Genomic DNA, 53,943 nt, shown 5'->3' with positions numbered 1-53,943 from the left:
GCAGGAAGCTGCTTTGCGCCTGGTTGATGGTGAGCAGTAGCCGTAGCTGGCGTTGGCCCAGTTGCACTGCCATACGCTTGCGGATCAGGTCGCTGAGGGTGTCGGCCAGCTGTTGCAGCAGGGTCTGGTCTTGCAGGTTGAACTGGCGGGGCTGGCGGTCGATCAGGCACAGCGTGCCGATGGCCAGCTGGTCGCTGATCAACAGCGGGGCGCCGGCGTAAAAGCGGATGCTGGGATCGCCCAGTACCAGCGGGTTGTCGGCAAAGCGGTCGTCTTGCAGCGCGTTGTCTACCACCAGCATGCGGCCACTGGCCACCACATGGCCGCAGAACGACACCTCGCGCCCGGTTTCGCAGACGTCCACGCCTACCTTGGCCTTGAACCATTGCCGCTGGGCGTCGATCAGCGATACCAGGGCGATGGGTACCCGGAAGATGCTGGCAGCCAGCTGCACGATGCGGTCGAACTCGATCTCGGCGGGCGTATCGAGTAGCGCGCTGCGGTTCAGTAACGCCAGCCTGGCGTGTTCGTGGCTGGCGGTGGGTGGTATCTGCATGCCGGGCTCCGGAGAAACGGCGCCGCCGCTGCGGACAGCGGGGCGCCGTTTTCCAGTGTAGGCAAGCGATCGCCATTCGTCATGGCACGTTGCGTGCCGTTCAGACGTGCAGCAGCACCATTTTCAGCGGCGGGTTGCCGTCGAAGGTGGGGAAGTCTTCTTCCGGCGTGATCCATTCTGCGTCGCGCACGCTGCGGCCGGCTTTTTCGGCGCTGCGCTTGAGCTGGGCCAGCCAGGCGTCGCGGTCTACCTGGGCTACGTTATTGCAGCAGATCAGCATGCCGCCTTCGGCGGTAGCCAGCAGCGCCGGTTTGAACAGCGCCGGGTAGTCGTTGATCAGGTCCACCACGCCGAACGGGCTCTTGGCGTAGCGCGGCGGGTCGAGGAACACCAGGTCGAACTGGCGCGCTTCCAGCGTCGGGAACGGGGGCATTTTCTTGCCGCGTACCATCTTGGGCTGGCCGATGCCCGCCAGCTGGCGCAGCGCGGCAAAGCAGTCGCTTTCCACGCAGCGCGGGCGGGTAGCCAGGCTGTTGATCTTGGCGTTGGCGCGCGCCACTTGCAGGCTGGATTCGGCAAAGTCCACGTTCATCACGAAGCTGGCGCCGGCTTTGGCGGCGGCCACGCCGACACCGCCGGTGTAGGCAAACAGGTTCAGCACGCTCTTGCCTTCGGCCAGCTGCATCACGCGGCGGCGGCCGGCGCGCAGGTCGAGGAACAGCCACGGGTCCTGGCCCTGGTGACGGGCCTGGAAGTGGTACTTCACGCCCAGCTCGCGGATGATGCGCGGCGTCTGCGCGGCTTCCAGCTGGTCTTCCGGCAGGCGGTTGCCGATGCGCGAGTTGGCGCCGCTGCGGTCGTTGTAGCAGGCGGCCAGGCCCAGCGGTGCGTAGTGCGCCAGGATGGTGGCGTGCTCGTCGTCGCTCAGCGGGGTGTGGAAGGTTTGCAGCAGCAGCGCATCGCCGTAGCGGTCGATGGTGAGGCCGGGGCGGCCTTCGGCGCTGCCGTGGAACAGGCGGTAGGTATCGGTTTCCTCGGTGGCCAGGCGGGCGACGAGGTCGGCGCGGCGCGCGTCGGCGGCGGCCAGCAGTTCGGACAGGGTGGACATGGTGTTCTCGCTGACAAATGAAGGCGGCCGGCAGCAAGTTGCTCCGGCCGTTGACTTCATTGTACGCGCTTGCCTGTGGCGGGCAGTAGCAAAATGCACCGCCCGCTAGGTCTTTACAGCGGCAGCTGGCGGCGCAGTTCGTCGGCCCAGTTGCGGCTGGCGAAATCCGCACCCATGACCAGCGAGCGGTAGAAGTCGCCGCCGAAGCGGGAGTCCACTTCAATCAGTACATGGGTTTCCTGGCCCCAGGGCAAGAAGGTGAGCTCGATTTCCTGGAAGCGGAAGTTGCCACCGCGAGGGCGCAGTTCCATTTCCTGATAGCAGCCCAGTGTGCTGTATACCTGGCCTACACGGGCGGTACCCACTTCCACGTCGGTACTGTAAAGGCCCCAGCCCAGTTGCTCAAAAGCTGCCAGCAGTGCAGCAACATGCGGGGTAGGGTGAATTTCCAGCAGGTCACGGTCGCTGGCGTCCACTGCCGAGGCAATCGCCAGGTCGGTGTGGATCCACACTGCCAGCGGGCGGCCATAGTGTGCCAGCGCGTTGATCGGCGTTTCGGCCGGCAGCTGCAGCTGGAATGGGAACTGGCGGGTTTCGCCTGCGCGTACGGTAAAGCGCGGGCTGACCAGCAGGCTGCCCAGCGGCAGTGCACCGCGTACTTCGTGGTCGCCGCTTTCCTGTTCGGCTTCTACCATCAGCACTAGCTCGATTTTCTCGATGTCCTGATCGGCATTGCCACCTTGTACCACCACGCGGCCGGTAAGCATATTACCGGGGTAGAGTCGCGGATTGTCCAGCTGGGTATCGACCTTGGCGCCACCGACGCCGATTGAGGCTAGCAGTTTCTTGAACATGTTGTATCCGTATTGAGTGCTGTGTGATGACGTGCCTGAGCGCACGGGTGCACAGACCGGACACAAGGCAGCAGGTTCCTCGCAGCGTGCATGTCTTTACGCGCGGGCATGAAAATGCCCCCAGCGCAGAGGCAACTGGGGGCGGTAGGTGACATACCGTTTTATTTGGCCGGCGTGCCTTCGCCAGCCACGATAGCATTCAATTGCGACGACAGCTCGGTGACAGCCTGGCCGGCGGCCGCCTTCATCTTGCTGGCTTTAGCCGACTTGCTGGCAGCGGGTGCCTGCTTGGACGCAGTTTTGTCCTGGGCAGCAGCTTTGGCTACTTTGGCCGGGCGCCCCATCAGTGCCGGGCGCACGTAAACCACATACCGCTCGATCTCGGCCAGCAGTTTGCCCGGTACGTTCATGCGGCGCGACAAGTCCTGTGCACGGGCCAGCTGGGCACGGTTCATGTCCTGTTCCAGTTGTGCCAGGTTGTTGGCCGCCAGCGTGTCACCCTGGGCACGTGCCAGGTTGTGTAGCGCGTAGGAGACGATAGCGTCTTTAGGTACACCCTGACCGTAGTAGTACATCACGCCCAGATTGTTGAGCCCGCCCACATTGTACTGAGCGGCGGCCCTGCGGTACCAGGCTACGGCTTCGTCATAGCTTTGCTTCACACCCTGACCGTTTTCGTACAGGCCACCCAAGCTGAACTGGGCGTCGGCGTTACCGCTACGTGCCGCTTTGCGGTACCAGTTAGCGGCCTGTTCGAAGTTTTGTTCGGTACCCTGGCCGTTATAGTATTGGCCTGCCAGTGCTACTTGTGCTGCCACGTTGTCTTGGGCCGCGGCTTGCTGATTGAGCTGGAAGGCTTTCTTCAGGTCGAATGGTACGCCGCTACCTTTGGCGTACAAGGCAGCCAGGCTGGCTTGGGCCTGCGCATCACCCTGGGCCGCGGCTTTGCTGTACCAGCTGGCGGCCTGAGTGTAGTCCTGCGGTAGCTCGTTGCCCTTCTCATACAATTGCGCCAGACTGGTTTGTGCACCGGCGTGGCCCTGGTTAGCGGCTTTGTTGTACCACATGGCGGCGTCGGTCAGGTCCTGGGCGGTGCCCTGACCTTTTTCCAGCATTTGGCCCAGGCTGTATTGCGCGTTGGCATCGCCCTGTTCGGCGGCTTTCACGAACCAGCTGGCGGCCAGCTGCTCGGTGGCGCGACGGTGCCAGACAGCGGCTTGTGCCGGGTCTTTCGGTACGCCCAGACCGCTTTGGTAAAGGTTACCCAGAATGGCTTGAGCATTTGGGTGGCCTTGCACCGCAGCCTTGCGGTACCAGTTGGCCGCACTGACGTAATCCTGCTCGACGCCACGGCCTTGCTGGTACATCTGGGCCAGACTGAACTGGGCGTCGGCGTCGCCTTGATCGGCTGCTTTGGCGAACCAGTCGGCAGCGGCGGCGTAATCCTGCGGTACACCGACACCGTTATGGAACATGGTGGCAAGGGCAGATTGTGCGTCGGCATAGCCCTGCTCGCCGGCACGACGGAACCACTTGGCAGCTTCTACCGGGCTCTTTTCTACACCACGGCCTTGCTGATACAGCACGCCTAGGTTGTATTGCGCTTGCGCTACGCCCTGCTCTGCCGCTTTGCGGAATAAGGTAGCCGCTTGTGCCGGGCTAGCCGGCGCACCGCTACCATTCTGTACCATCTCGGCCAGGCTGGTTTGCGCCTGGGCGTTACCGCTCTTGGCCGCCTTGCGGTACCAGTAAGCGGCACCAGTGACGTCCATTTGCTGCACGCGGCCACTCTGGTACAGGGTGGCAAGATGGGTCTGCGCTACGGTGTTGCCCTGCTCGGCAGCTTTACGGTACCAGCTGGCGGCGGTATTCAGGTCTTGCGCTACGCCATTGCCTTTTTCGTATAGCTGGCCCAGGTTCAGTTGCGCGTCAGCGTAGCCCTGTTCTGCGGCCTTGCGGTACCAGTTGGCCGCCTGCTCCAGGTTGACCGGGGTGCCCAGCCCTTTGCGGTACAGCTCGCCCAGCTGGTACTGCAGGCTGGCGTTGCCCTGCTCGGCTGCTGGCGTCCACTCGCGCAAGGCGGTGGCGAAATCCCCCTTGTTGAAGGCGGTGCGGCCTTCCTTGATGCCGGCAAATGCCGGTGCGGCCAGCATCAGGCTGGTCACGAGGACAGTCGTGGCGAAGCGTTTTTTCATATGCGTTTCTTCGTGAGTTGGGCGCCATGCCGGGCAGGCGGCGGCGGTTACGGCCTGTCGCGGTATGGTTTGGCGGCGGCCGGGCACGTTGCAGAAGTCTTTAAACGTTAATCATATCGTGTTGAAGCCGCAAAGACATGACCGTTTGGCGAAATAATGTCGGGCGCTGCTTGCGCTTGCGCGATTTTTGCAACCCTCATTGCCGCTGCAAGGGTTTCTGGCTGGCTTGTTGCAGCAGCGTTCTGGCTTGCTCCAGCATGGCGCGGCCTTCTGTTTCCCGCTCGCTGCTGATGTACAGCCAGCCCAGTGCTTGCAGCGTAGTGGCGTACGCCCGGTGCTGGCTGCCCAGGTTCAGTGCCAGCAGGGTCAGCGCTTGCTGATAATGGCCTTCTGCCTCGCTGAAACGCCGCTGGTAGTGATGGCAGTATGCCAGCTCGCGCTGAATGATGGCCGCGTGCAGGCCGTCGGCGTTGCCGCGGCGGGTTTCGCCTTCCAGCGCGTCCTGTAGCAGGGCGATGGCACGGTCGTAGTGTTGCAGCTGCTGCAAGCTGGCCCCCAACCTTGCCTGACTGTACAAAATGTCGGCATGGTCGGCAGGCAGGCGTTTCTGCCGGATGACCAGCGCTCTACCTAGCTGCTCGGCGGCCTTGTCATGCTGTTTTAGCTGTTGATAAAGCACACCCAAGGCCTGCTGCGATTCGGCTACTGCCAGGCTTTCGCTACCAGCCAGTACATCGCGGCTGGCCAGTGCTTGTAGCAGTAGTTTTTCGGCAAGTGCCGGCTGGCCGTTCAGCGCCAGTAAGCGGGCATAGGCTTGTTGTGACTCGGCTACTTTTAGATGCTGATCGCCGTAAACCTGTTGCCGCAAGGCTAGGGCTTTGGCGGCGGCTTCGCTGGCTGCGGCGTATTGCTGACGGCCAAGCAGCACAAACTGCAGCCGGTGCAGGATGTCTGCTTGCAGGGCGGGCTGGCTGTCCGGCGCGCGTGCCAGTAACGTGCGCAATTGCTTTTCGGCCTCGTCCAGCCGGCCCTGCATGGCCGGGCGGGCGGTACTTTCCAGTAGCGCCGGCCAGTCTTCCTGCACGACGGGCACGGCGGCAACCTCGCCCTGGGCCAGGGCGGACAGCAGCAGGGTGAGAGATAAAACGGCGCGAGGCTGGATCATGGTGTGAGACGGGATGCGGTGCCCTAATTTGAACGCGCTACCTGCGGTGATGCAAGTGCCATGTGCAGGCCGTTGGGCATGATGAATGCCTTTGATATGGAGCATTGCCTGCCGGAAAGCCGCCATGTCGCGCTCGACGCTTCTTGAACGCACGACCCCGCCCGCCGCCGCGCGGTGTGCGGCCAACCTTGCCGTTGGGGCCGTGCAGCGCTTGCGCGATTTTTGCAACCACTCTGCTAGGGTAAGCTTGTGCAGCGATGGGGCTGTTGAGTCGCTGTTACTTGAAACTGTCGAACAGCAACGCGGCATCGGCCAGCATCCGCTTCCCTTCTTCCGGCTTGCCGTTCATTTTGTAGAGCCACCCTAGGCTATCGAGCGTTACGGCATAGGGATAAGAGGTTTTGCCGACGGTGGCGGCAAATTGCATCAGTGCCTGCTGATAGTAGCGCTCTGCTTCTTCTACATGCCGCAGACTGTGGTGCGCATCGCCCAGCTCGCGTAGCACGATGGCTAGGTGAACCGGGTTGCGCTTGGGTACGGCCTGCTCTGCGGCCAGTACTTCTTCCAGCAAGGTGATGGCCGCCGAGTACTGCTTGTCGCTGCTGAGGGCGCTGCCCAGCCTGGCCTTGCTAACCAGCATGGACGGGTGGTTTGCCGGCAAAATCTGCTTTTTGATGTCGATAGCCTGTTGCAGGTAGTCGCGGGCTTTGGGCCAGTTTTTCTGGCGGCTGTACAGCGTACCTAGATTGTGCAAGCTTTCTGCCGTCTCGCGGCTGAGCTGACCAGCCAGTGCCCGCCGCATGTTCAGAGCCTGTTCGTGCAGACGGATAGCTTCGCGGTAGTTGCTGCGGTACTGGTGTAGCAGGGCCAGATTGTTGAGGGATTCGGCCACCAGCAAGTGCTGTTCGCCCAGCAGCTTCTTGTGCATAGCCAGTGCCGCATTGCCTGCAGTCTCGGCCTCTTGATAGCGGGTGTTGTCGCGCAGGAACTCGAACCAGGCATCCATCACGTCAGCGTAGAGCAGCGTGTCGGCAGGGATGGCGTCTGGTCCGTATAGCAGGGATTGCAGCAAGGGGCCGGCCTCTTGGTAGCGGTCTTGTCGTAACCAGCTGCGCGCTAGGTCGCGGCGTGCTTGCCAGCGGCTTGCTTGGTCGCTGGCGGCGGCAAGCGATGCTTCGGCTTCCTGAGCCGCTTGCTGGTACTCACCTTGCAGTAGTAGCTCGTCTATGCGGTTACCGGCATGACTGCAGGCAATAAACAGCAGTGGGAGACAGAGACGGGCAAGCAGACGCATGGTACTACCTTGGTGTGGATCGAAGGGTGAAACCATAGTATGCCATTGGATTGATGATTGTAAAAAAGTTGGCCGCATTACTTGCGGCCAACCTTTTTGTTTCACGTGAAGCAATCGCCGCATCAGGCCTTGTCGTAGAGCTTGGCGCCGCCTTTGACGAACTCGATGGCTTTCACTTCCATGCCCTTCTGCAGCGCGTCCTGCTCGCTGATGCCTTGCTTGGCGGCGAACTCGCGCACGTCCTGGGTGATCTTCATGCTGCAGAAGTGCGGGCCGCACATGCTGCAGAAGTGGGCCACCTTGGCGCTGTCTTTGGGCAGGGTTTCGTCGTGGAATTCACGCGCCTTGTCCGGGTCCAGGCCCAGGTTGAACTGGTCTTCCCAGCGGAACTCGAAGCGCGCCTTGGACAGCGCGTTGTCGCGGATCTGCGCGCCGGGGTGGCCTTTGGCCAGGTCGGCGGCGTGGGCGGCCAGCTTGTAGGTGATGATGCCTTCCTTGACGTCGTGCTTGTTGGGCAGTCCCAGGTGTTCTTTCTGGGTGACGTAGCACAGCATGGCGGTGCCGTACCAGCCGATCTGCGCGGCACCGATGGCCGACGTGATGTGGTCGTAGCCGGGGGCGATGTCGGTGGTGAGCGGGCCCAGCGTGTAGAACGGCGCTTCGTGGCACCATTCCAGCTCTTTATCCATGTTTTCTTTGATCAGCTGCATCGGCACGTGGCCGGGGCCTTCGATCATCACTTGCACGTCGTGCTGCCAGGCAATCTGGGTGAGCTCGCCCAGGGTTTTGAGTTCGCCTAGCTGCGCGGCGTCGTTGGCGTCCCAGGCGCTGCCGGGGCGCAGGCCGTCGCCCAGGCTGAAGGCCACGTCGTAGGCCTTCATGATGTCGCAGATTTCGGCAAAGTGGGTGTACAGGAAATTTTCCTGGTGATGCGCCAGACACCATTTGGCCATGATGGAGCCGCCGCGCGACACGATGCCGGTCATGCGGCCGGCGGTGAGCGGGACGTAGCGCAGCAGCACGCCGGCGTGGATGGTGAAGTAGTCCACGCCCTGCTCTGCCTGCTCGATCAGCGTGTCCTTGAAGATTTCCCAAGTCAGGTCTTCGGCCTTGCCATTGACCTTTTCCAGCGCCTGGTAGATGGGTACGGTGCCGATGGGGACCGGGCTGTTGCGCAGGATCCACTCGCGGGTTTCGTGGATGTTCTTGCCGGTGGACAAGTCCATGATGGTGTCGGCGCCCCAGCGGATGCCCCAGGTCATTTTGTCCACTTCTTCGCTGATCGACGACGTTACCGCGCTATTGCCGATATTGCCGTTGATTTTTACCAGGAAGTTGCGGCCGATGATCATTGGCTCGCTTTCGGGGTGGTTGATGTTGTTGGGGATGATGGCGCGGCCGGCGGCGATTTCCTGGCGCACGAACTCGGAGGTGATGGTGTCCGGCAGCTGGGCGCCAAAGCTGTGGCCGGCGTGCTGGCGGGTCATCAGTTCCAGCAGGCGGGTGTTGCCGGTGGCGTGCAGGCTGTCGATGTAGGCCTGGCGGTTGAGGTTTTCGCGGATGGCGACGTATTCCATTTCCGGCGTGATGATGCCGCGGCGGGCGTAGTGCATCTGCGTGACGTTGCAGCCGGGCTTGGCGCGGCGCGGCTGGCGCGTCAGGTTAAAGCGCAGGTCGGCCAGTTTGGGGTCGGCTTCGCGGGCGCGGCCGTAGTCGCTGGACAGGCCGGCCAGCAGCTCGGTGTCGTCGCGTTCGGCGATCCAGGCGGCGCGCAGTGCCGGCAGGCCGGAGCGGATGTCGATCTGCGCGTGCGGGTCGGTGTAGGGGCCGCTGGTGTCGTAAACGTAAATCGGCGGGTTGGCTTCACCGCCGAACTGGGTCGGGGTGTCGGCCTGGCTGATCTCGCGCATCGGCACGCGAATATCGGGGCGGCTGCCGGTGACGTAGATCTTGCGGGAATTGGGCAGCGGCTGGATGGCGGCGGAATCCACCACCATTTGCTGGTTCAGTTTGGCAGGCGCGTTCATCGGTACGGGTTCTCCAAGGCGATGAAACGGCGCAAGGAGCGGCCCGGGCTGGCCCGGCTGCCAGGGTTGGCCGCAAGCCGGGCGGGGAACGCTGCGCGGCGGGCGGTGTCTGGCAGATTACGCTTCCCTACGCCGGTATTATCCGGGTCAGGTTCGAAGGGTAACTCTCACCCGCGGCGCCTTCATGCCATACGCAAATTGGTGCGAATGGTACACAAGCGTCGCAGGACCCCTAGCGATGCTGTGAAGGTAAGGTAATTGTGGGATAATCGCAAGTTGCCATCTGCCGGACGATTGTGGAAGCAGGGTTGCCACAGCCCCGCTTTCAGAATCGCCCTATATGTTATTTGTCTTGGATCCCCCGGAGTTTCCGAATGAATTTCGAACAAGCCCGTTTCAACATGGTTGAGCAGCAAATCCGTCCGTGGGATGTGCTCGACACCTCCATCCTCGACCTGCTGTTCCACGTGAAGCGCGAAGACTTCGTGCCGGTAGAAAAGCGCCTGCTGGCCTTCGTGGACACCCAGCTACCGCTGGAAAACGGCAGCACCATGCTGGAGCCGAAAGTCGAAGCCCGCCTGCTGCAAGACCTGCAAGTGAAAGCCAGCGACAAGGTACTGGAAGTGGGTACCGGTAGCGGCTACCTCACCGCCCTGCTGGCCGCGGTAAGCCAGCACGTGTACAGCGTGGACCTGGACGCCGAGCAAAGCGAACGCGCTGCGGCCAACCTGAAAACCGCCGGCATCCGCAACGTGACCCTCAGCGTAGGCAACGGCATTGCCGGCCTGCCGGAGCAAGCCCCGTTCGACGTGATCTGCGTTGGCGGCTCCACCCCGGTGGTGCCGGAAACCCTGAAGGCCCAGCTGGCCGTGGGTGGCCGCATGGCCGTGATCGTGGGCGACGCCCCGGTGATGATTGCCAAGATCATCACCCGCGTCAGCGAAAACGCATTCCAGGAAAGCGTGAGCTTCGATACCAACCTGCCGCGTCTGCAGCAGATCGACGCCATCGAACCGGCCCGCTTCAGCTTCTAAGCCATGATGCGAGAAATCAGCGCCACCGAGCTGGCCGCCTGGCTGGCCGATAGCAGCCGCCCGCAGCCCTACCTGCTGGACGTGCGTGAAGACTGGGAACTGGCCCTGTGTCGCATTCCCGGCTCGCAGCAGATCGCCATGCACCTGATTCCGCTGCGCCACAACGAGCTGCCGGACGACGTGCCCATCGTCACCATCTGCCACCACGGCGTGCGCAGCTTCCAGGTGGGCCTGTTCCTGCAGAACGCCGGTTTCGAGCAGGTGCTGAGCCTGCGCGGCGGCGTGGAAGCCTGGGCCAACGACGTTGACCCGAGCATGGCGCACTACTGAGCGCCCGCTGCCGCACCCTCAAGCCGCCCCTGCCGGGCGGCTTTGTTTTTGCCTTATTTACCGGAAGCCTGCCATGTACCACCTCGCCCCTGCCCTCGCCCGCCTGCCTGCCGCCTGGCAAACCGTGCTGCAACAGCCTGCGATGGCGGCCAACTTGCAGCATATTGAAGCCAAACTGGCCGAACGTGCCGCTGGCGGCGCCGTCATCTACCCGCCCGCCGGGCAGGTCTTCCACGCGCTGCAATACGCCGACCCGGCTGCGGTGAAGGTGGTGATCCTGGGGCAAGACCCGTACCACGGCGCCGGCGAGGCGATGGGGCTGAGCTTTTCGGTGCCGGCCGGGGTGAAGATTCCGCCCAGCCTGCGCAATATGTACAAGGAACTGGCCAGCGACCTCGGCATCGCCCCTGCCAGCCACGGCGACCTCACCCACTGGGCACAGCAGGGCGTGCTGCTGCTGAACACCTCGCTGACGGTGGAGGCCGACTGCGCCGGCAGCCACGGCAAGTTCGGCTGGCAGGCGGTGACCGACGCGCTGATCGACGCCGTTAACGCCCACAACCCCGGCTGCGTGTTTTTGCTGTGGGGTAACTGGGCGCAGGGCAAGGCCGAGCGTATCGACGCCAGCCGCCACGGCGTGTTCAAGGCAGTGCATCCGTCGCCGCTGTCCGCCAGCCGCGGCTTCTTCGGCTCGCGCCCGTTCTCGCAGGCCAACGCCTGGCTACAGGCGCATGGCCGCGAGGGCATCGACTGGGCGCTGCCGGCGCCGCAGGGTGGTTTGTTTTAAGGCTGAAGTGCTGTTTTAGCCACGAAAGCACACGAAAAGCACGGAAATTGCAGCAAGCAGCAGCGTTTTGCCCACGCGCATCGGGCAGCCCTAGCGCTTTTCTCTTCCGTGTTTTCAGTGTGTTTCCGTGGCGAAAAGACTTTTTTAGCCACGAAAGCACGCGAAAAGCACGGAAAATGCGACAAGCGGCACTTTTGCTCACGCCCATCGGGCTGCTATGGCGTTTTTTCCTTCCGTGTTTTCAGTGTGTTTCCGTGGCAAAAGTACTTTTTTAGCCACGAAAGTACACGAACTGCACGGAAAAGCAGCAAGCGGTACCGTTTTGGTCACGTCCATCTGGCAGCAACGGTCATTTCTCTTTTCGTGCTTTTTGTGGATTTCGTGGCAAAAATGATTTTCAGGCAGGCGCAGGCAGTTGGCCGCGTGCCACGCAGCGCTGTTTGATGCGGCCAACCGCAGCACGCCGGTGACGCCCACACCGGCACCGAAGTGGTGGAGGTTGCCGGCCAGCAACCACATCCCGCTCGCGTGGGTGATGGCTTTATTGCTTCACGTGAAACGTTTATTGCAACAATTTGGCTTCTACGGCTGCCGTATAACTCACTTTTCGTGCCTGTGTCATGGCCAGGTCGTGCGGTGTGGTGCTGACAGCGCCATCTGTTTTGCCGCTGCCGGTTTGTCCGCTTTCTCGCTATTTGAAGAGGCCGCAGGGTGACGTGGCGGTACTGCGGGTGCCGGCACCAAAGGACAGTTTGTGCCACGCCAGTGGCGCCGGGGCTTTGTGATACAGTGAAATCCCGGCTGACCCGGCCATCTTCCCCGACAGAAAGGCTGCCATGAGCACCAATCCGCTGCTAGCCAACTGGGATACGCCCTACCAGTTTCCCCCGTTCGACCAGATTGCTGCCGAGCACTTCGTGCCGGCGTTCGACGCGCTGTTCGCCGCGCATCAGGCCGAACTGGACGCCATTGCGGCCAACCCGGCCGCTCCCGATTTTGCCAATACCGTCGAAGCGCTGGCCGAGAGCGGCCTGCTGCTGGAACGCGCCAGCCTGCTGCTGGATAACCTGTCTGCCTCGGTTGGCAGCGACGCGCTGCAGGCTGTCGATCGCGACATGGCGCCGCGCCTGGCGGCGCACCACAGCAGCGTGTATCTGAACGCCGCGCTGTTTGCCCGCCTGGACGCGGTCTACCGCGAACGCGCCGCGCTGGGGCTGGACGAAGAGCAGCAACGGCTGCTGACCCGCCTGCACCGCAACTTTGTGCGTGCCGGTGCCCGGCTGGATGGCGCGGCGCGTAGCCGCTTTGCCACCATCGTGTCGCGGCTGGCCGAGCTGCAAACCGCATTCAGCCAGAACGTGCTGGCCGACGAGGGCGAGTACGTGCTGCCGCTGGGTGAACAGGATATCGACGGCCTGCCCGGCTACGTGCTGGACGCCGCGCGCAACGCCGCCACCGAGCGCGGGCTGGATGGCTACGCACTGACGCTGTCGCGTTCGGCGGTCATCGGCTTTCTGACCTACGCCACCCGCCGCGACCTGCGCGAACAGCTGTGGCGTGCCTGGACCAGCCGCGGCGAACACCCGGCGCGCGCCAACGCGCCGCTGGCCCGCGAGATCCTGGCGCTGCGTACCGAAAAAGCCGCGCTGCTGGGCTACGCCAGTTACGCCGACTACGCGCTGGAAGACCGCATGGCCGGCAAGCCGCAGGCAGTGTACGACCTGCTGGCGCAAGTATGGGAGCCGGCCAAGCAACGCTTTGCCGCCGAGAAAGTGCTGTTGCAGCAGGAAGCCGCCCGTCTGGGCCTGCCGCAGGATATCCAGCCGTGGGACTGGTGGTTGCTGGCCGAAAAAGTGCGTGTGGCGCGCTACGCGCTGGACGACGCCCAGATCAAGCCCTACTTCAGCCTGCCACGCATGCAGGCCGCCATGTTCGACGTGGCCGGCCGCCTGTTCGGCCTGCAGTTCGCGCCGCGCGACGACCTGCCGCGTTACCACCCCGACGTGCAGGTATGGGAAGTGCGCCGCGACGACACCGTGATCGGCCTGTTCATCGGCGACAACTACGCGCGCCAGGGCAAGCAGGGCGGCGCCTGGATGCACCTGTACCGCCAGCAAAGCGGCAAGGGTGCGGCCCGCGTGTTGCCCATCGTCATCAATAACAACAACTTCGCCAAGGCCGGCAGCGGCCCTACCCTGCTGAGCTTTGACGACGTGCGCACCTTGTTCCACGAGTTCGGCCACGCGCTGCACGGCCTGCTGTCCGACGTGCAGTACCGCCTGCTGTCCGGCCCCAATACGCCGCAGGACTACGTGGAGCTGCCGTCGCAGCTGCTGGAAAACTGGGCGCTGGTGCCGGAAGTGCTGGCCGAGCACGCGCGCCATGTGGATAGCGGCGAGCCGATTCCGCCGGCACTGGTGGCGGCCATCAAGGCGGCCAGCACCTTCAACCAGGGCTTCGAGACCGTGCGCTACAGCGCGTCCACGCTGATCGACCTGGCGCTGCACCAGCGCAACGACGCCGATGGTGTGGACATCCTCGCCTTTGAGGCGGCCGAGCGTGCCCGGCTGGGCGTGCCGCCGGAAGCGGGCATGAACCACCGCCTGCCGCACTTTGGCCACGTGTTTTCCGACGACTACTACGCCGCCGGTTACTACGTGTACATGTGGGCCGAGGTGCTGGAGGCGGAAGCGTTTGCCGCGTTTGAAGAAGCCGGCAACCCGTTTGACGCGGCGCTGGCCGCCAAGCTGCAGCGCTACATCTACAGCGCTGGCGACGCACGCGAACAGCGGGCGGCGTTCCGCGCCTTCCGTGGTCACGACCCGCAGGCGGCGCCGATGCTGGAGAAGCGCGGCCTGCTGACGGTGTAAGGTTGGCCGCAGGCTAAACGCACAAGGCCGCCCTTCGCGGTAATGCCTGTCAGCTAGGGGAATGTGCTTGGTTCTCAAGTAGCAGGACGTGAGTGAAGCGCCCCATCCCGTTGGCGCGAGCCGGTCAAAATGGTTCGCCCCAGGGTTGTGCTGAGCGAATCGAAGATTCGCACGCGCAAGACGCCGATTTGTGTGAGCCCCGAGCCGTTAGCGAGGGGTGAGTTTGGCGGCGCCTGGGGCGTGCCATTTTGACCGGGGTTTCGAGCAGCCCCGGGTTGCGGGGTCTGCGTGCGAATCTTTGATTCGCTCAGCGATAGAAAAGGGGGCGGCAATCCGCCCCCTTTCCCGTCTTATTCCCTCGCGACGCTGCGCTTGCCTCGCTCGGTCACGGGCGGAACCGGCATCTAATCATCGTCCGCATAGCGGACACACTAGCCTACTTCAACGCAACAAACCCCTAACCAAAAACGCCAGTCAGCGTTAACTGACTGGCATTCGCCCTGCGGGGCGGCCTTGTGCTGTCTGCTTGCCCTTACTCAGGCCGGGCTGACGTGGGCGTCCAGCATATAGCCTTCGCCGCGCACGGTGCGGATCAGTGCCGGGTTGCGCGGGTCGTCGCGCAGCTTGCCGCGCAGGCGCGAGATCAGGATGTCGATGCTGCGGTCGAACACGTCCACCGCCCCGCCACGGGTGAGGTCCAGCAGCAGCTCGCGGTCCAGTACCGCGTGCGGGCGCTGGACCAGCACCGACAGCAGGCGGAACTCGGCGCTGGACAGTGGAATGATCGTGCCGTCGCTGTCGTGCAGCTGGCGCAGCGTGCTGTTGAGCAGCCAGTTGCCGAAGCGCACGCGCTGGTGGCCGCTTTGGCTGCGCTGTGCTTTGGCCTGGCTGCGGTTACGGCGCAGTACCGAGTGCAGGCGCGCCACCAGCTCGCGGATGTCGAACGGCTTGGCCAGAAAGTCGTCGGCGCCGATTTCCAGGCTGATGATGCGCTCGGTGAGGTCGTTGCGGGCGCTGATCATCACGATGGGAATCTCGGACTGCATGCGCAGGCGCTTGCACAGGCTGAGCCCGTTTTCACCCGGCAGCATCAGGTCCAGCACGATGGCGTCGAAATGCTGGCTGCCCAGCTGGGCTTCCATTTCACGGCCATCGGCCACGCCGGTGGCCTGCATGGCAAAGCCGCCCAGGTAGTTGCAGATCAGCTCGCGAATGGCGTCATCGTCGTCGACGACCAGGATGTTCAAGCCTTGGCCCGGCGCCGCCGTCGTAGTGCTGGCAGTGTTAATCACAGCTTGCATGAGGTTTCCGTAATGTTGCGGCAGGGCCGACTAGGTAATGGCTTGTAGCTTAATGCTGCTGTGCAGCCTGGCTTTGTGCTGTTTGTATAAGTTTTCATACAAACTGACCAAACCACAGCAATAAGCTCGCTTGTAGACTGCGACAAACTCACAGCCGCCGCGTATGCGGCCAACCATCATGTCCTTCCGTTTTCTGTCGCTTTTGCTGCCGCTGGCCCCTCTGGCCCTGCTGGCTGGCTGCATTACGGTGCAGAACTTGCCTAGCCCGGCACGTGATGTGTTTACGTTCTCGTTTTCCACCGCTAGCGAAATGCAGGCCATGGCTGAAAAGGCCGAGCAGGCGGCAGCGCGGCGCCCTGCGCCTTATAAGCGGATTTGTATCGAATGGAACGAGGCGGTAACGGTGCCGGACATGCTGTCGGTGATCGAGTCCGGCTTGCGCCGGCGTCAGGTGGAAACCCAGGTCTATGCGCCAGGTACCGCGCCTACGGGCTGCGTTACGTTGGTGTACGCGGCAACTCGTGCCTGGGAACAGGATTTTGCCTATTTGAACTATGCCAGTATGGCATTGCAGCAGGGCGGCAAGACTTTGTCCAAGGTAACGTACGAGCCGCGCATGCTGGGTTTTGACCGCTGGGCCAGTACCGAGGCCAAGCTGATTTTTCTGCTGGACGAGCTGGTATCGCAGCCGCCCAGACCGCCGGCTTTCGCGGCGCCGTAGCGCTTGCGCCGCGTTTGTTTCCCCCGCCAGCTCGCTGTGGCATAGGCAAACGACCTGGCTTGCGTCGCCTGGTAAATCGCATTGACCAGCATTAGTACAGGGTAACGGCGGCGCCGAACAGGAACTGCACCCATGCCAGCACGCTGGCGTCCAGCGGCATGTTCTGGTTGATCTGGTCCAGGCGGGCATTAATGACGTAGCGCGACGAGATGCTGTTATCCGCTTGCAACTGGGCGCTGTTGATGATGCCGGAGAAGCGCAGCGTGGTTTGTTTACCGTTCAGCAGCACGATCTTGTCGCCGCCCACCACCAGGTAGCCATTGGGCAGCACGTCCAGTACCGACACCATCATGTTGCCGCTGACCTTGGTGCGGTTATTGAGCTTGCTATCGTCTTTGTCGGCCAGCGAATAGCTGGAATTGACGTCCACATCGAACACTTCTTTTACCAAGCCAGGCAGGGTATGCAAGGCACCCGGCCCCTTGACGGTATTGGCGCCGGTGGCTTTGTCGTCCAGCGCCCGGCTGGTGCTGCCGCTCATGTCCTCGGCGATGGTGACCGTCACCGCGTCGCCGACGCGGCGGGCAATCTGCGACTCGAAAAACAGCCGTGCTGTGGCCGGGTTGTAAATGCCGCCATCGCCGGCGCCGGTTAGCACTGGCTTGAGTTGCGGGTAGCTGCTGGTGGGCAATTGCACCACCGATTGCGTGGTGCAGGCAGCAAGCAGGAGCACGGGGCAGATCAGGGCAAGGCGGCGCATGGCAGGCTTCCGGTTTGTGTCATGACGTACATTCAAGCAGCCGTACGTATCGGCCCTATCCTGATTTGGTCGCCACTTTGTGCCGTTGTGCAGTGCGGTAAATACAAAACGGAAATGTGCGCGCGCTGCCTGCCGATTGCGCATACCATACCGGCTGTCATTGTGTTTACTGTGAGGCTGTCATGCGTATCGGTACCCCTCTTTCCGCGTCGGCGCGACGCGTCATGCTGCTGGGCAGCGGCGAACTGGGCAAGGAAGTGGTGATCGCCCTGCAACGGCTGGGGGTGGAAACCATTGCCGTCGATCGTTACCCGGACGCGCCGGCGATGCAGGTGGCGCACCGCAGCCACGTCATCAACATGGCCGACCCGGCGGCACTGCGTGCGCTGGTAGAGGCCGAGCGCCCGCACCTGGTGGTGCCGGAAATCGAAGCCATTGCCACAGAAGAGCTGCTGCGCATCGAGGCCGACGGCCTGGCCGAGGTGATCCCTACTGCGCGTGCGGCCAACCTCACCATGAACCGCGAAGGCATTCGCCGCCTGGCAGCAGAAGAACTGGGCCTGCCCACCTCGCCGTACGCGTTTGCCAGCAGCCTGGCCGAACTGCAGGCCGCCATCGACGCCGGTATCGGCTACCCCTGCCTGGTGAAGCCGGTGATGTCGTCCAGCGGCAAGGGCCAGTCGCTGCTGAAGGGGCCGGCCGATGTCGCCGCCGCCTGGGATTACGCGGTCAGCGCCGGTCGCGTGGACAAGGGCCGTGTCATCGTGGAAGGTTTCATCGATTTCGAGTACGAGATCACCCTGCTGACCGTACGCGCCAATGACGGCCAAGGCGGTGTTGCCACCCATTTCTGCGCTCCGGTCGGCCATTTGCAGCAGCGCGGCGACTACGTGGAAAGCTGGCAGCCGCAGGCGATGAGCGCGCTGGCGCAGCAGCGGGCGCAGGAGATGGCGGCCAAGGTCACCGCGGCGCTGGGCGGCCGTGGCCTGTTTGGTGTGGAGCTGTTTGTGAAGGGCGATACGGTGTGGTTCTCCGAAGTGAGCCCGCGCCCGCACGACACCGGGCTGGTGACGCTGGCCAGCCAGCGTTTCAGCGAGTTCGAGCTGCACGCGCGCGCCATTCTGGGCTTGCCGGTGGACGTTAGCCTGCGCACGCCGGCGGCGTCGGCGGTGATCTACGGCCGTCTGGAAGCGGCCGGCATTGCCTTTGACGGTGTGGCCGAGGCGCTGGCGGTACCCGGCGCGGATATCCGCCTGTTCGGCAAGCCGGAAAGTTTCGCGCGCCGTCGCATGGGCGTGGCGGTAGCCTACGCCGACAACGTGGACAGCGCCCGCGAGCGCGCCCGCGCCGCCGCCGGCAAGGTGCTGCCGGTGCGCGGCGATTAAGCCTGGCGGCCAACGTTGGCCGCAGCCGGTAGAAACCCACAAGGGCAAGCCGTATGGCTTGCCCTTGTTGTTGTGGCGTACGCTGCTCAGTCGGCGCCGTCGCCGTCTTTGAACCACAGCGCGTCCGGCAGCCGGCCGAATACGTCACGCAGCCCTTCGCCCCAACCCTGGCGCAGCTGCAGGAAGTACGGGTCGTCTTCGGTCACGCGGTGGCGTGGGGCAAAGTCGAAGTTATCGCGCTGCTGCCACAGCAGGTCGATGGGCAGGCCCACCGACAGGTTGGAACGGATGGTGGAGTCGAACGAGATCAGCGTGCACTTGATGGCCTGCGCCAGCGGGGTGCGGTGGCTGATGACGCGGTCGAGAATGGGCTTGCCGTATTTGGATTCGCCGATTTGCAGGTACGGCGTGTCCGGCGTGGCTTCGATGAAGTTGCCCTGCGGGTAGATCTGGAACAGCCGTGGTGCCTCGCCCCGGATCTGGCCGCCCACCAGAAAGCTGCAGCTGAAATCCACGCCCTGCCCTTGCGTACTGCCGTTGCCGTCGCGGGCCAGTACTTCGCGGATGGTCTTGCCCACCAGCTCTGCCGCCTCGTACAAGCTGGCGACATTGTGCAGGTTGGGCGCGTTGTGGCCGAGCCGGCTCTTGAGCAGGCTGACCACGCTCTGCGTGGTAGCCAGGTTGCCGGCATTCAGCAGCACGATCTGGCGCTCGCCCGGTACCGCAATCACATTCATCTTGCGGAAGGTGGCGACGTGGTCCACCCCCGCATTGGTACGCGAGTCCGATGCGAAGATCAGCCCCTCGTCCAGTACCATGCCTACGCAATACGTCATTACTGATCTGCCTCCGAGACCTTGGCGTGCGCCTGCATCGCCTCGCTGCCGCCACCGCGCCGCACGCCGCGTACAGGGCTGGCGTCGCTGTAATCCAAGCCGACGGCCAGCTTCAGGTGATGGCGGTCGGGGCGCTGGCGGTTGCTGATGTCAAAACCCAGCCATTGTTCGCCGTCGTAGGCTTCTGCCCAGGCGTGGCTGGCCACGTGCGTATCGCGGTCGCTCAGCAGGTAGCCGCTGACATAGCGTGCCGGCAAACCCAGGCAACGGCAGGCCGCGATAAATACATGGCTGTGATCCTGACACACGCCGGCACCCAAGGCCAGCGCCTGCGCCGCGGTAGTACCGGCGTGGGTGATGTCCTGGGTGTAGGGCATGGCGTCGGCGATAGCCTGCATCAGCGCGGTGAGGCCAGCCTCGGGGTTGGCCGCAACGGCGTCGGCGTGGGCGGCGGCCAGCGCCCGGATAGCGTCGTCCGGCTCGGTCAGCGCCGTTTCGCGCAGGAACACCGGCGCCGGCAGCACTTCGGGTTGGTCCAGCCAGTCGTCGCAGGTTTCCACCACGCCACGGGCCTTCAGGCGGATCTCGCTATGTGGCGTGTCCAGCGTCAGCACGTGCAGGATGTTGCCGTAGGCATCGGTGCTTTCGCTGGCGGCTACCGGCAGCTCCAGCTGCCAGCTCACCACGCGCTGGTGGCCGCTGTTGGCCGGGGTGAGTCGCAGGTACTGGGTGCTGTGGCTGACGGTGTCGTCGTAACGGTAGACGGTTTCGTGATCGATGGTCAGTTGCATGATGCCTCCGCAAGTTCTCGGGTCAGGGGGAGCTGCCAGTAGGCCACGTCCAGCCAGCGGCCGAACTTGCGGCCAACCTGCTCGAACAGTGCAACCTGCTTGAAGCCCAGGGTACGGTGCAGGCCATCGCTGGCCGGGTTGGGCTGTGCCACGCCGCCAATGACGGTACGCATGCCCAGTACGGCCAGGCGGCGGATCAGTTCGCGGTACAGCAGCTTGCCCACGCCCTGGCCGACAGTGGCCTGGCGCATGTAGATGCTGCTTTCCACCGCGTGGCGGTAGGCCGGGCGCAGGCGCCAGCGGGTGGCGTAGGCGTAGCCCAGCATGTCGCCACTGGCTTCGGCTACCAGCCACGGCAGGCCCTGGGCCTGGGTGCTGGCAATACGCTCGGCCATCTCGGCCACGGTGACCGGCTTTTCTTCGAACGAGATGGTGGTGTACTCGATGTAGGGGTTGTAAATGGCGCAGATGGCGGCCGCATCGTCCGGCGTCGCCTCGCGGATCAGTAACTCACTCATGCTGCCTCCAGATAAGCCCCGTGGATGGCATCGCCCAGGCCGTGTATCTGGCTGAGAAACTGCGTCAGGTAGGTGTGCAGGCCGTCGTCCAGGATGCTGTCGATCTGGCCGTAGCACATCTCGGCATGCAGCGTGGCGGCCAGCCGCTTGGCGCGGTTGCCGGTGTCGCCCTTGATGCGTGGCAGCAGTTCGGCAATCTCGTCCACGCAGGCACGCAGCGAGCGCGGTACATCCGGGCGCAGGATCAGCAGTTCGGCCACGCGGCGCGAGCTGAGCGTGTCGCGGTACAGCTCGTGGTAGGCCTCGAAGGCGCCCAGCGAGCGCAGCAGCGCGCCCCACAGGTAGAAGTCGGCGGCGCTGTCTTCGGCGGCATTGCCCACCAGGTGCGATTTCACGTTGATCAGGCGCGCGGTGTTGTCGGCCCGTTCCATGAAGGTGCCCAGGCGGATGAAAGAAAAGGCGTCGTTGCGCTGGATGGTACCGTAGGTAGTGCCACGGAACAGGTGCGAGCGCTCTTTCACCCAGTCGAAGAAGCCTGCCAGCGGGCGGCCTTCCAGCCCCATCTGCCGGGCTTCCAGCCAGGTGGCGTTGATGCTTTCCCACATCTCGCCGGTAATCTTGCCGCGCACGGCGTGGGCGTTTTCGCGGGCGTATTTCAGGCAGTTGACGATGCTGGCCGGGTTGGCCGCGTCAAAGGTCATGAAATGCAGTACGTCGCTGGCGGCCAGTTGCGGGTGGCGCGCGCGGCAGGCTTCCAGTGCGCCGGTGGTGGCCAGTGCGGCGCTGATGTCGCTGCCACCGCGCGATTGCGGCAACAGTGACAGGCTGTGGGTCACGTCCAGCAGGCGCGCCAGGTTTTCGGCGCGTTCCATGTAACGGCTCATCCAGTACAGCTGGGATGCGGTGCGCGAGAGCATCATGATTGGTCCTCCAGAATCCAGGTGTCCTTGGTGCCGCCGCCTTGCGACGAATTCACCACCAGCGAGCCTTCTTTCAGTGCCACGCGGGTCAGGCCGCCGGCCACCATGCTGATGTCGCGGCCGGACAGCACGAAGGGGCGCAGGTCGATGTGGCGCGGGGCAATGCCCGACTCCACAAAGGTGGGGCAGGACGACAGGCACAGCGTGGGCTGGGCGATGTAGTTGCTGGGGTCGGCGATGATGCGTTGGCGGAAGTCTTCGATTTCGGCGCTGCTGGCTGCCGGGCCGATCAGCATGCCGTAGCCGCCGGCGCCGTGCACTTCCTTCACCACCAGCTCGTGCAGGTTGTTCAGCACGTGGTCCAGCTCGGCCGGACGGCGGCACATCCAGGTGGGCACGTTCTGCAGCAGCGGCTCTTCCGACAGGTAGAAGCGGATCATGTCCGGCACGTAGGGGTAGATGGATTTGTCGTCCGCCACGCCGGTGCCGATGGCGTTGGCCAGGATCACGCCGCCGGCGCGGTATACCGACAGCAGGCCCGGCACACCCAGCATGCTGTCGGCGCGGAACGCCAGCGGGTCGAGGAAGGCGTCGTCGATGCGGCGGTAGATCACGTCCACCTGTTTGTGGCCGGCGGTGGTGCGCATGTACACGCGGTTGTTTTTAACAAACAGATCTTGCCCTTCCACCAGCTCCACGCCCATCTGCTGCGCGAGGAAAGCGTGCTCGAAGTAGGCGCTGTTGTGGTGGCCCGGCGTCAGTACCACCACGGTGGGGTTGTCCACCGCGCTGGCGTGGCGCAGCGTGTTCAGCAGCAACGTCGGGTAATGCTGTACCGGCGCCACCGCGTGGCTGGCAAACAGCTCGGGGAACAGCCGCATCATCATCTTGCGGTTTTCCAGCATGTAGGACACGCCGGACGGCACGCGCAGGTTGTCTTCCAGCACGTAGAAGTTGCCGTCGCTGTGGCGGATGACGTCCACGCCGGTGATGTGGGCATAGATGCGGTGCGGCAGGTCCAGCCCCTGCATCGCCGGCTGGTACTGGCTGTTGGAAAACACCTGCTCGGCGGGAATGATGCCGGCCTTCACGATGTGCTGTTCGTGGTAGATGTCGTGAAGGAAGGCGTTCAGCGCGGTGACGCGCTGGCGCATGCCTTTTTCCAGCGTTTGCCAGTCGCTGGCCGGGATGATGCGTGGCACGGTATCGAACGGAATCAGGCGTTCGGCGCCGGAATCGTCGCCGTATACGGCAAAGGTAATGCCGACGCGGTGGAACATCAGGTCGGCTTCGGCGCGTTTGCGGGCCAGGGTTTCGGGCGGCTGCGAATGCAGCCAGCGGGCAAAGTCACGGTAATGGGGCCGGATGCCGCCACTGTCGAGCAGCATTTCGTCGTAATGACCGTTTTCGGGGAGGGTCAGAGCATGCATGGCATTCTCCAGAGGTGATGTTCTTATTGTTTTCAATCGATAAACCTGACGCGTCGGGCGCATACAGGGCCTGACTCGCAACCGGCAAGCCGGTATCAGGCTGGTTAGCAATCCATGTGCCTGCCCCGGATAGGCTAAAGCCCGCAGCACGGCTGCCAAGCGTCAAGCGTGACGCGGTGATAAACAATGTGCGCTTCGCATGCGGTTGGCGGCAAGGCATTGCTGCGCTGCAAGATAGGCGCCGTCGCGTGTCTGGCTGGTACCGGCGATTTTCCGTTTTATTTCGATAGTTTTTGCCATGCAGTAAGCCGCGGTAGTACCACCGTGCAGGCGGGGAGTACGGCGATGGCCTCGGTGGTGCGACTGTTACGCCAGTCTTGCCTGGCTTGAGAAAACGGCCTTGTTACGGGGCTGCCAGGCCTGGCGCAGGACGCTGCCAGCAGGGGCTGTGGCGCTCAGGCGACAAGCGGGCGCTTGGTCTGGCACGCACCATGGTTGTGGTCTGGCACGGCGGTGCACCGCAGGCAGGCATCCGCGACTGCATCATGACGCCGTGCTGCAAACTGGTGCTGGCCGCCCTGTTTTGAGGCTGATATAGCGTGCGCTGACAACCAGCTTTGGTGCGTCAATGCTCACTATCGATACGCTGTGCTTTTGTATATGATTTGTATTGGACAAATCGCGAGGTGCAGCATGGACACGATCTGGATTACCGGCGCCAGCGGCGCCATCGGTAGCGCGCTGGCGCGGCGCCTGTCGCCCGGCCACCGCCTGGTGTTGAGTGCCCGCAGCGAAGACGGGTTGGCCGCACTGGCCGCCCGCCTGCCCGGCGAGGTACTCGTGCGCCCGCTGGACACGCTGGACGCCGCCGCCGTGCGCGACACGGTGGCCGGCCTGGCTGCCGACGGCGTGGCGCTCACCGGCTTGGCGCACTGTGTGGGCAGCACGCTGATCCGCCCGCTGCACCTCACCGCCGAAGACGACGCCTGGCAGCTGATGCAGCACAACTGGCTCAGCGCCGTGCACGTGCTCAAAGCCTTTGTTGCCGCCGCGCTCAAGCACAAGCAGCCGGCCAGCGCGGTGCTGGTGGGCTCGCTGGTGGCGCAGGCCGGCTTCCCCAATCACGAAGCCATTGCCAGCGCCAAGGCGGCGGTGGCCGCGCTGGCGCAAAGCACCGCCGCCAGCTACGCCGAGCGCGGCATTCGCGTGAACTGCGTGCACCCGGGGCTGACGGTGTCGGCGCTGTCGGCGCGCCTCACCGGCACGCCGGAAGCCATCGCCCGCAACGCGCAGGCCAACCCGATGCAGCGCGTGGGCCAGGGCGACGATAGCGCCGCGCTGATCGCCTTCCTGCTGTCGCCCGAAGCCGGCTGGATTACCGGCCAGAACATCGGCGTCGACGGCGGCCACGGCGTCATCCACCCCTTGCCCAAGGCATGAGCTACAGCGTTGTCTGGTTCAAGCGCGACTTGCGCCTGGCCGACCACGCTCCGCTGTGCGCCGCCGCCGCGCGCGGCCCGCTGCTGTGCCTGTACGTGGTAGAGCCGGGGCTGTGGCAGCAGCCGGACGCCTCGGCGCGGCAATACCATTTTCTGCGCGAAAGCCTGCACGACCTGGCTGGCCAGCTGCGCGAGCGCGGCCTGCGGCTGTACGTGGCGGTGGGCGAGATCGGAGAGGTGCTGACGCAGCTGTACGCGCAAGCGCCGTTCGACGCGCTATTCGCCCACGAGGAAACCGGCAACGACTGGACCTACCGCCGCGACATCGCCGTGGCGCGCTGGTGTGCGGCCAACCGTGTGCAGTGGCGCGAGTGGCCGCAGTTTGGTGTGGTACGTGGCGGCCTGAACCGCGACCACTGGCAGCCGCAGTGGGAGGCGTTGATGGCGGCACCGTTATTGCCGGTGCCGGCGCTGCAACAAGTGGCACTCAGTTGGCCGCCGGTGCACCTGCCGGGTGCAGCGGCACTGGGTTTGGGCGATGGCGACGCGCCGGGGCGGCAGCCCGGTGGCCGCACGGCAGCGCTGGCGGTGCTGGACGATTTCCTGCTGGATCGCGCCGCGCAGTACCGTGGCGGCATCTCGTCGCCGCTGTCGGCGCCCAGCGCCTGCTCGCGTTTGTCGCCGTATCTGGCGCTGGGGTGCATCTCGATGCGCGAGGTGGTGCAGGCCAGCCGCGCCATGCTGGCGCAGCTGCACGGCGATGGTGCCGCCAGCCGGCGCACGGCGGGCATCCGCGCCTTCATCAGCCGCCTGTACTGGCACTGCCATTTCATCCAGAAGCTGGAAAGCGAGCCGGCGCTGGAATGGCGCAACCTGCATCGTGGCTACGACGGCCTGCGCGAAAACGACTGGGACGAGGCGCGTTTTGCCGCCTGGCGCGACGGCCGCACCGGCTGGCCGCTGGTGGATGCCTGCATCGCCATGCTGCGCCACACCGGCTGGCTGAACTTCCGCATGCGCGCCATGCTGGTGTCGGTGGCGGCTTACCCGCTGTGGCTGCACTGGCGGCCGGTGGGGCTGTGGCTGGCGCAGCAGTTTGTCGATTACGAGCCAGGCATTCACTGGAGCCAGCTGCAAATGCAGTCCGGCACCACCGGCATCAATGTGCCGCGCATCTACAACCCGCTAAAGCAGGCGCGCGAACACGACCCGTACGGCCGCTTCGTGCGGCAGTGGCTGCCGCCGCTGCGCCGCGTGCCCGATGTGTGGCTGTTCGAGCCATGGCGCATGCCGCCCGATATCCAGGCGCGCTGTGGCGTGCAGGTTGGCCGCGACATTCCGCAGCCGCTGGTGGATGTAGAAGTGGCCACCCGCGAGGCCAAGGCGCGGCTGTTTGCGCTGCGCGGCCGCCCCGAGGTGCGCGCCGGCAAGGCCGCCATCGTGGCGCGGCATGGCTCGCGCAAGCGCGGCGAGGCGCGTGGCAATCGTCGCCCGCCAGCTACCCCCGGCCAGCTGAGCCTGGACTGGTAGCGTGCACACCGCCCCGTTATCCGCTCGCACAAAACAACACGGCCGCGCCCTGTTGCCAGGGGCGGCCGTGTTAGTCGGTACGGAAAGCTTAAGCAGCGGCGATGGCGGCTTCGGCAGCGGCCAGGGCGGCAGCCTTGGCGTCCGGGCCCATGGCCACGCCTTCAGCGCGCACGAAGGACACGTCGGTGATGCCCAGGAAGCCCAGCACGGTCTTCAGGTAGTCTTCCTGGAAGTCCATTTGCTGGCCTTGTTCGTTGCTGTACACGCCGCCACGGGCCGACACCACGTACACCTTCTTGCCACCGGCCAGGCCAACCGGGCCGGTTTCGGTGTACTTGAAGGTGCGGCCGGCCACGGCCACGCGGTCGATCCACGCTTTCAGTTGCGACGGTACGCCAAAGTTGTACATCGGGGCGCCGATCACCAGCACGTCGGCGGCCAGGAATTCGGCGATCAGCGCGTCGCTGCGGGCGGCTTCGGCTTGCTGCAGCGGGCTCCAGTCGGCCTTGTCGGTAAAGGCGGCGCCCAGGATTTCGCCGGACAGGTGCGGAATTTCGTTGGCGGCCAGGTCATGGTAGGTCACCTGCGCGCCGGCGTGGCGGGCGCTCAGGGTGCTAACCAGGGCCTGGGTCAGGCCGCGGGATACCGAGTTGGTGGCGAGGATGCTGGAATCGAGGTGCAGGATGTTCATGGTGCGGCTCCGTTTGGGGTGTGTGCCGCACGCTGCGGCGATGGGTGTACTGTAAATCTGCGACCAATCACGCACTAGACGGCTAGAATCGGATTCATTGTTCCACTGGCGAGACAATGTGATGCAAGACCTCAACGATCTGCTGTTTTTTGCCAAGGTGGTCGAGCACGGCGGTTTCAACGCCGCCAGCCGCCAGCTGGGCGTGCCCAAGTCGCGGCTGTCGCGCCGCGTGGCCGAGCTGGAAGCGCGCATCGGCGTGCGCCTGCTCCAGCGCACCACGCGCCGGCTGGCGCTGACCGACGTCGGCGCGCAGTACTACCGCCACTGCCAGGCCATGCTGGCCGAGGCCGAGGCGGCCGAAGAAACCATCGCCCGCCACACCGCCGAGCCGCGCGGTCTGGTGCGCGTCAGCTGCCCGGAGCTGCTGGCCAAGACGCTGCTGGCGCCGCTGCTGCCGGCCTTCATGGCGCGCTACCCGCAGGTGCGCATCGTGCTGGAAGTGACCGGCCGCCGCGTCGACCTGATTAACGACGGCATCGACGTGGCGCTGCGCGTGCGGCAGCGGCTGGACGACAGCGCCAGCATCGTGGCGCGGCCGCTGGCGCAAAGCGAAAGCGCGCTGGTGGCCAGCCCGGCGCTGATTGCGGCCCAGGGTTGGCCGCAACACCCGGCCGCCCTTACCGCTTGGCCGGCGCTGGTGATGAGCCGCCCCGACGGCCGTGGCGAGTGGCCGCTGTTGGACGAAGTGGGCCAGCTCACCCGGCTGGACATCGCCGAACCGCGGCTGATGACCGACGACCTGCTGGTGCTGCGCGAAGCCGCCATCGCCGGCTGTGGCGTGGGCCTGCTGCCGTTGATGGTGTGCCACGACGCGCTGGCCGATGGCCGCCTGCAACGCGTGCTGCCCGGCTACCGCACGCCGGACGGCATCCTGCACGCCGCGTTTACCGGGCGCCGCCACCTGATACCGGCGGTGCGTTGTTTTATCGATTTTCTGGTGGAGGCGCTGCCGCCGCAGCTGGCGCGCTGCGAAGGGCACGGCCTGCCCCTGCCCGGCTGAACAAGCACCGCAGGCGCCGCCACCGTTGCAAGGAGAGCAAGCATGAAAATGCGCAAGAAAGCCGACCTGCCCAGCAAGGTGTGCGCCGCCTGTGGCCGCCCGTTCAGCTGGCGCAAGAAATGGCAGGCGGTGTGGGACGAGGTGAAGTATTGCTCCGACCGCTGCCGCCATATGCGCCGGAGCGCATCATGAGCGCCGTAGCGTACTGGTTCCGCCACGACCTGCGCCTGGGCGACAACCCGGCCTTGTGCCAGGCGCTGGCGCAAGCCGACACCCTGCTGCCGATGGTGTGCCTCGACGATAGCTGGCAGCCGCATTCGCCGTGGCCGTTTGCCCGCCTGTCACCGGCGCGGCAACGGGTGCGCGCCGACGCCATCGCCGCGCTGGACGCCGCCTTGCGAGCGCGCGGCAGCCGCCTGCTGGTGCTGCACGGCGCGCCGCAGCAGGTGTTGCCGCCGCTGTTGGCGCGCCATGGCGTGCAGCACATCGTGGCCGAAGACATCGCCGCCCCCGAGGAGCAGGCGCAGGTAGCCGCCTTGCGCCAGGCCGGCTTGACGGTCAGCACCGTGTGGCAGAGCACGCTGCTGGACCCGGCCAGCCTGCCGTTTGCCCCTGCCGCGCTGCCGGCCAGCTTTACCGCCTTCCGCCAGCGTGTGGAGGCGGCCGGCGTACGCCCGCCGGCGCCGTTGGCCGCACCGGCCCAGCTGCCGCCGCCACCCGCCGGCGTGGACTGGCAGTCCTTGGCCGTTATCGACGCCCAACCCGACCCGCGCAGCAGCCTGCCGTGGCACCTGCCGGCGGCTCACGCTGGCGAAGCGGCCGGCCTGGCGCATCTGCAGCAGTACCTGGCGCGGGACCTGCCGCGCACGTACAAGGCCACCCGCAATGGGCTTGTCGGGCAGGACTACTCCAGCAAGTGGTCGTTGTGGCTGGCTCTGGGCAGCGTGTCGGCGCGTACGCTGTACGCCGCGCTGCAAGACTACGAGGCGCAGCACGGCGCCAGCGACGGCAGCTACTGGCTGTGGTTCGAGCTGCTGTGGCGCGATTACTTCCGCCTGCTGCACCGGCAGTACGGCGCCCGGCTGTACCGGGGGCGCGGCCTGCACGGCCAGCCCCCGGCACCGATGGCCGACGAGGCGTTTGCACGCTGGTGCCAAGGCCGCATCGGCCACGCTTTTATCGATGCCGGCATGCGCGAGCTGGCCGCAACCGGCTATCTGTCCAACCGCCTGCGCCAGAACGTAGCCAGCTACCTGTTGCACGATCTGGGCGGCGACTGGCGCGCCGGCGCGGCGTGGTTCGAAGCGCAGCTGGTGGATTACGACGTGTACAGCAACCAGGGCAACTGGCTGTACCTGGCCGGGCGCGGCACCGATCCGCGCGGCAGCCGCCGCTTCAACCCCGACAAGCAGGCTGCCGATTACGACGCCGACGGTGCCTATCGCCGGCTGTGGGGCACGCGCTAGCCGCTGCGGCCAACCCTGGGCGCTACCTTCAGCGCACTGGAGTACACCTGCTACCTGCGTGACCTGAACCCCGATGCCATTCTGCCGCGCGTGGCGGTATCGGAAGGCCGGCGCCGGCTGACGCTGGCCGAGCTGGTGGCCGACCTGGCCGACCACGACGCAAGGCACCGGCTGGAAATCGACGAACTGCTGCAGGCGCTGGACAGCGTGGGGGTGTGAGGCGGCGCGGCCAGGGTTGGCCGCAAAAGATCAGGCGTACAGCGCGGCCAGGGCGGCGGCGCGTTCGGCGATGCCGTCGCCGTCGAACAGGCCGCCGATGACGGCGATGGCGTCGGCGCCGGCCGTCACCACCTGGCCGGCGTTGTCGGCGGTGATGCCGCCGATGGCCACGCGCGGCACGCCAAGGTTGGCCGCGTCGGCAAACAGCGACAGCGGCGCGTGCACGGCGCCGGGTTTGGTGCCGGAGGCAAATACCGCGCCGAACGCCACGTAGCTGGCGCCGGCGGCTACCGCGCTGCGCGCCAGGTCCAGGCTGTTGTAGCAGCTGGCGCCGATGATGGCAGCTTCGCCCAGCCGCGCACGGGCGGCGGCGATGGCGTCGTCGTCTCGCCCCAGGTGTACGCCGTCGGCGCGGATGGCTTCGGCCAGCGCCACGTCGTCGTTGACGATGAAAATGGCGCCACGGCTCTGTGCCAGGCTTTTCAGGATGTTGGCCTGCCACAGGCGTCGCACGGCGTCGCTGCCCTTGTTGCGGTATTGCAGGATACGGGCGCCACCGTCAAGGGCGGCGCTGACTTGTTCGATCAGCTGTTCGCTGTTGTCGGTGTCGGGGGTGATGGCGTACAGGCCGCGGATCATGGCGTGTCGGTGTCCTTGTTGTCGTCTTCGCTGGCGTCGTCGTTGGCCCAGAACAGGCGGTCGGGGATGTACTGCCCCATGCCGGGGCGGAAGCCGTAACGCAACGCCTGCCAGGTGAAGTCCTGCGCTTCTTTTACCGCTTCGGGTACCGCCAGGCCGCGTGCCACCAGGCCGGCAATGGCCGACGCCAGCGTGCAGCCGGAGCCGTGGAAGCTGCCGTTCAGGCGGGGCCAGGTGTCGGCGCGAATCTCGCCGGCCAGGTCGTACAGGCGGTTTTCCACGTCGCGGGTGGCTTCGTGGGTGCCGGTGATGAACACGTAGTCGCAGCCCAGCCGCGTCAGGCGCTTGGCGCAGTCGGCCACGCTGAGGCTTTCTTCGTCTTCGTCATCGTTGGCCGCCAGCCGGCGCGCCTCGATGCTGTTGGGGGTGAGCACCGTTACTTGCGGCAGCAGCACGTCGCGCAGCACGTGGATCAGCTCCTCGCGCGACAGCTCGTCGCCACGGCCGCTGGCCAGTACCGGGTCGTAGATCAGCGGGATGTCGGGGTAGTCGCTGGCCAGCTCGGCGATGGCCACGGCGTTGTCGATGCTGCCGATCATCCCCACCTTGAACGCGGCCACCGGCATGTCTTCCAGCACTGCGCGCGCCTGGTCGCTCACCCATTCGTCGTCGATCACCATGAAATCCTGCACGCCGCGCGTATCCTGCACGGTGATGGCGGTGATGACGGACAGCGGGTGGCAGCCCATGCTGGCCAGGGTAAGGATGTCGGCCTGGATGCCGGCGCCGCCGGTAGGGTCGGAGCCGGCCAGGGTCAGCACGATGGGTGGGAGCGGATTGTCGGTGCTCAAGGCAGGACCTCTTTTGTTTACAATAGGGGGCAAGGTGGCGTGCCGCGCCGCGATTGTAACGCGGCCCCATGACTTCATATTACTCTTTCAAAGGCAAATGCTATGCAAACCTGGATGTGTCTGATCTGCGGCTTTATCTACGACGAAGCGGCCGGTCGCCCCGAAGACGGCATCCCCCCGGGCACCAAGTGGGAAGACGTGCCGATGAACTGGACCTGCCCCGATTGTGACGCCCGCAAGGACGACTTTGAAATGATGGCGTTCTAGCCATCGGCAAGCAGAAAGGCTTACGCGACATGAACAAGCTGGCTATCCGTATCTCCGCCGCGCTGGTGCTGGGTGCCGCGCTGGCAGGCTGTGTCAACACCACCTCCAGCGGCGAGGTGGGCGTCAAGCGCAAGCAGTTCGTGCTGCTGTCCTCGCAAGAGGTGGATCAGCAGTCTGCCCTGGCCTACAGCCAGGAATTGAGCAAGGCCAAACAGGCCGGCGTACTCAATGCTAATCCTGCCACCACCCGCCGCGTGCGCGCTATCTCCGACCGGTTGATCCGCCAGGTAGGCGTGTTCCGCATGGATGCCATGAAGTGGCAGTGGGAGGTGAACGTGGCCAGCGTGGACGAGCTGAACGCCTACTGCATGGCCGGCGGCAAGATCATGGTGTACACCGGCCTCATCGACCGGCTGAAACTCAGCGATGACGAGCTGGCCACGGTGATCGGCCACGAAATCGCCCACGCCCTGCGCGAGCACAGCCGCGAAGGCATGAGCGAGGAGTACGCCAAGCAGGCCGGTCTCAATATTGTCGGCCAGCTGGCCGGGTTGTCGCAGACCTCCATGCAGTTGGCCGCACTGGCCACCGACGTGGCGCTGTCCAAGCCGCGCAGCCGGGTAATGGAGACCGAAGCCGATACCATCGGCCTGGAACTGATGGCGCGTGCCGGTTACAACCCGCAAGCGTCGGTAACGCTGTGGCAGAAGATGCTGAAAGCCGGTGCTGGTAGCGGGCCGGGCTTTCTGTCGACGCACCCGTCTGGTGAAGCGCGCATTGGCGAGCTGCAACGGTTGATCCCCAAGGTGATGCCGCTGTACCAGGCCGCCAAGCGCTAAGGCCGCGTTTCACGTGAAACTTACCCGCGCCCAGCTGGACCAACTGTACGCTGCCGCGCTGGCGCTACCCGGCGCCGGCAGCGAGCTGCTGTGGGACGGCGTGACGGTGCTGAAGGTGGAAGGCAAGATGTTCGCCACCTTTGTTGCCGACGCGCTGGCCTACAAGGTGGCAGACGCTGACTTTCTGGCGCTGTCCGGCCTGCCCGGCGTGCGGCCGGCGCCGTACCTGGCGCGGGCGCACTGGATCAGCGTCGCCAGCACCGAGGCGCTGACCCTGGCCGAGCTGCAGGCCGGGTTGGCCGCATCGCACCGGCTGGTGCTCTCCAAACTCCCCAAGAAAGTACGCACCGCGTACGGACTGTGACCATGGCCTACCTGTATATCAAGGCGTTTCACCTGTTTTTTGTCGTGTCGTGGTTTGCCGGCTTGTTCTACCTGCCGCGCCTGTTTGTGAACCTGGCCATGGCCACGCCCGGCGCCGAGTACGACCGCCTGCTGCTGATGTCGCACAAGCTGCTGCGTTTCATGACGCCGCTGGGCGTGCTGGCCATGGTGCTGGGCCTGGTGCTGTGGCTGGGTTACGGCGTAAGCGGCGGCTGGCTGCACGCCAAGCTCACGTTGGTGGCTGGCCTGATCGCCTACCACGGCTACTGTTTCAAGCTGCAGCGCGATTTCGTGGCGCGGCAGAATACGCGCAGCCACGTGTGGTTCCGCTTCTTCAACGAGCTACCGGTGCTGGTGTTGCTGGCCGTGCTCATTCTTGTGATTGTGAAACCGTTCTGATGAAACTGCTGCTCCCCGCCCTGCTGGTGGCCCTGCTGGCCGGCTGCCAGCGCGACGACTGTACCGACGGCGTGTTCGTACTGTCCGGTGCCGACTGGGGCGACACCCCAGCCGCCACCACCGCTGCCCTGCCCGGCAAGCTGCTGCCCGGCCAGGTGCCCCCCGGCCTGCAGCGTGCCAGCGATGGTCACTACCCCGGCACCAAGGCCTACTGCAGCGTAATTGCCGCCCGCAGCGACTACAGTGACGCGCTGAAAGGCGGCCGCCTGCAGCCGGACCAGCCCTGGTATGTGTACCGGCTGGACGCGCGTTGGCCGCAGGATGTCTACCCTTACCGCGAGGCCGACTGGCGCCTGAAAGCTCCGGCTCGCCCCATCAAGAAAGAGGAATCCCATGGCAGTGGAAATTGAACGCCGCTTCCGCGTGAACAGTGACGCCTGGCGCGGCCTGGCCGAAGGCGTGCGCTACCGGCAGGGTTACCTGTCGGTAGAAAAAGAGCGCACCGTGCGCGTGCGGGTGGTGGGCGACCAAGCCTGGCTGACGCTGAAAGGCCAGATCAGCGACATCAGCCGCCACGAGTTCGAATACACCATTCCGGTAGCCGAGGCGCAAACCATCATGGACGCCATGTGCCCGATGGTGGTGGACAAGCTGCGTTACCGCATCGAACTGGGCGGTTTTGTGTGGGAAGTGGACGAGTTCTTCGGCGAAAACGCCGGCCTGGTGTTGGCCGAGATCGAGCTGCCGTCGGAAGATACGCCGTTCGATAAGCCGGCGTGGCTGGGCGAAGAAGTCACCTTCGACGGCCGCTTTACCAACGCCTACCTGTCGAAAAACCCGTTCAGTCGCTGGTAAGCGGTACGGCAGGTTGGCCGCCCCGCCTGTGGGCCGTCTCCAGCAATGGCCGCCACCCCTGTGGGTTGGCGGCCATTTTCATGCCTGCCTTGCGGGCACAGGCTGACCAATGGCGGCCAGCGCCCGGCCAAACAACGCGGCCAGCGCGCGCGCTTGCGGGTGCTGGCTGCCGGGCGGCCGGTACACCGCAAGCGGCACGGTGCCCAGCGGCGGCAGGCGCGGGTGGCGGCCGATATCACGCGTCGTGACCAGGTGTTTTTGACACCATGCCGCCCAACACCGACTAGGCCGCCCGTGACTGGCGTGGCGATTACGACCAGTGGCACGCGACGCCGGTGGCGCTGGGTCATCGGCTGCGCTACCTTGTCGGCAGTCCTCTTTGTCGGAGCCCTGCCATGCCCTATCTTGCCACCTATTCCCCCGACGCGCCCGACCGCGCCACGCTGGACGCCCTGCCCGGCCCTGTTTTGCTGGAGTTCGGCGCCGGCTGGTGCCCGCATTGCCAGGCGGCGCAGCCGGCCATCGAACAGCTGCTGCAACAGGTGCCGCAGTGGCAGCACGTGAAGGTGGAAGACGGTGCCGGGCGGCGGCTGGGGCGTACTTTTCGCGTCAAGCTGTGGCCCACGCTGATCCTGCTGCACGGTGGCGTGGAGCTGGGCCGTGTGGTGCGGCCAACCTCGGCTGCCGAGCTGGCGCCGTTGCTGGCCTTGCTGCCGGCGGCGGGTTAGGCAAGCGTCGCTCCTCCCCTTTGGGTCGCAAAGCCGCAAGGCAGCAAGCTGTATTGCGGCCAACTATGGATGGCACGCCCCCTGACCGCCTGAACGCAGTGTTAGCGCCCGCCGGTGGCCTTGCGCGCCGATTTGCCGGACAATCCTGCCCTGACAAAGACGTCCGCCACAGGGCGCCGCGAATGGATACAGGTCAACGCCTGCCCCGGTAACTGACCGTATTCTGACCGACAGGATGCAGCACGGGGGCCCTGCGCCGCCCGATACCCCATTAGCCCGTGCGGCGTGCGACGCCGCCAGAAAGGAATACGATGTCCCGCAATCTCGAGCTGTTTGAACGTGGCAAGCAGGTGATCCCCGGTGGCGTGAACTCGCCGGTGCGTGCCTTTGGTCAGGTAGGCGGTACCCCGCGCTTCGTGAAGCGCGCCGAAGGGGCCTACTTCTGGGACGCCGACGACAAGCAGTACCTGGACTACGTGGGCAGCTGGGGCCCGGCCATCCTGGGCCACGCCCACCCCGAGGTGGTGAAGGCGGTACAGGACGCCGCGGTGGGCGGCCTGTCTTTCGGCGCCCCGACCGAAGGCGAGATCGAGATCGCCGAAGAAATCTGCAAGCTGCTGCCGTCGGTAGAACAGGTGCGCCTGGTGAGCTCCGGTACCGAGGCCACCATGAGCGCCATCCGCCTGGCGCGCGGCTTTACCGGCCGTGACCTGATCGTGAAATTCGAAGGCTGCTACCACGGCCACTCCGACAGCCTGCTGGTGAAAGCCGGCTCCGGCCTGCTCACCTTCGGCAACCCGTCGTCCGGCGGCGTGCCGGCCGATTTCACCCAGCACACGCTGGTGCTGCAGTACAACGACGTGCAGCAGCTGGCCGACACCTTCAAGGAGCTGGGCGACAAGATTGCTTGCGTGATCCTGGAGCCGATCGCCGGCAACATGAACCTGATCAAGCCGTCGGCCGAGTTTGTGCAGGCGCTGCGCAGCCTGACCGAGCAGCACGGCGCGGTGCTGATCTACGACGAGGTGATGACCGGCTTCCGCGTTGGCCTGCAGTGTGCGCAAGGCCTGCACGGCATTACCCCCGACCTCACCACCATGGGCAAGGTGATTGGCGGCGGCATGCCGCTGGCAGCCTTTGGCGGCCGCGCCGACATCATGGCCAAGATCGCGCCGCTGGGTAATGTGTACCAGGCCGGTACGCTGTCCGGTAACCCGCTGTCGGTGGCCGCCGGCCTCACCACGCTGCGCCTGATCCAGCAGCCGGGCTTCTTCGACACCCTGGGCCAGCGCAGCGCCCGCCTGGCGGCCGGCCTGGCCGACGCCGCCCGTGCTGCCGGCGTGCCGATGACCACCGACAGCGTGGGCGGCATGTTCGGCTTCTACTTCAGCGACCGCGTGCCCACCAGCTACGCCGAAGCCACGCAGTGCGACATCCCGCGCTTCAAGGCTTTCTTCCACGCCATGCTGGACGAAGGCGTGTACCTGGCACCGTCCGCGTACGAAGCCGGCTTCATCTCCATTGCCCACACCGACGCGCTGGTAGAAGACACCATCGCCGCCGCCGCTCGCGCGCTGGCCCGCATCTAAGCCTGCCGGCTGTACCGCTCCGCGCCGCCCGCGTCATGCCGGCGGCGTTTTTGCGTCTATTGCCAGCGTGTGTGCGTGGCACCCGGCGCCCGCTTCACGTAGTATTACGGGTTTGTCCAAGCTGCAGGGTTGGCCGCATCTTGTCGCCGCTTTGTGGTTTGGTTGGGATAATTGCCGTCCGGCAGCCGCTTGCCGGTGGCCATGTTTTACAGGCCTTATGACTGCGCTTTCCACCGATTTCACGCTGGACACCCTGCCCGCCCACACCATGGCCGTGCTGCATGCGCTGGCGCTGCTGCCGGCCGGCGAATCCAAAGCCGCGCTGCTGGCCCTGCTGCAGCTGAACCTGATTCGCGACGAGCACGGCAAAGCCGTCAACGGCGACAAATTGGGCGTAATCCTGGGCGACCTGGAACACCGCGGCGCCATCCTGCGCACCGCCGGCCTGCCCTACCGCATCGCGCCGGCGGCGCGCAACGCCGTGCTGCTGCAACTGATGGACGAGCAGGCCGAGCTGTCGGCCTGGGCCGAACTGCTGTGCGAACACCTGCCGTTGCCGCGTAACCAGTGGGACGTGCCGACCGCCACCGCCATCCAGCTGCGGCTGTGGTTGGCCATCCTGCAAGGCAAGGCCGAACCCACCCAGCAGTGGCTGGCGCAGTACCAGCAGCTGATGCAGGCCGGTGGCGCCACGCCGCAGCCGCCGTTCAAGCGCCTGTTCGCCAACGCCGCCGGCCGCCAGCTGTTCGACCGCCTCGACGACGACATCCAGGTGCTGCTGCTGCAAGACTACCTGCCGGACGCCAACTGGCGGCTGGACCACTTTGCCGAAGGCTACCGCTACGCGCTGTCGCGGCTGGACGACGGCTACCGCGACTGGGAAGACCTTACCGCCCAGCTGTTGCTGCAAAGCCTGTGGCGCGCCGACTTCGAGCAGATCCGCCAGCCCGGCGCCGAAGGCGACGGCCTGCCGGTGGCCCGCCTGTGCTACCTGCCGGTACTGCAAGGCCGCTTTGCCGAGGCGCTGTCGATGCTCGACACCTGGCTGGCCGACCTGCGCAGCCAGACCGGCAAGCGTACGGTAGACCTGCCGGCTCCGCTGACCGCTTTTCATTGCCTGGCGCTGATCGGCAGCCAGGACAAAGCGCGCCAGGCGCAGCTGAAGCAAGCCATCGCCAGCGGCATCCGTCAGCGCTTCGGCCACGGCTACTACGTGCTGCAACACCTGCTGGTGCTGCTGGAAGGCGGCGCCCTGAATGCCAACCTGCAACTGCCGGATGCCAGCGCCCTCAGCGGTGTGGACGGCCTGCTGGTGGCCTTGGCCGCCTACTGGCTGGACGCGCGCAGCGCGCGCACCCCGGCGTGGCAGCAGGCCTTGGCCGCCCAGCGCGACCTGATGCTGGAAGAAGGCTACGACTGGGTAGCCGAAGAGTGGGCCGCGCTGCTGGAGTACCAGTTCGGCGTGCGCCGCAGCCGCCCGGGCTGGCACGCCGAACGCGGCCTGCAGCCATTGGTGCAGGCCTGGCGTCGCCAGGAAGCCTGGCAGCACGCGCTGAACGCGCTGAAGCTGCTGGGTGCCGGCAAATCAACCGAGAACAAGGCAACCGTGGATAGCAAGCAAACCCGGCTGGCGTGGCTGCTCACGCTGGCCCCGCACGGCGCGCTGCTGGAGCCGCGCGAACAGAAACTGGGCGCCAAGAAGCAATGGAGCAAGGGCCGCGCCGTGGCGCTGCGCCGCTTGCTGGACGAGCCGGAGAGCTTCGACTACCTGCAGGAAGCCGACCGCCAGCTGCTGCGTTACATCCGTACCCACCACGACCAGCACCACTACGCCACCAGCAGCGCCTGGGAGCTGGACGCCGAGAAAGCCCTGCCCTGTCTGGTGGGCCACCCGGCCGTGTTCTGGGGCGATGCCCCCGATGTGCACATCGACGTGGTCGCCGGCAGCGTGGCGCTGCAACTGCAAGAAAGCGACGCCCAGATCCGCCTGCGCCTGTCGCCGGCCAAGATCACCGCCGACAGCGAAGTAGTGTGGGAAAAAGACACCCCGACGCGACTGCTGGTGTACAGCGTCAGCCGCGAAATCCGCCAGATCGCTGCCATTCTGGGGCGCGAGCTCACCGTGCCGGTAGCCGCCAAGGCGCAGCTGGTGGAAGCCGTCACCAGCATCGCACCGCTGGTGCCCATCCACTCCGACCTGCCCGAGTTGGCCGCCAACGTCGACGCGGTACCGGCCGACGGCACGCTGTACGCCCACCTGCTGCCATTGGCGCAGGGCCTGCGTCTGCAGCTGCTGGTGCGGCCGCTGCCCGGCGGTAGCTGGAGCCGCCCCGGCCAGGGCCTGGAAACCATCGTCGGCGAGCTGGACGGCCGCACGGTGCAGACCCAGCGCCGCCTGAAGGCCGAAACAGCCGCGCTGCAAAAAGTCCTGGACGCCTGTCCGGGCCTGTCCGCCGCCGAAAGTGACGGCCAGGAATGGCAGCTGCCGGACCCGCAAGCCGCGCTGCAAGTGTTGTCTGAACTGCAGGCGCTGGACGCCAGCTTGCTGGCCTGCGTGTGGCCGGAAGGCGAACGCATGCGCATCAAGGGCCGTCGCGGCCTGCCGCAGCTGGCGATGGGCCTGAAGCAACAGGGCGACTGGTTCGTGCTGAGCGGCCAGCTGACGCTGGACGACGGCCGCGTGCTGCAGCTGAAAGAGCTGTTGGCGCTGGTGCAGAACCAGCCCGGCCGCTTCCTGCAGCTGGGCGACGACGACTGGCTGGCGCTGACCGACGTGATGAAAAAGCGGCTGGACGAGCTGGCGCTGCTGGCCGACCACGCCGGCAAGGACGGGGTTTACCTGTCGGCACTGAACGCCCCGCTGCTGGCCGAGCTGGCCGGTGAAGTGGGCGAATTCGACGCCGACGACGGCTGGCAGCAACAGCTGGCCACGCTGGAAAGCCTGCGCGACTACCAGCCGCAGGTGCCGTCCACGCTGCAGGCCACGCTGCGCGACTACCAGCAGGAAGGCTTTGCCTGGATGTCGCGTCTGGCGCGCTGGGGTGTTGGCGCCTGCCTGGCCGACGACATGGGCCTGGGCAAGACGGTACAAACGCTGGCCATGCTGCTGGACCGCGCGCCGCACGGCCCGCAGCTGGTGGTAGCCCCTACCTCGGTGGCGCTGAACTGGATCGCTGAGGCCGCCCGCTTTGCGCCAACGCTGAAAGTACGCGCCTACCAGCAGCAGCGCACGCTGCTGGGGCTGGAGCCGATGGATCTGGTGATCGTCAGCTACGGCCTGCTGCAGCAGGACGCCGACGACTTTGCCAGCGTACCGTGGCAGACCGTGGTGCTGGACGAGGCGCAGGCCATCAAGAACGCCGGCACCAAACGGTCGCAGGCGGTGATGAGCCTGCAGGCCGGCTTCCGCCTGGCCGCCTCCGGTACGCCGGTAGAAAACCACCTGGGCGAGCTGTGGAACCTGTTCCGCTTTGTGAACCCGGGCCTGCTGGGCAGCCAGGAACGCTTTGCGCAGCGCTTTGCCACCCCGATCGAGCGCGGTGACAAGAACGCCCGCCGCGCGCTGAAGCAGCTGATCCAGCCCTTCATCCTGCGCCGGACCAAGAGCCAGGTACTGGACGAGCTGCCGCCGCGTACCGAGATCACGCGCAAGGTACCGCTGTCGGCCGACGAGCTGCACCTGTACGAAGCCATGCGCCAGCAGGCGGTGGAAAAACTGGACGAGCTGCAGGGCGAGGACGGCAAGCAGATGCAGGTGCTGGCCGAAATCACCCGCCTGCGCCGCTTCTGCTGCCACCCCAAACTGGCGTTGCCGGACTCCACGCTGTCCGGCAGCAAGCTGGCCGCGTTTGCCGACATCGCCGACGAGCTGCTGGAAAACGGCCACAAGGCACTGGTGTTCAGCCAGTTTGTCGACCATCTGGCCATCGTGCGCCAGCACCTGGACGAACGCGGCGTACGCTACCAGTACCTGGATGGCACCACGCCGGCGCGCGAGCGCAAGGCGCGCGTTGACGCCTTCCAGAAGGGTGAAGGCGACATTTTCCTGATCAGCCTGAAAGCCGGCGGTACCGGCCTCAACCTGACCGCGGCCGACTACGTGATCCACCTCGACCCGTGGTGGAACCCGGCGGTAGAAGACCAGGCCAGCGACCGTGCCTACCGCATGGGCCAGCAACGGCCGGTGACCATCTACCGCCTGGTAGCCGAGCACACCATCGAGGAACAGATCGTCGCCCTGCACCACGCCAAGCGCGACCTGGCCGACAGCCTGCTGTCCGGTGGCGACATCAGCGCCAAGCTGGACGCCGAAGCGCTGCTGGCCTTGCTGCGCGGCGAGGGTTAAGCCCGCCACTGGCGATCACCGAACACCCAGCCCACCATCCGGTGGGCTTTTTTTACGCCTGCGGCCAACCTTGCAGTCACGTATCGGTCACGCAAAGTTTGGCCGCGCGGCGGCGTCACGATTTGTCACGTATCGATTGCCCGTCGTGCCAAGGCTTGCTAGCTGCGATGCCGGCCGTACACTGGCTGCGCCACACCGCCACACCGCCACACCGCCACACCGCCACACCGCCACACCGCCACACCGCCACACCGCCACACCGCCACACCGCCACACCGCCACACCGCCACACCGCCACACCGCCACACCGCCACCGCTGATGGGGAATTTGCTGTGCCGGCCGGCCTGCCTGTGCCGGCGGTCACACAATGGCAAGCGCTGGCGCAGCAAGTAGGTGTGATTGTGTTAATTGTATTAAATTGAGCATTGTGAATTAATACATATGGTGTGACGAATAGTATTAATTGTATGGTTGAAGTGTGTTTTGTGTGATGTTAACGACGGGCTTTCCGAAAGCGTCAGCTGCAACAAGGCATTGCAGCCGGATTGACGTGTGTTAATGTATGAGTGTGTTGTGCGGCGCATACACACACCACTGGCAATTGTATGTATTGTTTGTATTAATACATACTTGCGTGTATGATTGCACGCTTTCCCCGTCACCGGAGCCCGCCATGACCGTTCTGCCCGACTTTGAAAGTGCCGAATTTGCCCCGGCGCTGAAGGCATTGCGCAAGCAGTTGCAGTTGTCGCGCACCGCGCTGGCAGCACAGGTGGGCTTGTCCACGGCGGCGATCCAGCGCTATGAAGCGCAAGACAGCAGCAACATCAAACCCAGCCGCGATGCCTACGAGCGCCTGTGCAAGGTGTTGGCCGAGCTGCAGCAGCAGGCGGGCGCGCGTGCCCCCGCCTCGCCGCCGCCCCGGCCCGTGGCGGCCAACCCGGCGACCCCGGTGGCGGCCAACCCGGCTGCCGCAACGCGCAGCGAGCCGGTGCTGGCCCCCGGCATCCTGCTGGCCGACGCCACGCTGGAGCAGCTGATTGCCCGTGCCAAGCTGCTGGGCGCCAAAAAGGTCACCATCGAGTTTTGACCCTTTGTGTGACGCATTGTGTGACGCTGCGCTGTCTGATTGGGTGTTTTGTATGATTCGTGACGCCTCCTGTCACAAAACATACTATGGCGAGCTGTCTCGCACCGTCTGTTGCTATTGCGCTGCCGCCGGCTACGGTCAGGCATGCGGAAACCCCGGGTTCCACGCCACTTCCCATAAAAAGCCGTCCGGGTCGCGGAAATAACCGCTGCGGCCACCCCAGAACACATCTTGCGCCGGTTTCACGATGCTGGCACCGCGTGCGGCCAACTCGGCCAGTACGTCGTCTACCTGATGCTTTTCACGCACATTGTGCGCCAGCGTAAAGCCCGGAAACGCCGTCGGCGGGCTGTCGGCCACGGTGGCGTCGGCGGCCAGCTCGGCGCGCGGGTACAGTGATAGCCAGGTTTTGCCCAGCTTGAAAAAGGCCACGCCGGCGCAGTCCGGCATCGGTACCTGCGGCAGTTGCAGCACGTCGCGGTAAAAGGCGGTGGCGCGGGCCAGGTCGGCCACGCCCAGGGTGACAAAGCTCAGTCTTGCTTCCATGGTGTTTCTCCGTCGCTTGCCCTGGTGTTGGCCGCGTGGGTGGTGCTGCGGCAACGGCGGCTAGCGGTGCCAGGGTTGGTGGGTTTGCCGGTACAGCCGCTCGCGGGCGTGGTCGCCGGCGTCGCTGTGTTGCAGGAAGGCGTCCAGCGAGGCGGTGTCCGGCCAGGCGGAGGGGCTGTCGGCAAGGTTGACGATGCGGTCGATACGGAAGTGGCGGTAGTCGTGGCGCAGCAGGCACCAGGCGGCCAGCGTCCAGCGGTCGCCCCAGAAAAACAGCCCTAGCGGTGCCACCTCGCGCTGGGTGGCGTTACCGGCCTCGTCCTGATAGTGCAGCAGCAGGCAGTGCCGTTGCTCGCAGGCGGTGCGCAACGCCGGCAAGGTGTGCAGCGGGTAATGGCCGCCAGGCGGCACGAAAAGCGGTGCCGGTGTCAGGCCGGCGCTGCCCAGCACCGCGTGGATCTTGCCCACGGCGCTGGCGGCGGCAGCGGCGGTGTCGGCGTCGGCCCAGCTGGCCAGCATGCGGGCGCCCACTTCCAGCGCGGCCAACTCGCCGGCGCTAAAGCTGAGCGGTGGCGGCGTAAAGCCGGCTTCCAGCCAGTAGCCTTCTCCGGCTTCACCGTTTACTGGCGCGCCGCTGGCCAGCAGGTCGGCCATGTCGCGGTACACGGTACGCTGCGATACCTCCAGCCACTGTGCCAGCTGCGCAGCGGTGGTGCGGCGGCGCCCGCGCAGCAGCAGGAGGATTTGCAGCAGACGGTCAGCGCGGCGCATTCCGGCGGGCTAAATCAAGGACAGCGTCGATGCTGGCGCGGGCCTGCGGGCTGTTTTGCCAGCAGCTGCTGCGCAGTAAGGCGGCGATCTGCTGACAAAGGCTGGCGCTATCGGCGTTGGCCAGTTGCGCCAGCGAGTGATAGCCCAGTTGCTCCAGGCGGCGGATGACGGTAGGGCCAACGCCCTTGAGTGCCAGCATGGCGGCGTATTCATCGGCAGGGAATGGCATGCGACGTGGTACTCCTAGTGTTGATAAGCTGGCGGGTGCCATGGACTGACTCAGGCGGTACTGTGCAGGCCTACGACATGACCTTCGCTGTCGGCAAACAGCCCGAAGCAGCCATTGTTGCCGGGCAGTGTCATCGCAGACAGTAGCATCTGCCTACCTGTGGCTACTATACGGGCCAACACAGTATGGATATCAGGACTACCATCCAGATAAACACGGCGGCCTTGTGCCGATGGTTGCATGTCTTCGCTGGCGATGACGCAGCCCCCGCCATTGGGAAACATGGCAATGGCATCGTTCATGACTTCTGCGACTTTCAGTTCCACGTGGAACACTTGCGGGTAGAAGCCAATGGCACGGTCGAAGTTGTTGGTGGGCAGTTCGAACCAGCGAATCAGGCTGTTCAGGCTCAGGCTCCCCGCTTAAGTGGGCACAGTATGCGTGCTAGGTACTGACAGCATGCTGTCAGCAGGTGTGCTACGCACTTGTTGCAGTGGCAAAACGGCAACAGGAGTATGGTGGGCGGCGCATATTTCTCGGCGTGGTTTTGGCTTTTACGCCAAGCGTACGCGCCGTGCGTATCATTTATCGATTACGGTAAAGGCAGCTGGGGGCCGTTGCGAGATTGCCGCTGGCCTGTGCTTGATTCTATCGAAACGAAAAGGCATGACAGAGAACGCATCACTGCATGAGTCGGCTATGCTCAAGCGCAAAATTGCGCTGGCGTTGCGTCGTTCGCGTCGTTGCCACGACAACGGCCAGCATCAGATCGGGGTTCACGCTGCCGAAGAAGCCTTGCGGTTGTGCCGTTTGCCACAGCACCAAGCGCAGTGGCAGCAGGCGATGGCCGAGTTGGCGCATCACCAGTTCCGTATGGGGCATTTTGCCGATGCCGTACGCAACGGGCTGGAAGTCGCCGCTACGCTTGATTTTGCCCGTCAGGCAGCCGCGCGAGCCGATGTCTTGTGCGTGGTAGCGATTGCCTGCAATGAGATGGGACTGATGCAGGATGGCCTGAAATATGCACTGGAAGCGCTAGCGGCTGCCCGTACCAGTGAAGACCCCCAGCTGGCCATTTTGGCCTTGAACCGTGCCGGTGTCTGCACCTACGGTGCGCTGGCCGATCTGGAGCAAGGGGTACAGCTATTGCAACAGGCAGCCGGGCAGGCCCATGCGGGTGGTTATCACACCGCATTGTTTGCGGCGCTAAACAATCTGGGCACCCTGCACAGCAGTGAAGGCCGCAAGTTGCTGCAGCAGGGTCATACAGTGTCTGCCCACGCGCAGCTACGTACTGCGCTGGACTACTACCACCAGGCTTGGCACAGCGTGGCGCACCACGATAATCGTCATCAGTGGGCGATGTTGCAGACCAACCTGGCTGAGGCCTATGTGGACCTGGGTGAGTACGAACTGGGCAGCGCTGCGTTGGCTGCCTTGCGTACGGCGCTGGCTGGCAGCGACTTTCATTCCTTGCAACGTAATGCGGATCTGATCGAGGCGTCGCTGTTGCAGCGTACCGGCCGCCTTGACGAGGCCGTAGCAGCATTGCAACACATGTTATCGCTGCCTGGCAGCATGATCGAGTTCGAAATGCGCCAGTTTGCCCAAGAGCAGCTTTATCAGCTGTACAAGCGCAGCGGTCAGTTCGAGCTGGCGCTGGGCCAGCTGGAGGCGTTGCGTCGCAGCGAGCAAGAGCAGAATATCCAGCGCAGCAGTACCCAAGGCTGGGCCATCCGCAAGGAGCTGGAAATCACCAGCGCGCAGTTGGCGGCGGAGCGTGAGCGCTTGCAGGCGGAGCATCAGCGTTTGCGTGCCGCCCAGCTGGAGGCCGAAAAAGTGGTTACCGAGGCACGCATGAGCGAGCTGGAGCGCGCCGTGCTGATCGACCCGTTGACCGGTGTTGGTAACCGCCGCTGCCTTGATCATGAGGGGCCATCCAGGTTGGCCGCACTGGCCGGCCAGCCACATGCCGGAATAGCCGTGGTGGTGCTGGATCTCGATCATTTCAAATCCATCAATGACCGTTTCGGTCACACGGTAGGCGATGAGGTATTGAAAAAAGTGGCGCAGATCATTGCGCTGCGCACCCGCAGTAGTGACTTGACCGTACGCTTTGGTGGCGAGGAATTTGTGCTGTTGCTGAACGAACCATCACTGGAAAATGCGCTGGCGTGCTGCGAGCGCTTGCGGTTGGCCATACTGGATTATTGCTGGCACGAGGTACACCCTTTATTGCACGTCACCGCCAGCTTTGGTGTGCAGTGGTGCCACAGCCCGCAGCCTTGGGAGCAGGCGCTGCGGCAGGCCGATCTGGCGCTGTATCAGGCCAAGCGCCACGGTCGCAACCGCTTGCAGCTGGCCACGCTCAATTAGCCAGTATGCACAAGCAAGCCGCCCATCGGGCGGCTTGGTTTTTTTGCGGTCAACGTAGGCGCCAAGCCGCCGCCTGGCGGTTTGCAAAGACAACGCCTGCTGGTGTGGCCAGCAGGCGTTGACGTGCCACGGCGCTACAGCAAATCCAGCCTTTGCTGCCAGCGCAGCAGCCAGCGTTCGCGCGAACGCGGGTCGGTCTGGTCTTCCTGCCACTCCAGCGCTAGCTGCCTGTCTTTGGCCGCTTGCCAGCGCAGGCGCACGCCCAGTACTTCCGGCTGGTGGCGGCTGTTGCTGATGCCGGCTTCGCTGGCCAGGATCGCTGCGTTGTTGCCGCTCAGCGTATGGCGCAGGCGCAGGCGCTCGTAGCGCAGTGCAGCGTCCAGGCCCCACGGCAAGGCGTAGCCTGCGTCCAGCCCCAGCCAGTCGCTGCGGCCATCATAGTTCACCCGGCCGGTGGGGCTGGCCAGCGTGCCCTGCTCGCGCCGGCTGCCGACGGCACCGCGTAGCGTGACACCGTACAGTTGGCCGCGGGCGGCCAGCTCCAGCCACTGGCCGTCGCCGTTCAGGCAGGCCAGCGTGCTCTGGCAGCCGCTGGCGCCACCGTGGCTATGGCTGTGGCCATCGCCGGCCAGCGCATTCTGCAGTGTCACGCGCGGGGTGTCGGCGGCGGTCAGGCCTAGCTGCAGCGGGCCGAGGTCCTGCTCCAGCGCCAGCAACCACAGCCCGGCTTGTGCGCCCGCACGACGGGTGCCGGGGTTGCTTTCACCGCGCAGGGCGGACAGTGTCAGGCGGCGGCCTGGTTGCTGCAGTTGCAGTGCCAGCCCGCTGTCGTGCCAGTGGTCGTGGCCACCGGTGAGCAGGGTGTCGCGCAGACTGCTGCGCCCCCACTCGTCGGCGGCCAGCGCCTGTGCCGGGCTAAAGCGGCCGGCTTGCAGCGCAAGCTGGCCTGGGGTGGCGGCCCAGCGCAGCCAGGCCTGGTCGTTGGCCAGCTGTTCGCGCTCGCGGTCGTAGCTGACTGCCCAGTACGTCTGTAGCTGGTCGTGCCAGCGGGCATGCCAGTCCAGCGTGCTGCGGTCGGCGTTAAGCTCGCGCAGGCTGGCGGCGGCCGGGTGGTCGATCTGGCTGAGGGCGGCTGGCGCGTGTTGGCTGCCGCGCCCCTGGCGCAGATCCAGGTTCAGCGACAGCTGTTGTGCCGTTACGGCGCTGCCCTCGGCACCATCGTGCGCCACGCTGTCGTGTGCCCAGCTGCCAGTGCTACTGGCCAGCAGGGAAAGGATTGCTAAAGCGCGGGCTGGTAAGGAGTGTGTCATCGCTAAGGGTCTTCAGAAAGGCAATAATGTCCTGCTTGTCCTGGGCGCTCAGGTTGATGCGCGCGATCAGGTCGCTTTTGTACGGGTTCAGCCGGCCGTCACCGGCGTGCGGCCCGCTGGTGAGGTTGCGGCCACCGGCAGCGTAGAAATCCAGCACCTCTTCCAGCGTGGCGATGCTGCCGTCGTGCATGTAGGGCGCCGTGTTGGCGATATTGCGCAGGCTGGAGGCACGGAAGGCGCCCATGTCGGCCGGCAGGCTGGTGAACTCGAACAGGCCGCGGTTGGGGAAGGGAAAGCCGCCTTGGCCATCGATGTTGTACAGGCCGGTGTTGTGGAAGGCGCGATTGACCTCGGGGCTACCCAGGTGGTTGGTCTGGTCGTTGAAGTTGAAGCTGCCGTGGCAGTGGAAGCACTCGGCGGTTTCGCCCATGAACAGCTGCATGCCACGCAGCTCTTCTGCGCTCAGCACGGCTTTTTTCTGCAGGTAGCGGTCGTATTTGCTGTCAAAACTCACCAGGCCGCGCTGGAAGGTGGCAATCGCCTTGATGATGTTGCCAAAGGTGATCACGTCACCGCTGCTGCCGAATACCTCGGCAAAGCGCTGGCGGTAGTCGGCGTCGGCTTTGATGCGTGCCAGAACGGTGTCTTTATTGCTGTCGTCGATGCCCATTTCCACCGGGTCGGTGCCAAACAGCGGTACTTCCATCTGCCGCTCCAGCGTAGTGAGCGAGGGGTTGGCCCAGGTATAGGTGCTGTGCCAGGCGCTGTTGGCCAAGTGCTGCGCGTTGCGGTGTGTCAGCTCGCCGGTGCTGCCGGGCGATACCGCCAGGCCGTCGGTAAAGGCCTTGTCCTGATGGTGGCAGCTGGCGCAGCTTTGCGTGCCATTGCCGGACAGGCGCTTGTCGTAGAACAGCTGGCGGCCCAACTGGAACTTGGCTTCGCTCATCGGGTTGTCAGCGGGCACGACCGGGGTGGGCACGTCGGCCGGTAGGTTCCATTGCCAGCCGCTGCTGCTGCGCGACGGGTCGATGACGGTGGTGCCGCCGGCACCGCCGCCGCCCAGACAACCGGCCAGCAGCGCACTGCTGGCCAGGGAGATCAGCAGTGCTCGCATCATTTGCTTTCTACACGGAAGGCCGGCACGTTGCTGCCGTCCGCCTTGGGCTGGCCCTGGTTACCGCTGCCAGCCGGGTTGGCCGTCAGGTACAGATCCAGCTTGTCGAAGACCGCCGGGCATTCCGGGTCGGTGCTGCCGCTCATGCAGCCGACGGCGCCGCCACTGTCTTGCGACAGGTTGCTGCCGGCCAGCAGCTGCTGGATGTCCAGCACCACTTGCTGGCTGGACGGGTTGAAGGCAGCAAACTTCACCGCTCCGCGATTGGGGTTGCTGCAGCTTACGCCCAGGCCGGTGGTGGCATCGCCGCCGGTGCAGTTGGTCGAGCCAAGGTGAATGTTGAACGTGGTGGCGGTGGTGGGCGGGGTGGTCGGGCGGGCGACGCCGCCTACCGGGTTGACTTCCACCTTCATGAACTTGCGGCCAACCTGCCAGCTCCAGGCCATGGCAGCAATGTTTAGCGGCGCCGGTGCCGTGGCGGTGGGCAGGTGGTTCATGCCGACGGTGCTGCCACTACTATTGGTGGCGGTGGACGGCACGCCAACCTGGAAGCTCAGGCCGACGTAGTTACCGCTATCGATGGTGCCTTGCACCAGATTATTGGTGGCAGCAGTGCCGGCGCTGGCGCAGGCGCCGGCGGCGTTTTCAAAGTCCAGCAGCGCGGTATCCAGGTATTGCCATTGGCCGTCCTGGGTCAGTTTTACCGGCACGGCGTTGCCCTGAGTGGTGATCAGCTTGACGTCGTGTACGTAAAAGCGCGCGTCTTTCAGGTCGGCGCTGACCGCACCCGTGCCCAGGCTGCTGATGGCGTTGCCGCAGCTAACACTGTTGTTACCGGATTTCAGGGCAAACTGGATGCTGACCGAGGTGGGGCTGCTCGTGTTTGTCGTGCTGGTGCTGGCCGTCGCAGTGGTCTCGCCGCCACCCCCGCCTCCGCCGAGGCAGGCGGTCAGCAACAGTGGCAGGGTGGCGAGCGGAAGCAGTGCAGTGCGCATGAAAGGTTCTCCTTTGTGTCAATGTTGATACAAAGGAGGATTATCCCGATGCATGACGTCATGCTAGTGCGACAAATTGTCGCGCCAATGCGGCCAAACGTCGCAGATCGTGCCAGCTTTTGCGCTAGATCAGGCTTTTTGCGCAGTGGGCAAGCGCTTTTCCATCATCTGGTACGGTGTGCCGCCGAGGCCGGATTCGGCAAAGCCCTGGCCCAGGTACAGCTGGCGGCCAACGTGGTTGTCGGCGCGCACTTCCAGTGTCACCTTGGCGCAGCCGCGTAGCGCGGCCGCCTGTTCCACCGCTTGCAGCAAGGCCTTGCCCAGCCCCAGGCCGCGTGCGGCAGGCAGCACCGACAGGTCGTGCAGATTACATACCGGTGCGGCGTAGAAGCTGGAAAAACCCAGTACGCACAGCGCGTGGCCGACCGCTTCGCCGTCGCGTTCGGCGATCAGGGCAAACAGGCCGGGGTGGCGGCCCAGCGCGGCAGGCAGGTGCTGGCGTGCCTGTGCGGACAAGCCCTCGCCGCCGCCCATGGCGTCGCGCGCGTAAGCGTCGGTCAGTTGCATCAGCAGCTGGCAGTCGGCAGGGTCGGCCAGGTTGGCCGCACGCAGGGTGATGCCGCTCATGGTGCCGGGCTGGTGTGGTTTTGTGCCGGTGCCTTGGGCAGGTAGAGCGGGCCTTTGTAGCCGCAGGCAGTGACGGCAAGGCTGAGCAGGGCAAGCAGCAGGAGGTGACGCATACGGATTCCGGGGGCTATGGCAAAATGGCAGTCTATCAGGCCCGCCCGCCAGCCCCAAGCGCGTGGCGGCCAACCTTGTTACAGGATGCCACCCATGACCGAAAGTGATTTTCTCGACCTGACCGACCGCATCTTCCGTCGTATCGAAGACGCGCTCGAAGAGGCCGGCCTGGATACCGACTGCCTGATCAGCGGCAATGTACTGGAGATCGAGTTCGACGACGGCGCCAAGATCGTGGTGAACCGTCACGTCCCGAACCAGGAGCTGTGGATTGCCGCCAAGAGCGGGGGCTTCCACTTTGCGCTGCGCGATGGCCAGTGGTTGGCCGCCCGCGACGGTGCAGAGTTTGGCGCCACGCTGTCGCAGGTGGTCAGCACCGCTGCCGGCGAAGCGTTCCGCTTTGTCGTATAAATGACGGAGCTGGCGTGGCTGGCCGGCTTGGCCGCATCGGCCTTCCTGTCGGCCACCGTGTTGCCGGGCAATTCCGAACTGGCGCTGGCTACCTTGCTAAGCCAGACGCCGCAGCTGCTGTGGCCGGCGCTGCTGGTGGCCAGCGTGGCCAACACCGCCGGCAGTACCACCAGCCTGTGGCTGGGGCGGCGGGCGCCAGCCAAACCGTTGCCGCCGCGCACCGCGCGCTGGTTTGCCCGCTTCGGCCCGGCGACCTTGCTGCTGAGCTGGGTGCCGTTGCTGGGCGACGCGCTACCGTTGGCCGCCGGCTGGTTGCGCTTGCCCTGGTGGCCCTGCCTGGGCTGGCTGGCGGCCGGCAAGACGGCGCGTTATCTGCTGTTGGCCTGGGGGCTGCAGCAGTGGCAATAAGCGCGGTAGACGGCCTGGCGTACGCAACTGGCTGCCGTGTACGGAAATCCGGACGCCCGCCGCGGCGGTGACACCGATACAATAGCGTTTTGCCGACGCGATTTGCTGCGCCGACTCTGGCGGCAGGCAGCGTCCCCGGCAAGCCGATTTTGCAAGCTGCCACACCCTGCGCGGTGCGGGCGGCTTTCGTTTTTTGAAGAACTGAGCGTGCCATGAGCAAACACATTCCGCGTAAGCGTTTCGGGCAGAACTTCCTGCAGGACCAGCGTGTCATCGAAGACATCGTCAATGCCGTCGGCGCCAGCCGTAGCGACGTGGTGGTGGAGATCGGCCCGGGTCTGGGTGCGCTGACACGCCCGCTGTTGCAGCGTCTAGACCATCTGCATGTGGTGGAAATCGACCGTGATATCATCAGCCGTCTGCGCGGCGAGTTCGATCCGGCACGGCTTTCCATCCATGAAGGCGACGCGTTGGCCTTCGATTTCGGCAGCGTGTGCGATGGCCGTTTCAAGCTGGTGGGCAACCTGCCGTACAACATTTCTACCCCGCTGCTGTTCCATCTGGCCTGCTACGGTGACCGTGTCATCGACATGCATTTCATGCTGCAGAAAGAGGTGATCGACCGCATGGTGGCCGAGCCTTCCACCGCCGATTACGGCCGCCTGACGGTGATGTTGCAGTACCGTTTCGACATGGAACAGATCTTGCTGGTACCACCGGGAGCGTTCTACCCGCCGCCGAAGGTGGATTCGGCGGTGGTACGGATGATTCCGGATGCCGGCCGTTGTGGTGTCGCCGACGACGAAGTGCTGCTGGAAGAGGTGGTTTCCCAGGCGTTTGCCCAGCGCCGCAAGACGCTGCGCAACAACCTCAAGGGCCTGGTCAGCGACGAAGAACTGGCATCCATCGGTATCGATGCCGGCTGGCGAGCAGAGAATGTGAGCGTGGCGCAGTACGTGGCGCTGACCAACCTGATTGCCCGTCGCGGGTAACGATGTTGCAGTGCGCCTTGAGTGTGCACTGCCGGCTGTACACAATCCGGAACATACCGGCCTGACACAAGACTGCCGCAGGCAGCAGCCAGGCTTACGCTAACTGGTGGGAAAAGAGAGAAACCATGATTCGTTTCAACAATGTGCACAAATGGTTCAAGGACCTGCACGTCCTGAACGGCATCAATCTGCAGGTACAGCAGGGCGAGGTCGTGGTGGTGTGCGGGCCGTCCGGTTCGGGTAAGTCCACGCTGATCCGCACCGTGAACCAGCTGGAAAGCATCAATGAAGGCGAAATCTGGGTAGACGGCGTCAACGTGGCCGACCCCAAAACCAACCTGAATGCGCTGCGGGCCGAAGTGGGCTTCGTGTTCCAGCACTTCAACCTCTACCCTCACCTGTCGGTGCTGGAAAACATCACCTTGTCGCCTATCAAGGTCAAAGGCACCGCGCCGGCAGCGGCCGAAAAGCAGGCTGTGGCACTGCTGGAGCGCGTTGGCCTGGCGCACAAGAAAGACGCTTTCCCGTCGCAGCTGTCCGGCGGCCAGCAGCAGCGCGTGGCCATTGCACGCGGCCTGGCCATGGAGCCGCGCGTAATGCTGTTTGACGAACCTACCTCGGCACTGGACCCGGAAATGATCGGCGAAGTGCTGAAGGTAATGAAGGATTTGGCCGAGTCCGGCATGACCATGATGGTGGTGACTCACGAAATGGGCTTTGCCCGTGAAGTGGCCGACCGCGTGGTGTTTGTCGATCACGGCCAGATAATCGAAGAGGCGCATCCGGAGCACTTCTTCACCAACCCTCAGCACGATCGCGCCAAGCAGTTCCTGCGCCAGCTGCTGACACCGATGAACTAAACCACAGTAAGCCGCACCGGTGTCGGCGCGGCCTGATAATAAAGTCACATCCTTCCGAGAAACTGGAGAAACTTATGCGTTTTACTACCCGTCTGCTGACCACTGCTGTCATCGCTTCCGCCTTTGCTGCCCCGGCGATGGCCAATACGCTGGAAAAAATCAAGGAATCCGGCGTGATCGTGCTGGGCCACCGCGATGCCTCTATCCCGTTCAGCTACCTGGCTGACGGCCCGAACCCGGTAGGCTACTCGCATGACCTGCAGCTGAAAGTGGTTGAGGCTGTGAAAAAGCAGCTGAAAATGCCGAACCTGCAGGTGAAGTACAACCTGGTGACCTCGCAAACCCGCATTCCGCTGGTACAGAACGGTACCGTGGACCTGGAATGTGGTTCCACCACCAACAACCTGGAGCGTCAGAAGCAGGTAGCGTTCTCGGTAGGCATCTTTGAAATCGGCACCCGCCTGATGACCGCCAAGACCTCCGGCGTCAAAGACTTCCCGGATCTGAAGGGCAAGAACGTGGTGACCACTGCCGGTACCACTTCCGAGCGTCTGCTGCGTGCGATGAATGCCGAGAAACAGATGGGTATGAACATCATCTCTGCCAAAGACCACGGCGAATCGTTCCTGATGCTGGAGTCGGGTCGTGCTGCAGCCTTCATGATGGATGACGCGCTGCTGTACGGTGAACTGGCCAAGGCCAAGAACCCGGCCAACTGGGTAGTCACCGGCAAGCCGCAATCGTTTGAAATCTACGGCTGCATGATGCGCAAGGACGACCCGGCCTTCAAGAAAGTGGTAGACGACGCTATCAAGGCCACCTTCAAGTCTGGCGAAATCAACAAGATCTACAGCAAGTGGTTCATGAACCCGGTACCGCCGAAAGGCCTGAACCTGAATTTCCCGATGTCTGACGAGCTGAAAGAGCTGATCGCCAAGCCGACCGACAAGTCTGCCGAGCAGATGTAATCCCTGCATGAACACCCAAGCGGGTTTGTTCAGGTTGCGGCCAACGTAACCGGGCCGGGGGCAATGCGCCCCCACCCGCTTGCGAAGGGGCGCGGCTTGCGCCCCTTTTTCTTTGGAGAAGTGTATGAATTACAACTGGGACTGGAACGTGTTCTTCAAGCCCACCGGCATCGGCAGCGAGATTTATCTCGACTGGTTCGTATCCGGCCTGGGCTGGACCATCGCCGTGGCCCTGGTGGCGTGGATCTTTGCGCTGATTATTGGCAGCGTGCTGGGTGTGATGCGTACGCTACCAAGCAAGGTGCTGTCGGGCATTGCCACCGCGTATGTCGAACTGTTCCGTAACGTACCGCTGCTGGTACAGCTGTTCATCTGGTACTTCATGGTGCCGGACTATCTGCCGGAAGCGACCCAGATCTGGTTTAAGCAAGAGCTGAACCCGGCGACTTCTGCCTATATCTCGGTGGTGGTGTGTCTGGCACTGTTTACTGCGGCCCGTGTTTGCGAGCAGGTTCGCACCGGTATTCAGGCGTTGCCCAAAGGCCAGAGTGCTGCTGCGCTGGCAGTGGGTTTCAGCCTGCCGCAGATGTATCGTCACGTTCTGCTGCCCCAGGCATTCCGCATCATCATCCCGCCGCTGACCAGTGAATTCCTGAACATTTTCAAAAACTCGTCGGTGGCGTCGCTGATCGGTTTGATGGAACTGCTGGCGCAAACCAAGCAAACTGCCGAGTTTTCCGCCAACATGTTTGAGGCATTTACCCTGGCCACCGTGATCTACTTCGTGCTCAATATGAGCCTGATGACCATCATGAGCTGGGTGGAGAAGAAAGTGCGCATTCCCGGCATGATGGGAGGAGCCAAATAATGGATTTCAGCCAGATTATTCCGTCGATGCCGGCCCTGATGGACGGCATGCTGATGACGCTGGAACTGCTGGCGTTGTCG

At 64.7% G+C, this 53,943-nt stretch carries 58 protein-coding genes and 1 riboswitch (2 of these 59 cut by a window edge); of the genes, 31 read left to right on the top strand and 27 right to left on the bottom strand.

Translation table 11 applies throughout. The features are described from left to right. From ACK4FZ_RS10615 to thiC, 7 genes are all read right to left on the bottom strand, one after another. Positions 1-556: the beginning of a diguanylate cyclase gene (locus ACK4FZ_RS10615; RefSeq protein ID WP_409820651.1), read on the bottom strand. The gene continues 1,007 nt to the left of window position 1, outside the view; only the first 556 of its 1,563 coding nucleotides appear in the window; it begins with the start codon at positions 554-556; the stop codon falls past the left edge of the window. 100 nt (positions 557-656) lie between these two features. After that, on the bottom strand, positions 657-1,664 hold the full coding sequence (locus ACK4FZ_RS10610; protein WP_409820649.1) for a class I SAM-dependent rRNA methyltransferase: 1,008 nt from the start codon (positions 1,662-1,664) through the stop codon (positions 657-659). A gap of 113 nt (positions 1,665-1,777) precedes the next feature. Next, entirely contained in the window at positions 1,778-2,518 is a 741-nt protein-coding gene (locus ACK4FZ_RS10605; protein ID WP_409820647.1) for a sporulation protein, read from the bottom strand. Between the two features lie 161 nt (positions 2,519-2,679). Next, positions 2,680-4,713, bottom strand: coding sequence for an SEL1-like repeat protein (locus tag ACK4FZ_RS10600; protein ID WP_409820645.1), 2,034 nt, complete (start codon positions 4,711-4,713; stop codon positions 2,680-2,682). A gap of 196 nt (positions 4,714-4,909) precedes the next feature. Then, positions 4,910-5,878: a tetratricopeptide repeat protein gene (locus ACK4FZ_RS10595; RefSeq protein WP_409820643.1), complete on the bottom strand. Its 969-nt coding sequence runs from the start codon at positions 5,876-5,878 to the stop codon at positions 4,910-4,912. Positions 5,879-6,155: 277 nt separating this feature from the next. Then, entirely contained in the window at positions 6,156-7,172 is a 1,017-nt protein-coding gene (locus tag ACK4FZ_RS10590) for a tetratricopeptide repeat protein (RefSeq protein WP_409820641.1), read from the bottom strand. Between the two features lie 122 nt (positions 7,173-7,294). Beyond that, the gene (thiC, locus tag ACK4FZ_RS10585; RefSeq protein ID WP_409820638.1) at positions 7,295-9,199 is read right to left on the bottom strand and encodes a phosphomethylpyrimidine synthase ThiC; all 1,905 of its coding nucleotides are present in this window, start codon (positions 9,197-9,199) and stop codon (positions 7,295-7,297) included. Between the two features lie 107 nt (positions 9,200-9,306). Further along, a riboswitch (TPP riboswitch) is annotated at positions 9,307-9,443 on the bottom strand. Positions 9,444-9,573: 130 nt separating this feature from the next. Between thiC and ACK4FZ_RS10580 the strand changes: the two genes are divergently transcribed. The 3 genes from ACK4FZ_RS10580 (at position 9,574) to ung (ending at position 11,350) form a co-directional block, all read left to right on the top strand. Next, on the top strand, positions 9,574-10,233 hold the full coding sequence (locus ACK4FZ_RS10580; RefSeq protein WP_144370646.1) for a protein-L-isoaspartate O-methyltransferase family protein: 660 nt from the start codon (positions 9,574-9,576) through the stop codon (positions 10,231-10,233). Between the two features lie 3 nt (positions 10,234-10,236). Further along, the gene (locus ACK4FZ_RS10575) at positions 10,237-10,563 is read left to right on the top strand and encodes a rhodanese-like domain-containing protein (protein ID WP_409820635.1); all 327 of its coding nucleotides are present in this window, start codon (positions 10,237-10,239) and stop codon (positions 10,561-10,563) included. Between the two features lie 73 nt (positions 10,564-10,636). Beyond that, a complete protein-coding gene (gene ung / locus ACK4FZ_RS10570; RefSeq protein ID WP_409820634.1) occupies positions 10,637-11,350 on the top strand; it encodes a uracil-DNA glycosylase in 714 nt (237 codons plus the stop codon). Between the two features lie 198 nt (positions 11,351-11,548). On the opposite strand, the gene ACK4FZ_RS10565 is transcribed toward ung, so the two are convergent. Continuing rightward, positions 11,549-11,869, bottom strand: a complete 321-nt coding sequence (locus ACK4FZ_RS10565) for a hypothetical protein (protein ID WP_409820632.1) — start codon at positions 11,867-11,869, stop codon at positions 11,549-11,551. A gap of 317 nt (positions 11,870-12,186) precedes the next feature. On the opposite strand from ACK4FZ_RS10565, the gene ACK4FZ_RS10560 reads away from it, so the two are divergent. Continuing rightward, positions 12,187-14,220 carry a M3 family metallopeptidase gene (locus ACK4FZ_RS10560; protein ID WP_409820629.1) on the top strand — a complete coding sequence of 678 codons (2,034 nt, stop codon included), beginning with the start codon at positions 12,187-12,189 and terminating at the stop codon, positions 14,218-14,220. A gap of 536 nt (positions 14,221-14,756) precedes the next feature. Here ACK4FZ_RS10560 and ACK4FZ_RS10555 read toward each other — a convergent pair. Beyond that, positions 14,757-15,521, bottom strand: coding sequence for a response regulator (locus ACK4FZ_RS10555; RefSeq protein WP_409820627.1), 765 nt, complete (start codon positions 15,519-15,521; stop codon positions 14,757-14,759). A 178-nt stretch (positions 15,522-15,699) separates the two neighbouring features. Here ACK4FZ_RS10555 and ACK4FZ_RS10550 point away from each other — a divergent pair, with 178 nt between their 5' ends. Beyond that, complete coding sequence (locus ACK4FZ_RS10550; RefSeq protein ID WP_409820625.1) at positions 15,700-16,242, top strand: hypothetical protein; 543 nt, start codon at positions 15,700-15,702, stop codon at positions 16,240-16,242. A gap of 91 nt (positions 16,243-16,333) precedes the next feature. On the opposite strand, the gene ACK4FZ_RS10545 is transcribed toward ACK4FZ_RS10550, so the two are convergent. After that, positions 16,334-17,002, bottom strand: a complete 669-nt coding sequence (locus tag ACK4FZ_RS10545; RefSeq protein WP_409820622.1) for a flagellar basal body L-ring protein FlgH — start codon at positions 17,000-17,002, stop codon at positions 16,334-16,336. A gap of 182 nt (positions 17,003-17,184) precedes the next feature. On the opposite strand from ACK4FZ_RS10545, the gene purT reads away from it, so the two are divergent. Continuing rightward, positions 17,185-18,387, top strand: coding sequence for a formate-dependent phosphoribosylglycinamide formyltransferase (purT, locus tag ACK4FZ_RS10540; RefSeq protein WP_409820620.1), 1,203 nt, complete (start codon positions 17,185-17,187; stop codon positions 18,385-18,387). An 86-nt stretch (positions 18,388-18,473) separates the two neighbouring features. Here purT and ACK4FZ_RS10535 read toward each other — a convergent pair whose 3' ends face one another. The 5 genes from ACK4FZ_RS10535 to ACK4FZ_RS10515 are packed head-to-tail and all read right to left on the bottom strand — an operon-like array spanning position 18,474 to position 22,882. Further along, entirely contained in the window at positions 18,474-19,223 is a 750-nt protein-coding gene (locus ACK4FZ_RS10535; RefSeq protein ID WP_409820617.1) for a peptidase, read from the bottom strand. Beyond that, entirely contained in the window at positions 19,223-20,014 is a 792-nt protein-coding gene (locus ACK4FZ_RS10530; RefSeq protein WP_409820615.1) for a transglutaminase domain-containing protein, read from the bottom strand. Before ACK4FZ_RS10530 ends, ACK4FZ_RS10535 begins: the two co-directional genes overlap by 1 nt. Then, positions 20,005-20,532 carry an arsinothricin resistance N-acetyltransferase ArsN1 family B gene (locus ACK4FZ_RS10525; protein WP_409820613.1) on the bottom strand — a complete coding sequence of 176 codons (528 nt, stop codon included), beginning with the start codon at positions 20,530-20,532 and terminating at the stop codon, positions 20,005-20,007. Before ACK4FZ_RS10525 ends, ACK4FZ_RS10530 begins: the two co-directional genes overlap by 10 nt. Next, the gene (locus ACK4FZ_RS10520) at positions 20,529-21,452 is read right to left on the bottom strand and encodes an alpha-E domain-containing protein (RefSeq protein WP_144370666.1); all 924 of its coding nucleotides are present in this window, start codon (positions 21,450-21,452) and stop codon (positions 20,529-20,531) included. Before ACK4FZ_RS10520 ends, ACK4FZ_RS10525 begins: the two co-directional genes overlap by 4 nt. Further along, positions 21,449-22,882 (bottom strand): circularly permuted type 2 ATP-grasp protein, encoded by a 1,434-nt coding sequence (locus ACK4FZ_RS10515; RefSeq protein WP_144370667.1) that lies wholly within the window; start codon positions 22,880-22,882, stop codon positions 21,449-21,451. Before ACK4FZ_RS10515 ends, ACK4FZ_RS10520 begins: the two co-directional genes overlap by 4 nt. Before the next feature lie 693 nt (positions 22,883-23,575). On the opposite strand from ACK4FZ_RS10515, the gene ACK4FZ_RS10510 reads away from it, so the two are divergent. Together ACK4FZ_RS10510 and ACK4FZ_RS10505 are read left to right on the top strand one after the other, a co-directional pair. Continuing rightward, positions 23,576-24,322, top strand: a complete 747-nt coding sequence (locus ACK4FZ_RS10510) for an SDR family NAD(P)-dependent oxidoreductase (protein ID WP_409820610.1) — start codon at positions 23,576-23,578, stop codon at positions 24,320-24,322. After that, positions 24,319-25,851 carry an FAD-binding domain-containing protein gene (locus ACK4FZ_RS10505; RefSeq protein WP_409820609.1) on the top strand — a complete coding sequence of 511 codons (1,533 nt, stop codon included), beginning with the start codon at positions 24,319-24,321 and terminating at the stop codon, positions 25,849-25,851. The genes ACK4FZ_RS10510 and ACK4FZ_RS10505 overlap by 4 nt, the downstream gene beginning before the upstream one ends. Before the next feature lie 88 nt (positions 25,852-25,939). On the opposite strand, the gene ACK4FZ_RS10500 is transcribed toward ACK4FZ_RS10505, so the two are convergent. Beyond that, positions 25,940-26,542, bottom strand: coding sequence for an FMN-dependent NADH-azoreductase (locus ACK4FZ_RS10500; RefSeq protein WP_409820607.1), 603 nt, complete (start codon positions 26,540-26,542; stop codon positions 25,940-25,942). A gap of 121 nt (positions 26,543-26,663) precedes the next feature. On the opposite strand from ACK4FZ_RS10500, the gene ACK4FZ_RS10495 reads away from it, so the two are divergent. From ACK4FZ_RS10495 to ACK4FZ_RS10480, 4 genes are all read left to right on the top strand, one after another. Next, the gene (locus ACK4FZ_RS10495) at positions 26,664-27,602 is read left to right on the top strand and encodes a LysR substrate-binding domain-containing protein (protein ID WP_144370671.1); all 939 of its coding nucleotides are present in this window, start codon (positions 26,664-26,666) and stop codon (positions 27,600-27,602) included. A gap of 42 nt (positions 27,603-27,644) precedes the next feature. Next, the gene (locus tag ACK4FZ_RS10490) at positions 27,645-27,794 is read left to right on the top strand and encodes a DUF2256 domain-containing protein (RefSeq protein ID WP_409820605.1); all 150 of its coding nucleotides are present in this window, start codon (positions 27,645-27,647) and stop codon (positions 27,792-27,794) included. Next, positions 27,791-29,068 carry a DASH family cryptochrome gene (locus ACK4FZ_RS10485; protein WP_409820603.1) on the top strand — a complete coding sequence of 426 codons (1,278 nt, stop codon included), beginning with the start codon at positions 27,791-27,793 and terminating at the stop codon, positions 29,066-29,068. The genes ACK4FZ_RS10490 and ACK4FZ_RS10485 overlap by 4 nt, the downstream gene beginning before the upstream one ends. A 90-nt stretch (positions 29,069-29,158) precedes the next feature. Next, positions 29,159-29,287: a hypothetical protein gene (locus ACK4FZ_RS10480; RefSeq protein WP_409820601.1), complete on the top strand. Its 129-nt coding sequence runs from the start codon at positions 29,159-29,161 to the stop codon at positions 29,285-29,287. Between the two features lie 30 nt (positions 29,288-29,317). Here the strand turns inward: ACK4FZ_RS10480 and thiE are convergent, their stop codons facing one another. Then, positions 29,318-29,926: a thiamine phosphate synthase gene (thiE, locus tag ACK4FZ_RS10475; protein ID WP_409820599.1), complete on the bottom strand. Its 609-nt coding sequence runs from the start codon at positions 29,924-29,926 to the stop codon at positions 29,318-29,320. Continuing rightward, positions 29,923-30,777: a hydroxymethylpyrimidine/phosphomethylpyrimidine kinase gene (locus ACK4FZ_RS10470; RefSeq protein WP_144370677.1), complete on the bottom strand. Its 855-nt coding sequence runs from the start codon at positions 30,775-30,777 to the stop codon at positions 29,923-29,925. The genes thiE and ACK4FZ_RS10470 overlap by 4 nt, the downstream gene beginning before the upstream one ends. A 102-nt stretch (positions 30,778-30,879) precedes the next feature. On the opposite strand from ACK4FZ_RS10470, the gene ACK4FZ_RS10465 reads away from it, so the two are divergent. The 11 genes from ACK4FZ_RS10465 to ACK4FZ_RS10415 all read left to right on the top strand — a co-directional run bounded on the left by ACK4FZ_RS10465 (position 30,880) and on the right by ACK4FZ_RS10415 (position 41,274). After that, on the top strand, positions 30,880-31,044 hold the full coding sequence (locus tag ACK4FZ_RS10465; protein WP_047968505.1) for a rubredoxin: 165 nt from the start codon (positions 30,880-30,882) through the stop codon (positions 31,042-31,044). A 29-nt stretch (positions 31,045-31,073) separates the two neighbouring features. Further along, complete coding sequence (locus ACK4FZ_RS10460; RefSeq protein WP_409820597.1) at positions 31,074-31,883, top strand: M48 family metallopeptidase; 810 nt, start codon at positions 31,074-31,076, stop codon at positions 31,881-31,883. Positions 31,884-31,896: 13 nt separating this feature from the next. After that, a complete protein-coding gene (locus ACK4FZ_RS10455; protein ID WP_409820595.1) occupies positions 31,897-32,247 on the top strand; it encodes an MmcQ/YjbR family DNA-binding protein in 351 nt (116 codons plus the stop codon). A 2-nt stretch (positions 32,248-32,249) separates the two neighbouring features. Continuing rightward, entirely contained in the window at positions 32,250-32,666 is a 417-nt protein-coding gene (locus ACK4FZ_RS10450; protein ID WP_409820593.1) for a CopD family protein, read from the top strand. Next, complete coding sequence (locus ACK4FZ_RS10445) at positions 32,666-33,076, top strand: DVU_2496 family lipoprotein (protein ID WP_409820591.1); 411 nt, start codon at positions 32,666-32,668, stop codon at positions 33,074-33,076. The genes ACK4FZ_RS10450 and ACK4FZ_RS10445 overlap by 1 nt, the downstream gene beginning before the upstream one ends. Further along, positions 33,060-33,521 carry a CYTH domain-containing protein gene (locus ACK4FZ_RS10440; protein WP_409820589.1) on the top strand — a complete coding sequence of 154 codons (462 nt, stop codon included), beginning with the start codon at positions 33,060-33,062 and terminating at the stop codon, positions 33,519-33,521. The genes ACK4FZ_RS10445 and ACK4FZ_RS10440 overlap by 17 nt, the downstream gene beginning before the upstream one ends. A gap of 395 nt (positions 33,522-33,916) precedes the next feature. Then, a complete protein-coding gene (locus tag ACK4FZ_RS10435) occupies positions 33,917-34,249 on the top strand; it encodes a thioredoxin family protein (protein WP_409820588.1) in 333 nt (110 codons plus the stop codon). A gap of 311 nt (positions 34,250-34,560) precedes the next feature. Next, positions 34,561-35,838, top strand: a complete 1,278-nt coding sequence (hemL, locus tag ACK4FZ_RS10430; RefSeq protein WP_409820585.1) for a glutamate-1-semialdehyde 2,1-aminomutase — start codon at positions 34,561-34,563, stop codon at positions 35,836-35,838. Between the two features lie 217 nt (positions 35,839-36,055). Beyond that, positions 36,056-40,183, top strand: a complete 4,128-nt coding sequence (locus tag ACK4FZ_RS10425; RefSeq protein WP_409820583.1) for an SNF2-related protein — start codon at positions 36,056-36,058, stop codon at positions 40,181-40,183. 167 nt (positions 40,184-40,350) lie between these two features. After that, a complete protein-coding gene (locus ACK4FZ_RS10420) occupies positions 40,351-40,503 on the top strand; it encodes a hypothetical protein (RefSeq protein ID WP_409820581.1) in 153 nt (50 codons plus the stop codon). A 354-nt stretch (positions 40,504-40,857) separates the two neighbouring features. Next, complete coding sequence (locus ACK4FZ_RS10415; RefSeq protein ID WP_409820579.1) at positions 40,858-41,274, top strand: helix-turn-helix domain-containing protein; 417 nt, start codon at positions 40,858-40,860, stop codon at positions 41,272-41,274. Between the two features lie 138 nt (positions 41,275-41,412). Here ACK4FZ_RS10415 and ACK4FZ_RS10410 read toward each other — a convergent pair whose 3' ends face one another. Genes ACK4FZ_RS10410 through ACK4FZ_RS10395 form a run of 4 tightly spaced genes read right to left on the bottom strand, consistent with a single transcriptional unit; the run spans position 41,413 to position 43,122 of the window. Then, complete coding sequence (locus ACK4FZ_RS10410; RefSeq protein ID WP_409820577.1) at positions 41,413-41,820, bottom strand: VOC family protein; 408 nt, start codon at positions 41,818-41,820, stop codon at positions 41,413-41,415. Between the two features lie 60 nt (positions 41,821-41,880). Next, positions 41,881-42,591, bottom strand: coding sequence for a helix-turn-helix transcriptional regulator (locus ACK4FZ_RS10405; RefSeq protein ID WP_409820575.1), 711 nt, complete (start codon positions 42,589-42,591; stop codon positions 41,881-41,883). Continuing rightward, the gene (locus tag ACK4FZ_RS10400; protein WP_409820573.1) at positions 42,578-42,820 is read right to left on the bottom strand and encodes a recombinase RecA; all 243 of its coding nucleotides are present in this window, start codon (positions 42,818-42,820) and stop codon (positions 42,578-42,580) included. The genes ACK4FZ_RS10405 and ACK4FZ_RS10400 overlap by 14 nt, the downstream gene beginning before the upstream one ends. Positions 42,821-42,870: 50 nt before the next feature. Continuing rightward, positions 42,871-43,122, bottom strand: a complete 252-nt coding sequence (locus tag ACK4FZ_RS10395; RefSeq protein WP_409820571.1) for a VOC family protein — start codon at positions 43,120-43,122, stop codon at positions 42,871-42,873. 397 nt (positions 43,123-43,519) lie between these two features. On the opposite strand from ACK4FZ_RS10395, the gene ACK4FZ_RS10390 reads away from it, so the two are divergent. Beyond that, positions 43,520-45,196 (top strand): diguanylate cyclase, encoded by a 1,677-nt coding sequence (locus ACK4FZ_RS10390; protein ID WP_409820569.1) that lies wholly within the window; start codon positions 43,520-43,522, stop codon positions 45,194-45,196. A gap of 134 nt (positions 45,197-45,330) precedes the next feature. On the opposite strand, the gene ACK4FZ_RS10385 is transcribed toward ACK4FZ_RS10390, so the two are convergent. The 5 genes from ACK4FZ_RS10385 to lptM form a co-directional block, all read right to left on the bottom strand. Beyond that, entirely contained in the window at positions 45,331-46,506 is a 1,176-nt protein-coding gene (locus ACK4FZ_RS10385; RefSeq protein ID WP_409820566.1) for a hypothetical protein, read from the bottom strand. Next, positions 46,451-47,623, bottom strand: coding sequence for an MbnH family di-heme enzyme (locus ACK4FZ_RS10380; protein WP_409820562.1), 1,173 nt, complete (start codon positions 47,621-47,623; stop codon positions 46,451-46,453). The genes ACK4FZ_RS10385 and ACK4FZ_RS10380 overlap by 56 nt, the downstream gene beginning before the upstream one ends. Beyond that, on the bottom strand, positions 47,620-48,615 hold the full coding sequence (locus tag ACK4FZ_RS10375) for an MbnP family copper-binding protein (protein WP_409820559.1): 996 nt from the start codon (positions 48,613-48,615) through the stop codon (positions 47,620-47,622). The genes ACK4FZ_RS10380 and ACK4FZ_RS10375 overlap by 4 nt, the downstream gene beginning before the upstream one ends. A gap of 129 nt (positions 48,616-48,744) precedes the next feature. Then, positions 48,745-49,242: an N-acetyltransferase family protein gene (locus tag ACK4FZ_RS10370; protein WP_409820556.1), complete on the bottom strand. Its 498-nt coding sequence runs from the start codon at positions 49,240-49,242 to the stop codon at positions 48,745-48,747. Next, entirely contained in the window at positions 49,239-49,355 is a 117-nt protein-coding gene (gene lptM / locus ACK4FZ_RS10365) for an LPS translocon maturation chaperone LptM (protein ID WP_144370701.1), read from the bottom strand. The genes ACK4FZ_RS10370 and lptM overlap by 4 nt, the downstream gene beginning before the upstream one ends. A 94-nt stretch (positions 49,356-49,449) precedes the next feature. Between lptM and cyaY the strand changes: the two genes are divergently transcribed. From cyaY to ACK4FZ_RS10330, 7 genes are all read left to right on the top strand, one after another. Next, a complete protein-coding gene (cyaY, locus tag ACK4FZ_RS10360; protein ID WP_144370702.1) occupies positions 49,450-49,767 on the top strand; it encodes an iron donor protein CyaY in 318 nt (105 codons plus the stop codon). Then, entirely contained in the window at positions 49,768-50,175 is a 408-nt protein-coding gene (locus ACK4FZ_RS10355) for a YqaA family protein (RefSeq protein ID WP_409820553.1), read from the top strand. It begins immediately after the preceding gene. A gap of 212 nt (positions 50,176-50,387) precedes the next feature. Next, the gene (rsmA, locus tag ACK4FZ_RS10350) at positions 50,388-51,167 is read left to right on the top strand and encodes a 16S rRNA (adenine(1518)-N(6)/adenine(1519)-N(6))-dimethyltransferase RsmA (protein ID WP_409820552.1); all 780 of its coding nucleotides are present in this window, start codon (positions 50,388-50,390) and stop codon (positions 51,165-51,167) included. Between the two features lie 125 nt (positions 51,168-51,292). Further along, entirely contained in the window at positions 51,293-52,027 is a 735-nt protein-coding gene (locus ACK4FZ_RS10345; RefSeq protein WP_409820550.1) for an amino acid ABC transporter ATP-binding protein, read from the top strand. Between the two features lie 74 nt (positions 52,028-52,101). Beyond that, positions 52,102-52,995: a glutamate/aspartate ABC transporter substrate-binding protein gene (locus tag ACK4FZ_RS10340; RefSeq protein WP_409820548.1), complete on the top strand. Its 894-nt coding sequence runs from the start codon at positions 52,102-52,104 to the stop codon at positions 52,993-52,995. A 124-nt stretch (positions 52,996-53,119) separates the two neighbouring features. After that, on the top strand, positions 53,120-53,863 hold the full coding sequence (locus tag ACK4FZ_RS10335; protein WP_409820546.1) for an amino acid ABC transporter permease: 744 nt from the start codon (positions 53,120-53,122) through the stop codon (positions 53,861-53,863). Next, on the top strand, positions 53,863-53,943 hold the beginning of the coding sequence (locus ACK4FZ_RS10330; RefSeq protein WP_409820544.1) for an ABC transporter permease subunit. The gene runs 585 nt beyond the window's last position; only the first 81 of its 666 coding nucleotides appear in the window; its start codon is at positions 53,863-53,865; the stop codon falls past the right edge of the window. The genes ACK4FZ_RS10335 and ACK4FZ_RS10330 overlap by 1 nt, the downstream gene beginning before the upstream one ends.

This window comes from Vogesella sp. (assembly GCF_046297735.1).
GTDB lineage: Bacteria > Pseudomonadota > Gammaproteobacteria > Burkholderiales > Chromobacteriaceae > Vogesella > Vogesella urethralis.
The sequence above is the reverse complement of the archived record's forward strand: the minus strand, read 5'-3'. Positions and strand labels throughout refer to the sequence as shown.

Bases quoted from the DNA above. Each gene is read 5' to 3' on its own strand.
- ACK4FZ_RS10400 (WP_409820573.1), bottom strand. From the start codon at position 42,820: ATGCCATTCCCTGCCGATGAATACGCCGCCATGCTGGCACTCAAGGGC.
- ACK4FZ_RS10370 (WP_409820556.1), bottom strand. From the start codon at position 49,242: ATGAGCGGCATCACCCTGCGTGCGGCCAACCTGGCCGACCCTGCCGAC.
- ACK4FZ_RS10440 (WP_409820589.1), top strand. From the start codon at position 33,060: ATGGCAGTGGAAATTGAACGCCGCTTCCGCGTGAACAGTGACGCCTGG.
- lptM (WP_144370701.1), bottom strand. From the start codon at position 49,355: ATGCGTCACCTCCTGCTGCTTGCCCTGCTCAGCCTTGCCGTCACTGCC.
- ACK4FZ_RS10595 (WP_409820643.1), bottom strand. From the start codon at position 5,878: ATGATCCAGCCTCGCGCCGTTTTATCTCTCACCCTGCTGCTGTCCGCC.
- ung (WP_409820634.1), top strand. From the start codon at position 10,637: ATGTACCACCTCGCCCCTGCCCTCGCCCGCCTGCCTGCCGCCTGGCAA.
- ACK4FZ_RS10510 (WP_409820610.1), top strand. From the start codon at position 23,576: ATGGACACGATCTGGATTACCGGCGCCAGCGGCGCCATCGGTAGCGCG.
- ACK4FZ_RS10580 (WP_144370646.1), top strand. From the start codon at position 9,574: ATGAATTTCGAACAAGCCCGTTTCAACATGGTTGAGCAGCAAATCCGT.
- ACK4FZ_RS10600 (WP_409820645.1), bottom strand. From the start codon at position 4,713: ATGAAAAAACGCTTCGCCACGACTGTCCTCGTGACCAGCCTGATGCTG.
- ACK4FZ_RS10525 (WP_409820613.1), bottom strand. From the start codon at position 20,532: ATGAGTGAGTTACTGATCCGCGAGGCGACGCCGGACGATGCGGCCGCC.
- ACK4FZ_RS10345 (WP_409820550.1), top strand. From the start codon at position 51,293: ATGATTCGTTTCAACAATGTGCACAAATGGTTCAAGGACCTGCACGTC.
- ACK4FZ_RS10535 (WP_409820617.1), bottom strand. From the start codon at position 19,223: ATGACGTATTGCGTAGGCATGGTACTGGACGAGGGGCTGATCTTCGCA.
- ACK4FZ_RS10575 (WP_409820635.1), top strand. From the start codon at position 10,237: ATGATGCGAGAAATCAGCGCCACCGAGCTGGCCGCCTGGCTGGCCGAT.
- ACK4FZ_RS10565 (WP_409820632.1), bottom strand. From the start codon at position 11,869: ATGTGGTTGCTGGCCGGCAACCTCCACCACTTCGGTGCCGGTGTGGGC.
- ACK4FZ_RS10495 (WP_144370671.1), top strand. From the start codon at position 26,664: ATGCAAGACCTCAACGATCTGCTGTTTTTTGCCAAGGTGGTCGAGCAC.
- ACK4FZ_RS10405 (WP_409820575.1), bottom strand. From the start codon at position 42,591: ATGCGCCGCGCTGACCGTCTGCTGCAAATCCTCCTGCTGCTGCGCGGG.
- ACK4FZ_RS10435 (WP_409820588.1), top strand. From the start codon at position 33,917: ATGCCCTATCTTGCCACCTATTCCCCCGACGCGCCCGACCGCGCCACG.
- ACK4FZ_RS10410 (WP_409820577.1), bottom strand. From the start codon at position 41,820: ATGGAAGCAAGACTGAGCTTTGTCACCCTGGGCGTGGCCGACCTGGCC.
- ACK4FZ_RS10375 (WP_409820559.1), bottom strand. From the start codon at position 48,615: ATGCGCACTGCACTGCTTCCGCTCGCCACCCTGCCACTGTTGCTGACC.
- ACK4FZ_RS10460 (WP_409820597.1), top strand. From the start codon at position 31,074: ATGAACAAGCTGGCTATCCGTATCTCCGCCGCGCTGGTGCTGGGTGCC.
- ACK4FZ_RS10445 (WP_409820591.1), top strand. From the start codon at position 32,666: ATGAAACTGCTGCTCCCCGCCCTGCTGGTGGCCCTGCTGGCCGGCTGC.
- rsmA (WP_409820552.1), top strand. From the start codon at position 50,388: ATGAGCAAACACATTCCGCGTAAGCGTTTCGGGCAGAACTTCCTGCAG.
- ACK4FZ_RS10340 (WP_409820548.1), top strand. From the start codon at position 52,102: ATGCGTTTTACTACCCGTCTGCTGACCACTGCTGTCATCGCTTCCGCC.
- ACK4FZ_RS10385 (WP_409820566.1), bottom strand. From the start codon at position 46,506: ATGACACACTCCTTACCAGCCCGCGCTTTAGCAATCCTTTCCCTGCTG.
- ACK4FZ_RS10530 (WP_409820615.1), bottom strand. From the start codon at position 20,014: ATGCAACTGACCATCGATCACGAAACCGTCTACCGTTACGACGACACC.
- cyaY (WP_144370702.1), top strand. From the start codon at position 49,450: ATGACCGAAAGTGATTTTCTCGACCTGACCGACCGCATCTTCCGTCGT.
- ACK4FZ_RS10610 (WP_409820649.1), bottom strand. From the start codon at position 1,664: ATGTCCACCCTGTCCGAACTGCTGGCCGCCGCCGACGCGCGCCGCGCC.
- ACK4FZ_RS10465 (WP_047968505.1), top strand. From the start codon at position 30,880: ATGCAAACCTGGATGTGTCTGATCTGCGGCTTTATCTACGACGAAGCG.
- ACK4FZ_RS10450 (WP_409820593.1), top strand. From the start codon at position 32,250: ATGGCCTACCTGTATATCAAGGCGTTTCACCTGTTTTTTGTCGTGTCG.
- ACK4FZ_RS10520 (WP_144370666.1), bottom strand. From the start codon at position 21,452: ATGATGCTCTCGCGCACCGCATCCCAGCTGTACTGGATGAGCCGTTAC.
- ACK4FZ_RS10500 (WP_409820607.1), bottom strand. From the start codon at position 26,542: ATGAACATCCTGCACCTCGATTCCAGCATCCTCGCCACCAACTCGGTA.
- ACK4FZ_RS10390 (WP_409820569.1), top strand. From the start codon at position 43,520: ATGCTCAAGCGCAAAATTGCGCTGGCGTTGCGTCGTTCGCGTCGTTGC.
- ACK4FZ_RS10545 (WP_409820622.1), bottom strand. From the start codon at position 17,002: ATGCGCCGCCTTGCCCTGATCTGCCCCGTGCTCCTGCTTGCTGCCTGC.
- ACK4FZ_RS10335 (WP_409820546.1), top strand. From the start codon at position 53,120: ATGAATTACAACTGGGACTGGAACGTGTTCTTCAAGCCCACCGGCATC.
- ACK4FZ_RS10605 (WP_409820647.1), bottom strand. From the start codon at position 2,518: ATGTTCAAGAAACTGCTAGCCTCAATCGGCGTCGGTGGCGCCAAGGTC.
- ACK4FZ_RS10395 (WP_409820571.1), bottom strand. From the start codon at position 43,122: ATGAACGATGCCATTGCCATGTTTCCCAATGGCGGGGGCTGCGTCATC.
- ACK4FZ_RS10555 (WP_409820627.1), bottom strand. From the start codon at position 15,521: ATGCAAGCTGTGATTAACACTGCCAGCACTACGACGGCGGCGCCGGGC.
- ACK4FZ_RS10425 (WP_409820583.1), top strand. From the start codon at position 36,056: ATGACTGCGCTTTCCACCGATTTCACGCTGGACACCCTGCCCGCCCAC.
- ACK4FZ_RS10515 (WP_144370667.1), bottom strand. From the start codon at position 22,882: ATGCATGCTCTGACCCTCCCCGAAAACGGTCATTACGACGAAATGCTG.
- thiC (WP_409820638.1), bottom strand. From the start codon at position 9,199: ATGAACGCGCCTGCCAAACTGAACCAGCAAATGGTGGTGGATTCCGCC.
- ACK4FZ_RS10490 (WP_409820605.1), top strand. From the start codon at position 27,645: ATGAAAATGCGCAAGAAAGCCGACCTGCCCAGCAAGGTGTGCGCCGCC.
- ACK4FZ_RS10380 (WP_409820562.1), bottom strand. From the start codon at position 47,623: ATGATGCGAGCACTGCTGATCTCCCTGGCCAGCAGTGCGCTGCTGGCC.
- ACK4FZ_RS10550 (WP_409820625.1), top strand. From the start codon at position 15,700: ATGTCCTTCCGTTTTCTGTCGCTTTTGCTGCCGCTGGCCCCTCTGGCC.
- ACK4FZ_RS10355 (WP_409820553.1), top strand. From the start codon at position 49,768: ATGACGGAGCTGGCGTGGCTGGCCGGCTTGGCCGCATCGGCCTTCCTG.
- ACK4FZ_RS10505 (WP_409820609.1), top strand. From the start codon at position 24,319: ATGAGCTACAGCGTTGTCTGGTTCAAGCGCGACTTGCGCCTGGCCGAC.
- ACK4FZ_RS10590 (WP_409820641.1), bottom strand. From the start codon at position 7,172: ATGCGTCTGCTTGCCCGTCTCTGTCTCCCACTGCTGTTTATTGCCTGC.
- hemL (WP_409820585.1), top strand. From the start codon at position 34,561: ATGTCCCGCAATCTCGAGCTGTTTGAACGTGGCAAGCAGGTGATCCCC.
- ACK4FZ_RS10560 (WP_409820629.1), top strand. From the start codon at position 12,187: ATGAGCACCAATCCGCTGCTAGCCAACTGGGATACGCCCTACCAGTTT.
- ACK4FZ_RS10485 (WP_409820603.1), top strand. From the start codon at position 27,791: ATGAGCGCCGTAGCGTACTGGTTCCGCCACGACCTGCGCCTGGGCGAC.
- ACK4FZ_RS10415 (WP_409820579.1), top strand. From the start codon at position 40,858: ATGACCGTTCTGCCCGACTTTGAAAGTGCCGAATTTGCCCCGGCGCTG.
- purT (WP_409820620.1), top strand. From the start codon at position 17,185: ATGCGTATCGGTACCCCTCTTTCCGCGTCGGCGCGACGCGTCATGCTG.
- ACK4FZ_RS10420 (WP_409820581.1), top strand. From the start codon at position 40,351: ATGCCGGCCGTACACTGGCTGCGCCACACCGCCACACCGCCACACCGC.
- thiE (WP_409820599.1), bottom strand. From the start codon at position 29,926: ATGATCCGCGGCCTGTACGCCATCACCCCCGACACCGACAACAGCGAA.